This window comes from Deltaproteobacteria bacterium, from assembly GCA_016874775.1.
Classification (GTDB): Bacteria; Desulfobacterota; Binatia; order Bin18; family Bin18; genus VGTJ01.
In genome coordinates this window covers 1-49,205 of sequence record VGTJ01000015.1, presented here as the reverse complement: position 1 = coordinate 49,205, position 49,205 = coordinate 1, and the positions used below count along the sequence as shown (strand labels likewise).

The window sequence follows — 49,205 nt, the reverse complement described above, 5'->3', positions numbered from 1 at the left end:
GCGAGAGGCCGGGGGAAAGAAGCTCTTCAATTGTGTCCATTCGGTCATGGTCAGGTCCGTTGGATAAACTCGCGGCAGTGTATTCATCCCTCAAGCTTACCAATCCCTTTTTCAAAACACTCTCTAAGAGTTCTCCTGGTAGCGCGAGGTGCTGGAGAAGTGCCGCCGTAGCGGAGATACGCGCCCGTCCAGCCTGAGATCGTGCGACGATGATCTGCCCATTCATTTCTAACTGGCAGTTAATGCCTTCAGTAGCAATCAGTACGTTGACATCCTCAATTGCTTGCAAAGTCGCTCGATACAACGCTTGTGCTGGTGCAAGACCGAATCGGCGAACTACGGCCGCCAGGTTCTGCCCTACACCTGGGCTGAGCATGCCAGTGGTGCGTCCAGATGCTCCAGCTCCTAGCCGCTCAGCTTCAAGAACAACGACTCGTACCCCAGGTTGTCGTCGCAGCACGTGATATGCTGCTGAGAGCCCTGCAAAACCTCCACCAATTACAGCGACGTCAACTCGCTGTCTGCCGCCGGGAAAACGAGGATATGGTGATGGTTGCGCCTCAAACCAGATAGGGAGCGAAGGAGTCATGCGTGCACCTGCCTTGCTGCAAGTGCGGCCACCACCGCCGGTGAGCGGCGTACATGCCAGATCATGCCGTCGACCACATAGTGGTGAAAAGCGAAACCCCACCCCAAGCCAAGAAGAATGTTGCGAGTTAAGTCCGACTGTGCGACCGCAACGCCGCCAAAGCGTGGGCCATACCAGGCGACGCCAAAGAGGACTCCCACGAAAAGATACGTTGCGAGGTTTCCCATCGGGATACGTCCGAGGCCATGCTCGTACTGCCAGACGATACGATGATACTGCAGGTTGTGAAAAATCGTCAGTGTCGCAGTCAGAGTAAGGAGATTCTCTAATATAGAGAAGACTAGGAGATGAAATGCGATAACGATGGTAAGAAACAGATGTTTGGGTCCGAGTTGCAGGCGTTCCCAGCGTTCGGTCACGATCAATCCTAAGAGTACGGTCAGGGTCAACACAACGGCGACATCGAGTCCGAAGCGAGCAGAAGCATGCAACGCAGAAGGGACAGTTGGTAGCAAGCCGCTCTGACTGTAGGCATTACTCAGAGAGAAACGCAGATAGGGATACAAACACCCTGCCCACAAGACGAAGGCATCGAGACGCGCACCGGCTCGACTGGTTTCTCCGGCGCTCCGACGATACAGCATGAGAAAGCCATAGTGCTGCCGCACCAGATGCCAATATGCCCAGAGGTAAGCAACCACAAGAAATGCCCGAAACAACAATCCAGCTTGAGCAAGCTGTGAGGGGGAGGGAGCGCAGAGCCAATAATCAAGCAAAGCAAGGAGCGGACCGACAAACACAACTCCCCATGACCATACGCCTGGTAGTGCACTCCGTGAGGGTTGGTCCGGGGCTAGATAACTGCGTGTGTATGTCGCCCACACGTGGGTGCCATCGAAGACAATGCCCCACAACAATAAGAGTAACACTGCTGGGTGTGTGGCATTGTAGGTCGCATTCGTCAATGCGGGAGTCTGGCTGAAACAGACTAACAGCGCGAGTCCAACCAACGCCGATCCTTGAAACCACAACAGATCATCGCGACGAGAGATGACCCACTGACCCTCGGGGGACCTAGATTCCCGCTTTCGCGGGACTGACGAGAACCGGAGAAAAACGTCACGCCCACGCCGGCGAGCATCCTGTGATGAGGTTTGGGGATGGTTTGTTGTCATAAGGCCCATCCTTTCTCCATCGCGACACGGGTCCAGATAGTGTGATGCAGGTAACGCCCCAGCGGTGAGCCACCAAAGGCAAACACATAGCGATGAAGAGCATCACTGACTGGACCGCCCAACGCGTAGATACGGCTCAGCCAGTGCGACCAGCGTATTAATCCTACATTCACCGGGCGTCGTTCAGCCTCGTAGGCTGTGAGTGCCGCATCGATCGCGGTTGAGCGGCCTTCGGTTACTAGCGCTGGTCCGACGTGGCGAGCAAGAGCTGCCGCATCGCCAATTGCCATTGTCATCCCTTGTCCGGCTGTTGGATTCGTCAAGTGCACTGCATCGCCGAGGAGTACTGCACCGCGTGCGGTATACCGTGGTGCATGTGCACGGGCCAGTTGATACAGATGTGCACTTTTGGGAAACGCCTGCACTCCTGCTAACAAGCTCGATCGCTGGGCAATGGCCGCGATGCGTTGCTCCAGGGACCACGAACGAAATTGCGCTTCATCTTCGCGACGGATCAATGCCGCCAGAGCTACGCCACCCACACCAGGGACAATGAGAATGCCGCCGGCTGGATGCAGTTCGACCCGCAACGCATCTTCGTAGTGAGATGGACGTCCGACATCAACGACAAAGAAGCTATGGTTATAAGGGACGCGCACTAGCGGAATGCCAAGTGCGTTCCGCACCGCTGACGAAGAGCCGTCTGCCCCAACCACCAACCTGGCGTAAACCTGTTGAGTGTGTCCAGCTTCATCAACGAATGTGAGGCCAGTGATACGCCCTTGGTCTTCGTTGAGCTGTGTAACGTGACAGCGATAGCGGATGAAGACGTGCCCAGTGGCCAGTGCAGTATCTGCCAGGGTACGTTCGATTTCTGGATGGGGAAGGACCAGATAGGGATATTGACTCTCGGGTTGCGTGAGTGGTGCATCGAGCAACAGACCGGCGTGACGATGGAACACTTGCATACGTGTCAGTCGTTGTGCACCAGCGGTATAGCAGCGTTCCAACGCACCCCATGCTGAGAGATGGGCAGTAACGGTTGGTAACAGGCTGTCTCCGCGGTTGATATTCCCAGGACCTGGATGACGTTCGAGTACCAGGACACGCACGGAATAGGCGTGCGCAAGAGCTAAAGCAAACGCTGCGCCACCGACACCAGCACCGACCACAATCACATCGAATGTGCCGTCCTTATTACTCACCTACACTACACTCCTTGGTACCAAAACCTGCACGGCTCGCGGTTCACACCGTAATTCAATCGGCGTTGTTGTCTGTGGCAGTTCTCCATCGAGGGACACTGGTAGTGCACTGTTAAGGCTCTCTAGTCGGACCCATGGGCTTGAAGCGAGAGTAACCTCAGGCATCATTCCGTGCGTTCCCTTGAGGATGCGCGGAAACTGGTGAAGAAGGCGCAGTTTGGGAGTGTTTCGGACGATACAAAGATTCAATTGCCCGTCATCAACCTGAGCCTCTGGGCTGACCTTGAATCCGCCACCGTAACTGCGCGTATTAGTGACCGCAGCAAACATGACCGGCCCTGCAAATTGTCCACCGTCCCAGGCGATCCGCACAGGTTGTGGCTGGTACGTGAGGAGTGCACGCACGGCGGCATAAACGTTCAGCACTTTTGAGCGAGGAAGCCACGAGTGATGAATGAGCTGCAATGCACATTCATCAAGACCGACTGAGGCAACGCAGCAATAACGGTCCCCAGCTGGCGTAGCACGCGCGACATCAACCCAGCGTGGGGTGCCGTTGAGAAGCGTGCGGAATGCTTCAGAGACTGAGCGTGGTACGCCGATATCTTTGGCAAAATCGTTTCCTGAACCAATTGGCAAGATGGCGAGCGGGACGCGATTCGGTCCGGTGAGAGCACTGAGCGCCAACATGACAGTTCCGTCTCCACCGGCGAGGCCGATGGCGTCAAGTGTGTCACTTTGCGCTGCGTGCACTAAGTGTTGCAGATGTGCGGCGCAGCGGCTTTCGATCCACTCAACTCGGACTCCCGGAGTGCAAAAAGAATCCAGCTCTTGACGGTTTAGGGTGCGCTGGCCGCGACCGGAGCGAGCGCTCGGATTCACAATCAGTCGGATACGTTTTGTTTTGATCATAACGGCTGCCTACACTGAGCGCGTCAGAATGAGGAGGTCAATGATGGCGCGAAGAGAAAGTGGACGGCAAGCAAGAAATTCCCGTTCAACGAAGTCTGGCCCCCATTTCAGTTTGTATTGGACTTGGCGCTGCGCTGGATAGACCGCACTTCCATAGGTGCCGAGCAGGTGGACAAGCGTAGTGACAAGACGACTTCCGTGTGGCTCTTTCACTCCATCGGTGATGAACGGAGTAAACCCGAAGTGTAGATATCGTACGCCCTCGGCGACAAATCGCTCAATCGCATGAGCGTTGCACAGCTCCATCGTGCCAGTGGGAGCATCGGGAAGGCGGCGCGTAAGGTCGTGCAGGTATCCTGGGTGCTCACCCCAGACCGGAACATAGGTGATGAAACCCTGGAAGTGGTAGTGCGCGTCGGTGACGACAAAGATGCGCCGTTCGGTTTCTTGTGGGGTGCCAAGTTCACCGATCATGAAATCCAGTTCCTTTTTTCCTTTGGCGCGAAGCCATGCGTTGCTAATTTGATGCAACTGGGCAAAGGTCGTTGCATTAGCAGGGAACGACCGACCAACCTCTAAGACTTGTAAGTCCGCCGTTTGTGCTTGTTTGATCTTGTGACGAAGCTTGACACGCTTTGTTCCCGCTAACGAGAAGTGACGTAGATCAAGCCCGTAGGTTGTACCAAATTGATTCACCGTGAAACCGCGTGAATGAAAGAGCTCAAGCTGCGATTGACCTACTTGTACAACCACAACGCCACAGCCTTGTCTGTCAGCTTCGGCAAGAAAGCCATCGAGCAGTATCGCACGGCTGCTAAGCGGGGCATGGACACCACCTAGGGCAATAAAATGTTTGCCCTGGACTCGATAGGCGATAAAACCAGGAGTGCTATCGAGCATGAAGCGCTGATTCTGGGACGAGAGGGCGAGATAACCAGAAGGGTGATCGATAGCCTCTTCTCGCGCTAGAGGGCGCAGTGGTACGAACTTGAGTTGTTGCACTGCACTCATTTGGCATCCTTATGGACCAGCGCGGCTGGATTGGTGATCGTCTGCGTAATAGTGAATGGCTCGAATGGGAGTGACGTTGGTTTATAGGTGTTACCAAAGAGCCCACGGTCTCCAGACAAATGGATAGGAATCGCCAGCATCGCCCATTCTGGCGCACCAGCGAGCAGTGTCCACATGCCACAGACGATACCAGCAGTGAGGTAGCTATGCGTCACGTTGTACAGATGGTGATAGAGCGGGGCGATGACGCCTCCGTTAGCTCGACGATAAGCAATGGCACCGGGAATGTAGCCTACGAGATCGATCAGTACGAACGCAACGACAAATCGATCCCAAGCCACGTCTGCTCGATGTTGGAGGGTCAGGATGGAGAGAATAATGCTGAGCACAAGATGCTCAGCGCGGACCCACAACCAAGTTTCGTCAGTATGAAAACGATGTGAGTTGTCCATATTATGCCAATCCTGCACGCCCGAGTAGGCGCGTATGCTCTGTGTCAATATGTGAGTGAATGATGGAAACCTGTTCTTGATACGGAGTGTCGACGATCAATTGTCCAGGAGCGATCTCGATATCGGCAAAGTGTTCACCGTGACGGCGTGCCACGGCATCGAACAAGCCAACAAATTTCCGTATGTAGTAGCGGAATATTTCATTCATCACCATCCGTGCTTCCCGACACAAAGTGATGACGCGATTTCGATGTTCAGGCACATCGTGTAACAGTCTCTGCACTATAGCGGTGCCGAAGGCGACGTGGCGGGTTTCGTCGATGAAAGCGCTACGAATGAGCTGGGCGAGAAAAGGATCAAGCGGTTGCCAGTAGCGCTCTTCATACGAATAGAGTGGATAGGCCATGCCTTCGAGAATGAGATTCATTAAGGTCAGGGCTTCGACAAAGAGGCCACTGTCAGCCACTTCGTAACAACGGTCAATGAACTGCCTGAGTGGTGGAATGAGGATCGCGTCTGTCGCAGTGGCACCGTCCAAACCTAAAGCTTGGCTGGTCAATTCGAGGCGACGACGAAAAAGCTCGTGGTGTCGAGCTTCATCTAGGGTTTGCTGGGCGGAAAAGCTCATTGCCTCCACTGTTGGGGCCAGGCGAGTCAGTGCCCCTGACACACGCAACGCGGCTTCTTCAAACACGACGAACAAGGCGAGGTCGAGACGATGAACCTCAGCCAACGGTCGGGAGCTAAGAATCACCTCAGGGACCGCTTCACCGCACGCGAGAAAACTCGCTTGTTCCCGAGGCCACTGTCGGGTCGCGACGGCGTCGACCCAACGACTGATCGAATAATCAATCGTCATTGAGAACTCCTATCGTCATTGAGAACTCGTGGTGATGAACTCGACGTTCGTAGGGCGTCAACCATAGCTGACATGCTGACACCTTGCGGCTGAGGAACAAGCGGCTGACGCCGAGCGATTTTGTAAACCGTCCGGTAGGCGGCGATTGCCGCGGCCATGAATACGAAGGCTAAGAGCATGAGCGTCTGCAGTAACGTTGATCTAGCATCAACGAGCACACCAACGCCAAGAATGACAAAACCACTCGCAAGAGCTCGATAGAAGAACTGTCTTGTCGTTGAGCGTTGGGGGATGGCAAAAGGTGGGCGATCATAGACCCACACGGCACTCGCATAGACGAGCGCAGCAGAGACCGCTGCTGCAAGTATCGCTGGCCGCAAGGCCTGCCCGAAAAGGACCAGGGCGGTGGCAAACAGTACGATAACTAACAAGACCGTAAGCGCATGAACCGGGACCAGAGTCCGTGGTTCAATCTGGGCAAAGTGGCGGGGAAGCACTCCTTGAGAGGCCAGTGCGCAGGTGAAGCGTGAGAGCGCCAGGAGTGCCCCGTTCAGAGAAGTAAACGAGGCGAGAAAAGATAAAAGAATAATCGTCAGCGTCGCCACCGATCCGCCAACCTGTTGGGCAATAGCCAATTGGGGCAGGAACCACCGGTCGATTGTGAGTGTAGATGGCGCGAGGCAGGCGAACCCAAGCGCCAGCAACACATAGACCCCAGTGAGAACAGCAACGCTCCATCGTAATGCACAGCCGACTGCTTGCGCGGAGTTACCGCTTTCGACTTGTCCGGTGATCAACTCAAATCCCATGAAAAGGAACAACGCCTGCCCGACGGCTGCAATAAAGTGAGCAATTGAAGGAGTTGGTGAGGACAATCGCAATGTGAGTTGTCCGTGCGCGGCAGTATCGAACAGCGCTATGAGTGCAAAAGTTGCCAGTGCTCCGACCAGTGTCCAGGTTGCGATCGCCTGCACGCGATAGCTAATGCGTAACCCCGCCCGGCAGCAGACCCACGTAAGGAGCAAGAAAAGAAAGGCAATCAACCAGGGTGACAGTGGTACGAGAGAGGTGCCAAGAAAACCGACAATCGTGGCCTCGGCACCCGCGAGAAATAGGGTAAGAAGAAAGTATGGAGTCGTGAGGGTTATTGCCACTGGGCGGCTGTACCCACGAGAGAAATAAGCCAAGAGGCCAGCGCCACTCGGGACTACCTCGGCCAACCGTGCAAAGACACGAGCCAAAATGGAACAGCCCAATCCTGCGACAGAGATTGCGGCTACCGACCATACACCACCAAGCAATTGTTCAATTTGAAACAGACCGATGGTACACACAGAGGCAATGGCAGTGCCACAACTGGTCGCAACCATCGTACTGGTCGTCGGTCTGATCCGAGTGGGTGTTAAAGTGGACATAAGGTTGTAGCAATGTAGTCAAGCCGTAGAAAATCAGCTTCAGCGCCACGCACGGTCAGTTCACCAAACATGTACGGCTCATTTGGGCTCCGACGTAGTTCTAGAATGTCACACAACGTATTCTGCTCGGCGGTAATCGCCATGTCCGCAACAAGGTTCTCTTCGCACAGTTGGATGACGTGGCCATCCTTCACCTGCACCACGACTGTTGCGCCGCTATCGACGGCGACAAGACCAATCGCGAGTGTCCAGCCGCGCTGCTGGGCAACTAACCGCTGGTTTGCATGGTACACGTCAATAAAGTGGGTCGCAGCCGAAAGGAGATGATTCATAGGATCTCACTATAGAGTTGTACTTCTTCGCTTTGATGGAGAACGGGATTCCGAGTGATAGACAACGGCGCTAAGGAAAATCCATGTCGCTCGGCCAAGGCCATCAGGTAGTCAACTTCACTGAGTGAGACATCATTGCCGATGCTATGATTGCGAGTGTCTCTTTCTAAGGCGAGAAGAATCGTTTCCGACAAGCAGGCAAGTTGAACACCATCCGGAAGACCTTGCAGATTCCCGACACCAAACCGACAGTGAGGATCAGGAAGGGCGACTAACCCTCCATCAATAACAGCGATATCAGTCCGTGCACGTAGCCGTGGGGAGGTATCATACGGGCGTGCGACATCACAAATGATTGTTCCTGGTGTAATTGGAGCGTCGTCAAGGATGGGATGAAGCGAGCCACTGGCAGAGATGACAATATCGCAATTGGTGAGGCGTTTGAGGTTGGTCGTGACCTCAATCGTGCCCGGTCCCCAGGCCAGTTCTTCGCGTAAGCGGTGCAGATGAGTGCTGCCAGTCGTGGGATTCCCAACCAAGACCATGCGCCACGGACGTTCACGTGCGAGGAGCCGGGTAAGTAAGGTGCCCACAGAACCGCGGGCGCCGACCACTGCTACCTGTGTATCATCCAAGGAGAGTGCGTACTGGGCTGCGAGTCGCTGCGTTGCTGCGAACGCCATACCGGCGGTGAGGGCATTCCCTGTAGTAATTGCCGGGCCATGACCGATGACCGACAAACCGCGTTGACTATACGGTGTAGTGTACCCGCCAAGCCCCACAATTGTGGCTCCCAGGCTTGCGGCGAGATCGACCGCCTGACGAATGGCGTTACTGACGTGGCGCCGACCGTAGCGGGCCATATCTTCAGGGAGCAGAGGAAGAGCGATGATCACCCCTTCAGCAACTGCTCCCGTGTGTGAGTGAATGGTTGGTGCACGTAAGATGACCCCAGGCGGAAAATTCGCAGTGTATGCGCAGAAGCGGCGGACTTGGGTGAGATCGAATTGTTGCAAAGCCGGGTCAGTAGCGAGTACATCATCAAGCGACGTATAGTGAACAAGGAAGGCGTAGTTGATACCGGTGATCTGTGACCGTCGCGGTGGTAGAGCTACTGGCGCTGATACTACGGGGACCTGAGTCTCGGACGTGGGCATACAGGCATCGAGTGCGCCAAGGGCCCGGACGATCGTTCCAGTCGCATCGTGGTCGAGTTGCGCACATACAGTTTCGAGCCCGTCGAGAGCATACGCGAGTTCTGCGTTGCTAATGACAAGTGGCGGGGCAATGCGCAGCACACTCGTTTCGCCAAGCGTCGGTAATACCAACACCGACGTGTTTTCGGCAATCGTGGCGGCCACAGCATACGCATACAGGCCGTGATGTTCGATAAACGAAAGAAATGCGCCATGCGTGTTCCCTGGAGGACGAAGCTCCAGCGCGCACAACAGTCCCTGTCCACGTACAGCCGCGATCACACGCGGGTAACGAGCGGCAAGGTGGACCAACCGTGACAAAAGTCGATCGCCTTTACGGGCAACCTCCCGGCACAGGGGTCCAGTAGCAACTTTTTCAAGAATCGCCAGACCGACGCGACTGGCTACGTTGTTGTTGGCAAAGGTTGAAGAATGACGCAACGCAAACCGTTCATCCCACCATGCGGCAGTGGAGAGACAGGCACCAAGCGGAAACAGACCGCCACCGAGTGCTTTGGCTACAAGCAACACATCCGGCGTGATTCCTGAGTGTTCGTAAGCAAACAGCTTTCCTGTACGTCCCAGACCAGTTTGAATCTCATCAAGGACAAGCGCGACTTCATAGTGTGTACATAGTTCCCGTACCTGCGCGAGATAACCTGGCGGAGGGAAATAAACGCCACGTTCCCCTTGGATCGGTTCGAGAAACACTGCGGCGATGTGTTGCCCGTCCTGTTCCAGTCGTAGTGCCAGGACCTCAGCGTCACCAAACGGAATATGTTCAACCCCAGATGGCAACGGACCGAAGCCGTCAGCATATTGCGGTTGCCCGGTCACCGCGAGTGCACCGAGGGTTTTACCGTGGAAGGAGCCCTGCGCGGAGAGAATGAGCGGACGACCGCTACGGGAACGGACAAGTTTAATGGCTGCTTCTACGGCTTCTGCACCCGACGTTGTAAACACGCAGTGAGAAAGATTTCCTGGAGCCAGTTTGACTAATTCTGTTGCCAAAGCTTATGCATATAGCGCACGGTATGGCTGGACCATTGCAGGTTCAGCATTATCGAGTGCTGCACGGACTGCCGCAGTAACACACGGTGCATTATGGCCAAGCGCGACCGCACCATACTGCGCATAGCAATCAAGGAAGCGACGCCCTTGCGCATCGAAGAGCCATACCCCTTCACCGCGAACCCAGCGGCGATCGAAGCGGCACAAGGCAAGCAATCGCTGCAATGTTGGATTGAGCGCGTGATCCATAGCCTCTCCAGAAATGCTTTCCTCTGGCTGGATTACGCCGCCGACGAACTATGTCGACGAGGATCACGCTGGCTATGAGCCGTAGGCGTACTGCTAAGGCTCATAGAAATCAGCAGCTTGCGAGAAACTGCGAGCACGAGAGTATGCCCAGGAATCCCCATTACTGCCCCTCCTCTTCCGCTTGATAGGTACACTAACTGTACCTCCACCATTTGGGCAGGCTTTATTTATCACATATGGTCAGGAGAGACAACTCTTAGTGAGATATTTGGTAGGGAACGCGGCGAGAAATGGAAAATGTAAAACAAGAAATAGAACGTAAGAGATAGAAGACAGGAATCATAAAGATTTGCTTAAAGAGAAATGTTCCCCCATTCTGCCTTCTATCTCCTCTATGCTTACTTCGTTGTATTCTTCAGTCCGCCAGTTTTGCTGCTAATCCGCCTTTGTCAGACAATGCTTTGAGTTCGGTGAAGCCACCGATTGACTCATCGCCAATGAAAATCTGCGGTACCGTTCGCTGTCCAGAGCGTTTCATAATGTCTTGGCGTAACGCTGGATCGTTGGTGACATCAATTTCTTCAAATGGAATATTCTTACTTTTCAGCAAAGCCTTTGCTGATACACAGAACCCTCAATAGGTGGTCGTGTACATAGTGACAGTCTTCATTCTCTCGGTATCCTCCTCGGATCGTTCGGTCGCTCTTTTTGTACGTGATGCTGAACGTTGACTCAAGAGGTAATGGTAACGTCTAGACAGGGGGGAGTCCATTGTCAAAAGGTCCTTGCGGTGCCACAAGAAACCATAGAAGATTCGTCCACTTCGGCACTCACCGAGGGACACCTCCCTATTCCCTTGTCATGATCGATCAGTCACAGCACCACAGAAGCGTTGTGCTCACCGCAGGTCGCAGGGACAGTCTCTCCAATGCGACGTTCTCATCCCCGCACTCACAACACATGGAGTAGCAGTGACCCAACGCCCACGGCAGCGCACCAGGCAAGAAACGCGTAGCGGAGCCCAGGGGGTGCGTGGCGGAGTGCCATGAACTCTAACCCGATGAAGACGGCCTTGCTGATACCAATTGTGATTGCAATCGAAGCGGCAAGACTGGCGCTCATCTCAGCAAATGGATGACGACTGCCGAGCCAGAATGTGACTACGGTCGCGACGACGAGCCCGAGCCAGACGATCGTCGCGCGGCGAGGAATCATTCCTCCATGCGATTCGACCGGTGTGCTCATGGGACGTGCACCAAGTAGACAAGTGTAAAGATTACGACCCAGAGCAGGTCGACCATGTGCCAATAGACGGCGGTCCCCTCGACATAGCGGCGAGAGGGTTCCCAAGAGCGGCGGGCACGTGCCTTCGTGATCCAGCCGATAAGGAGTCCACTGCCGATGACGACGTGCGCGAGATGAATGCCAGTGAGCACGAAGTAGCAGGTGAAGAAAATGTCGGTTGAAGGCACGTATCCGCTGTGGACCTCGTGCGAGTACTCGAACGCTTTCACCGTGACGAACACGGCCGCACAGACGAGGGCACCGACGAGTTCGCGCACCACGAGCGCGTGTTTCTCGCGCCGGTGAGCATCGAGGGCGAGGACGACCAGCCAAGAACTCAAGAGAAGCACGAGCGTGTTCGCAAAGCCGTACGGCTGGACGAGCGCCTTCGTTCCGGCCGCGTAAAGCTCTGGCGCTTTCCTCCCTTCCCACATGAAGACGAGGAAGAAGAGTGCAAAGAGCGACATGTCTGCGAGAACGAACACCCAGAGTCCGACTTCGCCGGGAATCACGCCCGCCAGCGCCGGGCGTAGTGGCTCTCCGTTGTCTCTTGTTGTGACGGGCCTTCCTGGCTCGTCGGAGATCCAGAGAAAGTCGGGATGCGAGGGAACACGCTCCGGCGCGCGCCCGTGGGTCACGCTGCCGCCCTCTTCGTTGTCGACGAGCCTGCGAGCGGCACGGTAACGAGGTTCGGATCGGCAAGGATCGCGCGCCGCGAGAGGATGCCCATCGTGATGGCCCAGATCGTGTAGGTCGAGAGCGCGAGCCAGAAGACGAAAATTCCATCCCAGGCGAATGGACCCGAGAAGAAGAAGAAGGGAAGCACGTCGGGCAGGAAGGAGAAGCCGACAAGGAGGTTCAGGTAGCCGCACCAGCGAGGGAAGATCCCGTTGCGATCGTTGAGCACGGCCACTCCTATCGCGACGTTCTGGATGATGAAGGGCATGATCGGTGTAATGAAAAGGAGCCACGCTGCGTCGTTCAACGTAACAGTGAGTTCTGGTGTACGATCAGGACGGAAGCCAGCGAGCGTCATCAGCAGCATAGGGATGAGGAGCATCACGCCAGTTGCAGCGCCGGTCACAAGCTGGAGGAAGGTGAGGATCGGATAGCGGCCCTCCATCCGCATCATCTGTACGGCGATCACGGCCACAAGCGGAAAAATACCACCGAGGCCGAGGCCGGCGATGACGAGGCCAGCACGCACAGCCATAGAGTGATCGCGGTAAAAGGCGACGACCTCCTCCGGCATGTTGTGCGCACCGAGCGGCAGTGGAAGGACACCGGAGAGGAACCAGCCGATGAAAGCGACGACGATCATCGTTGGACCACAAAGCGCACAGAGAAGTTGAATTCGTCTGGTCAGTGCATCTTCTCGCTGCAGCATGATAAACCAAGCCTCCTGCTTTTTGGCTCGCTTCTAACTGTAATAAGCAGTGAAGTCAACTTCCGGGGAGGCGTTTCTATCGCTACATCTGTGCCTGATCGGCACCGGGTTCAAGGGGTGACAGATGATCCATGCTTACCTCTTTACTCTGAACGCTCTGCTCTTCACTTTCCATTCTCTTTGAGCACTTCTTCCGCTGCTCTCACTCCGTGATAGAAAGCCTCTTCAAACAGCGCAACTCCGCTGAGGTCGGTGTTGGCAAAATGAATGCCGCGAAATGGGACTGAAGCTCTGCGGCGCGCCTCACTCCAAACAAAATCTGGATGTGGGTGAATCATCGCGTGTCCCCAACGCATCACGTCCAAGCGTTGGGCAACTTTATGCAGTGAGGGGTGCGGGCGACGTAGATCGGTGAAGACGATATCCGCGCACGTCCTCCAATCCACAGCCAGGAACTTTGCCCGTGCCAGCTGCGGGTCAGTGTCACAGAATGGATAGTAATAGGTCAGCACCGTCGGCCCATGATCTAATCCACGTTGATGCGTAGCTACGACATACCCAAGTGAGGGGCTGTCGTAAAGCACATTGTCCCATGCGAGCGGGAATCCTCGGCTTTCCGGGCGTTGGGTCAGAAGTACATTTGCTACCATACATGAGCCGTACGAAAATTCTCGTAGGTGAGCTGGGGGATCATCGCGGTACGGCCGAATCAGATAACGTGAGAGCATCTGCGGCGTCGTGAGGATTACTCGATCTGCATGAAATCCGATCGGGGCCTGAGTGTGTGTATCAAAGGCTCTGACTTCAAGATGTTCCCTTCCGTTCGTCGCGACTGGATTGATATCTGCCACGGCAAGACCCAGTCGTACCTGGGAACGCAGGGCGCTGGACAAATATGTCACAAGACGTCCGTTTCCTTCCGGCCACGTCATGAGTGGTTGTGCGTCGTCACCCGGACTTTTGACACGAGCCGCGAAATAGAAGATTCCTGCCCACGCACTGGTTTGCTCGACCGTCAGGCCGAAGTCGTCACGGCACCCGTAATCGACCAACCACCGTAAGCGCGGGGATCGCCATCCATGCTGGTTCAACCATTCACTCATAGTGATTTGATCGAGTGCGGTGACTTCGGCGTCATCTGAACAGGTTGCTGCAGGGATGGTGAACGCGCGACGTCCACGGGAATCCCGCCAGGCGACCCAGCGATCGATTTCAGTGGTGAATGCCTCGAACTGGGCAAGATCCTCTGCGCTAGCGCCTGCGTGTAAGTAAAGCCCTTCGTACCAGCGACCTCGATAGAACAAACGTTCCTGGGGATCGCGGTACAAATACTGTTCGGCGACGACGGGGTCTCCATCTTGAGTGCGGCCTTCAAGCAACCCTATCTCATCAAGAAGTGCCACGAGTTGCGTGTTTTCTTTCAGTGGCACCGGCAGGTAGTGCGCTCCCCACGGGTACGGGACGAGGGGAGAGGTTTCGCTGCGTGAAGTCCCACCTGGTTGTGGTTCAAGTTCAAGCACGATGAAATCCGTAACCCCAGCACGCTGGAGTTGCCACGCCGCAGAGAGTCCTGCGACTCCTCCGCCGATAATAACTACGGCGACATTGTGCCAACGCTCAGGTGGGACTGCGAGGTTGAGGCCATCGCGAATACGATGGCCGATCACGTCTGACATCCCAATGATACGTCCTTCCAATGCAAGTGGTGGCGGCTGTGATCGACATGCAGCGAGCGCAGCCGGTAGTCCAACGAAGGCAGCGAGAACATCACGACGAGTGAAAGTGAACATAAGAAGCAAAACGTAAATGTGTCAAACGTCAACGAACAGAGGGAACGGTTACGTTTTACGGATTACGCGTTATTCCTCTCATTCATATTTTCGCCACTCCGCATCGTAATAGCGTACGAGCACTTGATTATCCAAGCGATTGATTTCTACTGGGACGGGACCCAGGTCGGCTGACAGGACAAAGAGTGCCGCCATCGTTTGGTTGTCCAGGAAGCGAAGGGCAGGGGGCGCAGTGGTTGGTGGCTCGAACGGAGCCGTTTGGGCGAGCGCAAATCCCCAGACCCCGAATGAAGGGACTGCGACATGGTAGGGACGGACAAAAAACCTCGTAGCTTCCATCGTGCGAATGATACACCAGAATGCCGTACGCGCGACGAGCGGTGAGGTCGATTGAATACCCACTGCGGCGTCAGGGGCGAGTCGTTGTTTCAAGAGTTTGTAGAACCGTGTGGTATAGAGCTTACCAAGCGCAAAAGTACCAGGGTCAGGAAAGTCGACAATGGCGACATCATACAAGCCTTGCGTGTCTTCCAGCCATAGCATCGCATCCTGATTCACAACTCGGACGCGGGGATCAGAAAAAGACTGATGATTAAGCTTGGCAAGAGGTGGGAAATGCTGAGAGAGGGTCGTCATACCTGGATCAAGATCGACCAGCGTTACCGACTCGACCGAGGGATAATGGAGAATCTCACGGAGTGCTAAACCGTCTCCGCCGCCAAGAATCAAGGCTCGGCGCGGGGAACGTACAAGCGCCATCGCTGGATGAACGAGTGCTTCATGATAGCGATACTCATCGAGGGAATTGAACTGTAAGTGACCATTGAGGAACAGTTGAAAACCGGTCTTGTCACCGGTGAGGACGATGCGTTGATACGAAGTGGTACGTGCATAAAGGACTTCATTGGCGAAGAGATCGCTTTCCGCCAATGTTGTCAATGTGTTTGCTTTGATCATCCCGACGGTGAGAATTGTTATTACGAGAACCGCTCGCAGACGCAGTCCGGTCAAGCTGCCCTTGAGAAGTGGTTCCATGTACCAGGTTGCCCACAATCCGACTGCCGCATTGAACAGCCCAAAGAGTAAGGAGGTACGCACCAGACCGAGCCGAGGAACACAAAACAGTGGAAAGAGCAGCGAGGCAACCAACGCGCCGATGTAATCAAAGGTCAAGACGCGGGAGACCAAATCTTTGAAGTCGAGCACGTCTTTCAAAATACGCATGAGCAGCGGAAGTTCTAGCCCGACAAGCACCCCGATGACGAACACCGATCCATATAACACAAGGTGAAAAGAGCTGAGCCGGGCGAAGCTCAAGAATAGTAAAGGTGCGGATAACCCTCCCAAGAGGGCAACCCCGAGTTCGATTTCAATAAAGCGGCGCGCAAGGCCAGTCTCGATAAACTGTGACAACCAGGCACCTACACCCAAAGCAAAGAGATAGATGCCGATGATCAGCGAAAACTGCGTGACACTGTCGCCGAGAACGTAACTGGCCAAGGTGCCAGCGAGCAGTTCATACACTAACCCGCAGGTGGCAATGATGAAGACGTTGATGAAAAGGATAGTTGGGCGCAGCGTGCGAAGGTGCCTTACCCATGAATCGCTGCTGAAACGATCAATGCCACGCCGATAATGACCGACGCGATGACGATACTGAGAGCCACATTCTGATCTTCTTCAATCTCTTTGCGGACTGAAAATGGCGAGATCCTCACGATCAGCCAAAACGCGACAGCAAAGACGATCACGCCGATAAGTGCAAAAATCAATGAACTCATGACCTGGGTCATGAAATGATCGAACTGCTCTTCCATCATCACTTGCCTCCTCGATAGCCAGAGTGCCAGGTATGGAACGACCGGTACCCTCCTGGCGAGTGTCGTGCGCTTGCTGGGATTAGCTGCTTTTCAGGGTTACCAAATTCTTGGCCGGTAAATCCAACCCAGCCATAATATAGGAGGACCATTCCCCCGGTGACAAGATAAAATTTTCTCAACACCCCACTTCCCTCTCTCTTCCTTAGCCTGCGGAATCATACGGATTATACATGCTGTCACTCCAGCGCTGTACTTCAAAATAATAGTGTCTCAAGGCGACAAAGAGTGGAACCAGGGAAAGTGCAAGGATGGTGAGGATGAGGTGCTTCGGACGTGGAACACCCTGCTTGATGGTTATGGTAAAAGTCACCGGCTGAGACTCGCTTTTGTTCCATTGCGCCTCAAACCCCAGGATATACGTTCCTGCCTCTGGTGCAGTGAGATACACGGTTGACGACCGGCTTCCTTCGGTCCACGCCTCCCCATCTTCGATTCCGCGATAATACTCAAGGGCAAGGGAGAAGCCTTGGGCTTCATCGGTTTGTTGATTGATGAGATCTCCGGCGAGATCAAGCCAGGAGTTCTCTAATGATGTGGTTACGGTAATCTCCACGTTTTGTCGCGGCTGGAGAGTGAACGGCTCACTGAATCGAATCGCCGTAGTTTCACTCACCTTGAGAGGATCAAGCTCATAGGTCTGTCGCACGACGAGCCGCTGGGCCCCAAGAAAAAGCAAGAGAAAACCCAAGATCAAGGCCATGAGGGCGAACTGCAACCAATGTTCATAGACTTTCCAATGCGGATACGGTTGGTTCGGTGCGATCTTCCACGGGCGCGGCAAGTCGCGAAGGTTGAAGGCTTTCTCTATCACTTGTGGTGAGAGATATTCTCCCAGCGACCAATTGATCTCCCCGGCGCTAGATTGAGTGGACACGGAGATCTCGCGAGACAACGTAAAAGGGGGAGCCACATAGTCTGCCGTCATGACGGTTTCACCAACCTCAACCCGCCAATAAAACTCGCCGAGTACGTGCTCAACCCGCGCTGGTGCGCCTTGAAAGAGTTTGAACTTTTTCTTTTCATAGCGAGCCTTTTGGGCTTCGTTCGTTACCTTGCCGGGGGGAAGCGGCCTGACAAAATTCCAATGATCGTCACTGCGCACCAGCCAGCGAAACCCGAGTCGCGGAGCATAGAGCAAGTATTCTTCCCAGAAATAGCGAACTCCATCGAACTCGACACTTCGTTGCAAGAAGCCAATCACCGTCAGCGGAGGGTGATGGTCGAAATGACCGACTGCACCCAACGGAATGACTGGGGTGACGGTATGACTGAGGGCGCGCAGGAATTTGAGGTTGCCGTGGTTGATATCGAGCAATGAACTACAGCTTGGGCAGGTGACTCGTTCAGTCTGATCAGGAACACGTAAAGAGAGTGCGCTGCCACAGTTCGGACACGAGAGCTGCTGAGCCGCGACAGGAGTCGCTGCACGTGAGGTTTCAGTCCGGGGAAACCCCAATTCACCAAAGTCTACCTCACGGCCGACGAATGCCAATGGCAAGTGTTCACTATAGTCGAGCGTCGCAAACTCACCGTGAGGGCCAGAAAGGTCGGCATACTGATGCTCAACGCCAGGAATGAACCGGTAGGGGATTTCTCCTTCGGCACTGACCGTGTGAGCAATGCCTTTCTCTGTAACAGTCAATGGTGTGGGTGGAGACAGGGCAAAGACGAGTGCTCCAAGTGCGAGGTTGGAAAATGATTCAATTGCGTCAGGATCTGCGAGGTGCTTCTGAAAAGTCAGATAGAATCGTCCCTGCGCTTCTGCCAACCAGCCCCAACGATCGTTAGGAAACGAAGCGTACCATTCGTTCCACAGTCCACCAGCTTCGTGGCTGAATTGGACTCGGCCAGTCAATTCAAAGGCTTCACCTTGATAGCGACCTCGTAACCCGATCGCCAGAGGAGAATCGGTGGCGACGAGATACGCAACTTTCCCTAGGTCTTCAGGATTGCGGTCTCCACGTGCCACTACCGAACGGCAGAATTCGCAGACGAGAACAACCGACGACCCAAGTTTGAATGTTATTGATGACCCGCACCCTGGACAGGAGGCCTGAACCATACTCCCTCACAACCGCTTCCTGCCTTACTCTATATGAAATGAACACAGGGCTGCAAATCAGGAGCCTTCCCGTAAGCCGGAATAAGTGAAGCGTCTCCGACAACGATCTAATCTGTAACGCCCCGCATGAAGGTTCGGGCCGTAACCTGACGCGCAGCAAATGTCGCAGTAAGCTCTTCAACCCACCGCCACTCCGGTCGCGGACGACAGCAATAGAGATTGAACGTCACGATGCCAGTTTCAGGGTAGGTATGGCAGGTGAGGTGCGACTCAGTGAGCAGATAGATACCTGTTATGCCACCAGGTGAAGGGAATTGGTGCCAAACACTTTCGCCAATGACATGGAGATCAAGCTCAGTGATGATGCGTTCACAAACCTGTTGAAGCGTGTTCAAGTCGCACAATCGCTCAGGAGCACATCCTATTGCGTCTACTAGCCATTCTTGTCCAACGGTCATTGCCCTGCTGTTCTACGGCAGATTGGTTTCGCCCATCAAAAAGCGATCACACTCGCGGGCTGCACCCCGTCCTTCATTAATTGCCCAGACAATCAGGCTCTGACCGCGGCGACAATCGCCTGCGGCAAACACCCCTTCGACACTGGTAGCGAATTTGCCATGCTCGGCGGCAGCGTTTGAGCGCGCATCGCGTTTGACGTTGAGTTGCTCCAACACGGTATCTTCTGGACCAAGGAAGCCCATGGCGAGAAGCACGAGATCCGCCTTCAAGGCGCGTTCTGATCCTGGAACTCTCTGTGGGCCAAACATCCCTTTGGCATCTTTGCCCCAAGTGACATCAACGATGTGTAATTCTTTTACATTGCCGTTAGCATCACCAACAAATTTCTCTCCGGTAGTGAGGTAAACCCGGGGGTCGTCACCAAAACGGGCTTTCGCTTCTTCCTGTCCGTAATCAAGTTTGTACACCTTGGGCCATTCAGGCCAGGGGTTATCTGCGGCACGATTGTCAGGTGGACGCGCGAGAATTTCTAACTGGGTGAGACTTTGACAGCCGTGACGCATTGAGGTGCCTACACAGTCAGTGCCGGTGTCTCCACCGCCAACGACGATCACATGCTTGTCTTTTGCCGAAATATATTTGCCATCGGCGAGGTCGGAGTCGAGTAAGCTCTTGGTGTTGGCGTGGAGAAACTCCATGGCGAAATGAATGCCTTTGAGGTTGCGACCTTCGATGGGTAGGTCGCGTGGCTTGGTGGCGCCAGTACACAACACAACGGCGTCGAACTGCTGTCGTAATTGCTCGGCTGGCATCGTGCGGCCAATATCTGCGTTGGTGACGAACTTTACTCCTTCCGCAGCCATGAGGTCGAGTCGCCGTTGAACAAGCTGCTTTTCGAGCTTCATGTTAGGAATGCCGTACATGAGCAAGCCGCCAATCCGATCGGCTCGTTCGTACACGGTCACCAAGTGGCCAGCATGATTGAGTTGATCGGCACACGCCAGCCCGGCAGGACCAGACCCTACTACCGCAACTTTCTTACTAGTGCGTTTCTCTGGCGGTTCAGGTTTCACCCACCCTTCAGCGAAGCCTTTATCGATGATCGAACATTCGATGTTTTTAATTGTCACCGGCAGTTCGTTCATGCCGAGGACACACGATCCCTCACACGGAGCGGGGCAAACGCGCCCGGTAAACTCTGGAAAGTTGTTGGTTTTATGGAGCCGTTCGAGCGCTTCTTTCCACAAACCACGATAGACGAGATCGTTCCACTCGGGGATCAAGTTGTTGATTGGACAACCAGACGCCATACCGCTGATGAGTTGGCCGGTGTGGCAAAACGGAATGCCGCAATCCATGCAGCGCGCGCCTTGTTGTTTAAGCTTGCTTTCTGGAAAATGCTCGTGGAACTCTTGCCAATCCTTGAGCCGCACGAGCGGTGAGCGATCGACTGGCAACTCGCGCCCAAATTCCATAAAGCCAGTTGGTTTACCCATTCCTCTTCTGTCTCCTTGTCGTTCTTTTGAGGCGGAGGCTCTTCACGAACGAGAATCAAGATGCTCGTCGGTATTCCTGACCGAAAACGACTGAATCGATGTACTGGTTCGCTTCATAATCAGTGATAATTTCGCCACAATCTGGACACACCTCACAGGTAACCTGAGGGATTCGGATTTTTTTGTTCTGCCGGACGAACTCCAAATCTTTTTTCGTTGGAAATATTTTCCGGCTCCCACAAATTGGACACTCACGCAAGTGCGAGTTCATAACACATCCCTCTTGGCGGAAATCAACAAGTAATATTCTTCATTGCCCTGTACTGTACGAATCGTGCCTTTGGTATACACAAGCATGCCATCATAGGTGGGACTGACGATACCATAGAGTTTCTCTCGCTACTGAACTCGCCCTGGACTCCGTGAGCGGAGCGTTTTGTTAATTGCTGGCGCGTTCACCAGAGATTCGACAATATCTTCAACTGTAAGCCCGTCTCCTATACGTTCAAGATCTGCCTTGAAAGTGAAGCGCAATCGCCTGGCAATAGCAAGCCGCTTGATCTTTGTGAGAATGTCCACACCAGCTAGTTCCCACTCACCCGCGCGGCATCATTCTTGTTCGCTTCAAATGCCGCCATAACAGCTTCGTCACCCAGGTGCCCTTGGTGCTCGGCTTCACGAACGGCGTCAAGCATGCGCTTGTAGTCTTTAGGCATGACTTTCACGAACTTCGGTGCGAAGTCGTTCCAGTATGTCAAAATGTGCCGCGCACGGTCACTATTGGTGTGGTCTACATGCTTCCAGATGAGCTTCTCTAGTTCTTGCAGATCCCATTCTTCCATGCGTTCGAGGAAGACGGTCTCCTGGTTACAGTGGCTGGCGAAAGTGCCACCTTCGTCAAGTACGTAGGCGACTCCACCTGACATGCCAGCGGCAAAGTTACGCCCAGTTTTACCCAGGACGACGACGCGACCTCCAGTCATATACTCGCAGCCGTGGTCACCTACACCCTCAACCACTGCCCATGCCCCGCTGTTGCGGACCGCAAAGCGCTCGCCGGCCATGCCGCGGATGTACGCTTCACCGCCGGTTGCCCCATAAAAAGCCACATTACCGATGATGATGTTATCCTCGGGGACAAAGGTCGATCCCGCTGGTGGATAGGCGACGATCTTGCCACCAGAGAGCCCTTTGCCGCAGTAGTCGTTGGCATCACCTTCGAGATCCAGCCGCATACCGCGTGGGATAAACGCACCAAAGCTCTGTCCTGCCGAGCCTTGGAAACGAAAATGAATCGTATCCTCGTGTAACCCATGCGGACCAAAGCGGCGCGTGACTTCACTACCAAGCAGCGTGCCGACGACCCGGTTGATATTCCGAATCGGTACTGTTGCCTCAACCTTTTCCTGACGTTCAAGTGCAGGTTGCGCCAGTTTGAGTAACACTTGGTTATCAAGCGCTTTATCGAGACCGTGATTCTGAAGAATCTGACAGTAACGGCCAACTTCTGGACCAACCTGAGGCTGATAAAGAATCGCTGAATAGTCCAACCCCTTGGCTTTCCAGTGGTCAACCGCGCGATGCATGGCGAGCTTGTCCGTACGTCCCACCACCTCGCTGACTGTGCGGAAGCCAAGCTGCGCCATGTACTCGCGCATCTCTTGCGCGATCATGTACATGAAGTTTACGACATGCGACGGATCACCAGTAAACTTCTTACGCAACTCAGGATTCTGGGTGGCGACGCCAACCGGGCAGGTGTCGAGATGACACACGCGCATCATGATGCAGCCGAGAACAACGAGGCCTGTGGTTGCGAAACCGAATTCTTCTGCGCCAAGCAACGCTGCGATAACCGCATCTCGTCCGGTTTTTAACTGTCCATCGGTCTCAACCACAATGCGACTGCGCAGATTATTCAGCACCAGGGTCTGATGGGTTTCGGCAACACCCAGTTCCCACGGTAAACCTGCGTGCTTGATGCTGGTTTGCGGTGAGGCACCAGTCCCGCCGTCGTGTCCACTAATGAGCACGACATCCGCATGACCCTTGGCGACACCAGCAGCAATGGTGCCGACTCCGACTTCAGACACCAGTTTTACACTGATACGAGCCTGATCATTGGCGTTCTTGAGGTCATGAATCAATTGCGCCAGATCCTCGATCGAATAGATGTCATGATGCGGTGGCGGTGAGATCAAGCCAACGCCAGGAGTTGAGTGTCGCACTTTAGCGATCCACGGATAGACTTTACGTCCAGGCAACTCGCCACCTTCACCAGGCTTGGCGCCTTGCGCCATTTTGATCTGAATCTCTTTGGCTTGTGTCAAATAGTGACTCGTGACACCAAAGCGCCCAGACGCGACTTGTTTGATCGCGCTGTTGCGTGAGTCACCATTGGTATCGAGGACGTAGCGAGCCGGATCTTCACCGCCTTCACCCGTGTTGCTCTTACCGCCGATGCGGTTCATGGCAATGGCGAGCGACTCATGCGCTTCTTTGCTGATCGATCCGTATGACATCGCGCCAGTCTTGAACCGTTTAACGATCTCCTCGACTGACTCAACTTCTTCGAGCGGGATCGGCGTCGGTGCGAACTTCAGATCCATTAACCCACGTAACGTCGCCATCCGTTCAGACTGGTCATCAATGAGTTTGCTGTACTCCTTAAACGTGGCGTAGTTATTGGTCCGACTGGCCTTCTGCAGCAAATGAATCGTCTTCGGGTTGAAAAGGTGCAACTCGCCATCAGCGCGATACTGATATTGGCCTTGGACTTCCAATGTATGACCGTCAAGCGAAATTTCTGGGAAGGCTTTGCCGTGTTGCTGGATCGCTTCGCGCGTAATGACATCAATCCCAATACCGCCGATACGCGATGGCGTCCACGTAAAATACTTGTCAATCAGTTCTTGCCCGAGCCCAACCGCTTCGAAGATCTGCGCGCCGCAATAGGACTTGATGGTTGAGATGCCCATCTTGGCCATCACTTTGACCACGCCTTTGACGACGGCTTTGTTGTAGCCTTTCACAGCATCGTAATAGCTGAGGTCGAGCATTCCCTCATGGATCATGTCGTTAAGCGACTCGTAGGCCATGTAGGGATTGAACGCCTGCACACCGTAGCCGAGCAATAGACAGAAATGGTGCACCTCGCGTGGCTCACCGGATTCTAACACCAAGCCTACACGAGTACGCATGCCATTACGGATGAGATGATGATGTAAGCCTGCCGAAGCGAGGAGGGCAGGGATGGCAGCGTGCGTCCGATCAACCCCTTTGTCTGACAGAATCAAAATGGTGGCACCGCCAGCGATTGCTTTGTCCGCAGCTTGATAGAGGGCGGCGATTGCTTGTTCAAGTCCGGCTTGCCCTGCTCTTGGGTTAAAGAGGATCGGTAGTGTAACTGCTTTGATCCCCGGCTGATCAAGCTTGCGCAGTTTCTCTATCTCCGAATTTTTCAAAATCGGAGTGGACAACCGCAGTTGGTGGCAACTGTTTGGTTGCGGATCTACCAGATTTCCTTCTGAACCGATTGTGAGCGTTGTTGAGGTAATCAGTTCCTCACGAATGGGATCGATTGGCGGATTGGTGACCTGGGCAAAGAGTTGCTTGAAATAATTGTAAAGCAATTGTGGACGATCAGAGAGCACCGCCAATGGTGTGTCGGTCCCCATCGAGCCAATTGGCTGAATACCATTTTGCGCCATCGGTCCGAGGTTGATCCTGAGGTCTTCAAAGTTATAGCCAAACGCCTGCTGCTTCTGCAGGGTTGCCTGATGGTTATGGACCGGCTCTGTATCCTTTGGTGTTGGCAGTTCGTCGAAATGTACCGTATTCTTGACCCATTCTTGATACGGAAGCGCGGTGGCAATTTCCTGCTTGATCTCTTCGTCACTGATGATGCGGCCTTTTTCCGTATCCACCAGTAACATTCGCCCCGGCTGCAAGCGACGTTTTTCCAGGACCATTTCAGGCGCAACCTCCAACACGCCAACTTCCGACGCGAGGACGACAAGATCGTCTTTGGTGACGTAGTACCGTGAAGGGCGCAGTCCGTTACGATCCAGCACGGCACCAACGCGAACACCATCAGTGAAGCCGATCGAAGCTGGACCATCCCACGGTTCTATCAAACTGCTGTGGTATTCGTAAAAAGCGCGATTCTCTGCGCTCATACTTTCGTGATTCTCCCACGGTTCGGGAATCATCATCATCACTGCGTGTGGGAGAGAACGTCCGCTGAGAACGAGAAACTCCAGGCAATTGTCGAACTTGGTGGAGTCGCTGCCGTCTTCTTGAATGATAGGGAACAGCTTCTGCAAGTCATCGCCAAACAGCGGTGATGACAGCATCGACTGCCGCGCATGCATCCAGTTTTCGTTGCCACGCAGGGTGTTAATCTCACCGTTGTGAATCAGATAGCGATACGGATGGGCACGTTCCCAACTGGGGAAGGTATTGGTACTGAAACGTGAGTGGACGATAGCGATTGCGGATTCGACCAAAGGATCAGAGAGATCGCGATAAAACGTGCTAACCTGCCCTGGGGTGAGCATCCCTTTATAGATGATGGTGCGGCTCGATAAACTCGGCGCATAGAAATACTGTCCTCCCGCCATAGAGCCGAAACGAATCTCGCGCGAAGCGCGTCGGCGGATCACATAGAGTTTGCGCTCGAAGTCGAGAGGGTCAGTACCTGTTGTCGTACGACCAATGAACAACTGGCGAATCATCGGCTCGCAGGCTTTTGCCGATGCTCCTAACTGGCTGTTATCGACAGGAACATCTCGCCAGCCAAGGACTGTTTGCCCCTCTTCGCGGACGATTGTTTCGACGCGTTGCTCAATACTGCGGCGCTGTTCAGCATCTGGCGGGAGGAAGAACATGCCGACACCATACTGTCCGGCTTCCGGCAGGCGAATATCCAGCGCTGCACATGTATGCTGAAAGAAGGTGTGGGGAACTTGGAACAAAATTCCTGCGCCGTCACCGGTTGCTTCTTCACAGCCACGCGCACCACGATGATCCAAATGGGCTAAAACAGTTAAGGCCTGGTCGACAATCGTGTGAGATTTCTTCCCTTTGATATTGACCACGAAACCCATGCCACAGGCATCGTGTTCGTGCTGTGGATCATACAGGCCTTGTTTGGGAGGAATACCGATCTGTGTCATAGTGCGCGCTCCCTTCTCTGGAACAATGCAGAATTAAAAATGAAGAATTAAGAATGTAGGAAGGGGAATCCGGGTGATATGGGTGCTCAGGTTTCCTTTTTGAATTCTTCACTCTTCACTCTTTGGAACATTCTTCCTTTTACTTTTCTCGCCAATCCGCAACCCCTCCTCCCTAATCCCTCATCCACAATCTGCAATTTTTTCGTTAACTGCCACGCCGCAACTTAAGTGGTACGACCGTCTCTCCATGTCCTTTATGGGACTTTTCTGATTCAGGTGGTTTGGGGCGTTCTTTCAGATCGAGCCACAATCCTTCGGTGTAGGTGGACAAGACAATCGAAGTTTCAGTTCGCATCACGCCGTCGATTGAGCGAATGCGGCGAATCAGTTCTTCCAATGCGGAAGTGTTGTCGATCTTTACTTTCAATAAGACCGTGTGCTCTCCGGTTACATGGTGACATTCCTGCACCGCTTCCATGCGGTCGATTTCTCGTTCAAAATTCTTGATCAACTTCGGATGATCGATAAACACGCCAATGAAAGCGGTAATATCTTTTCCCAGCTTGCGGGAATCCAAGATCGCCGTGTAGCCGCGAATGATGCCACTCTCTTCGAGTTTCTTGATTCGGTCGGCTACTGACGGGGCAGAGAGCCCTACACGCTCACCAATCTTGGCTAACTGTAGGGTGCAGTCTTCCTGCAAAATCGACAAGATGTGACGATCGACGTTGTCGAGTTCCATAGCTCTCCCTAATTTCTTGAGGCGTAACCCCGAACCGGGCTAATAAATAGTTTATTGATACGCCTTTTGTCAAGATAATTTTCTGATTGTAAAGAAAAAAAGAGGGTAGAAACAAGGATGAATCGAGTTTTTTTAGGGCAAAAGGCAAAAAAGCAGTTAAAAAGATCGTTGTGAAGGCTTTTATCCTTCAACGATCGTAATTTCTAACCGTTTATTGAGCTTGCCTTTGCTCTTGTAGTCGACAATTTTAATGCCGCCGACTTCGCGCGTATTGGCGACGTGAGTGCCACCATCGGCCTGCAGGTCTAAGCCGACAATATCGACAACTCGTACCTGCTCGATTCCTTCGGGCAGCAGATTGATCTTGGTGCGAATCAGATCAGGAATAGCGAAGGCCTGTGCGCGAGGCAGAATGCTGACTTGAATGGGACGTGCGGCGGCTATTTCTTGATTCACTTTCTGTTCAATCTCTTCGACCAGTTCGCGACGCATACTCTCGAACTCGAAGTCCATACGTGCGCGTAACGGTTCCATGTTGCCACCGGTAACCTGTGCACCGTAGTTCCGCCAGATAACACCAGCGAGCATGTGAAGCGCGGTGTGGGTGCGCATCAGCGCATAGCGGCGGTCCCAGGTAATCGAGCCGGTCACGGTCGTTCCTACCGCTGGTGGTGTCCCCTCAACCTCATGCCAGATTTCGTCGCCATCTCTGCGAACATTGGTGACAGCCCACTGTTGGCCATCAGCGGACAGGGAACCATGATCGCAGGGCTGCCCTCCGCCGGTGGGGTAGAAGGCTGTCTGGTCAAGCGCGAGGCGATTTTCTTGCATAGCAGTGACACGTGCTGTGAACTCACGCAGATACGAGTCAGTTTGAAAGAGCCATGTGCTCATGCTGGTCTCCTTGCTGTGAATGTCCTCGGTCCCAGGCTCCGCCTGGGACCGCATTGGTGGCAGAGGTTGAGCCTCGTTCCCACGTCGTGCCCAGGCTCTGCCTGGGCACGAGAAGCCACCGTTTTTCGGAGGAATGACGTTCCCTTGGCTCCCTAGCGAACTTTCTTGACGTAGGAGCAAGCGGTGTCTGAAGTCACTTAAAGTGCGGTATCACTTCCCTGGCGAAGAGTGTGATCGACTGTCGTATTTTTTCTGGAGCAAACCCTGGCAAATACATGCCTAAGGCCAAATCGGTGACACGTGTCCCTTGTCGATAACTCTCAATCGCGCGGCGACAATCGTCTGGCGTGCCAATCACCGGGAAACCGCCCGGCACCCCGGGATCAATCTTCTGGAGATTGGCTAATGACGGCACTTCACCCATCGCGCGATCTTTGCGCAGATCGCCAGCTTCTTTCAACAAAGGAAAGGCAGTGGAGAAAATATAGGACAGATGTGGGCCAGCCTCTTCCCACGCTTGCTCCCGTGTCTTAGCGACATACATCCAGCGCAATTGTGTGAGTGAGAAATCCTGCGGATGACGACCGTGCTGAGTCAACGCACGATCATAGAACTGTTGCACTTCAAGCTCACCCGTACCCATGAGGTGATAGCCCAACCGTGCGGCGCGTTCTACTGCCTTTTTTCCACGCGCGCCGATCCACAACGGAGGGTGTGGTTGCTGCACTGGACGAGGAGTAAGGGTGACATCGCGCAGATGATAAAATTGCCCGTCAAACGAAAATTTCTTCTCTGTCCATGCACGTCGAATCACTTCCAGTCCTTCTTCCAACATCGCTTCACGCTGCTCACGAGGGATGCCAAAGCCGGTAAACTCTTTCACGCGATACCCTTTGCCAACTCCCAAATCGATGCGCCCATTGGAAAGGATGTCAACCGTAGCGGTATCCTCTGCCACCCGCAGTGCGTGTTGGAACGGCAAAATGAGAATGAATGTGCCGATGCGAATGCGACTGGTGCGCGTTGCGATACCAGCGGCTAATGGCAGCAGCGACGGCGACCAGCCATCATCATCGAAATGATGCTCTGTGAGCCAGATGGTGTCATAGCCTAATTCCTCAGCCAGCACAGTTTGTTCGATGTATTCGCGATAGAGTTCGGGATACGGCCGCGCCCATTGCAGCGGATTCTGAAACGGCATCATTAGGCCAAAGCGCATAGCAAACCCTCCTTTTGCGCCTCCCTTAAATCACAGTCGGAGTTGCTGTCAATGATGAATGATGACGTTCCACTACATCGAGGTTATTGATTTTCTTCGCAAAAAGACTCACTCACTGACACAAAATATATGGTGAACAAATGGAGAATAGGCCTTGTTCACACTCAAAATTACCGTTCCCGACGATCAACGTGATTCCTTCCTTCACCGGTTTCACAATTTTGGCGAAGAGGTCTACCATGAGCTACACGATTTGTGCTCGATCAGTATTGACGAGATCGACCACGCTACTAATCACTTCATGATTCGTAAGATCAAGCGCAAGGACCTTGGAAGAATTACCCAGACCGTACAACACCTCTTGGAGAAGCATTACTTTATAGCCAGGGCAACGATTAAGAAAGTGTGAACGTGACAACTCCCTCGACTTCGCGGAGTTCATCCTGAACGGAGTCGAAGGGCTCCATCGAGGCTATGCTACTTCTGCGGTCTATAGGCCTGAATGAGACGATTGGAGAGCTCAGGTTGTTCTTCAATGGCTTTGTGGATGCGATCTGCCAGGCCCGAGAAATCAAGGTCTTCTGAGCAGGTGATGATACCTGCATGCTCAGCCTGCGCAGCGTGGAGGTATTTAAAGTGTTTCCGATTGTGAGTCAAAACTGCTCTTTGCCCAGCCCGTGCCTCGGCAAGAACTGTTTCATCAGGTGTCCTGTGTCCAGCTTTACCTGCTTCGTGGATAGTGAGAACGTCGTGTCCTAACTCGCGCAGCTTCTCGACTACAGGAAGGGGAAAATTCTCATCCGCGTACAGTCGCGCCATGTCTACGCGGCCTCATTGTCGTGAATCTGCTGTTCGATTTCATCGCGGTGCGAGCGCACATATGCCCACGCATTCACCAAATCTTCTGCGCGCAACGACGGATACATGCGGAGAATGTCCGCATCCGTTGCTCCCAATCGTCGGTAGTTTTCTATGACCCACACGGGAATGCGCGTACGAACGATGCACGGATCTCCTCCACACACACCAGGGGTGCTTTCAATCCCAGGGAAGGTATCTCCTAAGTCTCGTACTATCCACTGGAGCAACTGTGCTTTCTCTGCCCGAGTCATGGAAGCAAGTAGCTTCTCAATCGTTTGAAGTTCCAGCATTGGTGTCTCCTCATCGCCATTGTACCCATTCAAAGCTGAGACCCTATAGGCTTCTGATTATGTTCGGTAGCGGAGTCGCTCGAATCGCGATCTTTCCTATAGTCCCCACTTCCGTTTTCCGCCCGACGCTTTACACTCTGCCTAACGTTATACGTGCTGAGGAACGCTACGCATGAACATTCGTGTGCAGAAACAAACGCCTGATAAACTTGCCTGTGATTTGCTGGTTGTGCCTATCACTCAAGGTGAACAGAAAGGAAACCTCGTCAACGCCCTCGATGCTGTATTGCATGGAGCGCTGAGTGAACAAATTGAACGAACGAAATTTGTCGGAAAAGAAGGGGAGACGCTAACGGCCTCGACGCATGGGCATCTGCCGAGCCCTACGTTATTGCTGCTTGGCCTCGGGAAAGCAGCGAGCATAGATGCTGAGACATGGCGGCGTGTCGCCGGTAAGGCGCAACGTGAGGCACGCAGTCAGGGTGTGAAACACCTTGCCTGGTTTTGTGATAAGTCGTTGCTCACTGAAACAAGTGGTGCCGCGATTGTTGAAGGCGCATTGTCATCCAGTTATACTTTCGACAAATACAAATCTGACAAGAACGATAAGCCGAAGCTTACTGCATTGACACTCGCGAGTACGGATCTCCAATCTCCGAAGGCGGTGGAAAAAGCAGTTGAGGTTGCGCAGACAGTCACTCCGGGCCTGTTTCTCGCACGTGACCTCACCAACGAGCCTGCTTCGGTTTCGACCCCACGTTATCTCGGCGATCAGGCGACGAAGCTGCTTAAAGGCCACGGCATTAAAGGTGAAGTGTGGGGCACGGCGAAAATCAAATCCGCGAAGATGGCAGGCTTGTTAGCCGTTGCGCAAGGAAGCATCGAAGAACCGCGCTTTATCAAGCTTGTCTACACTCCTGGTGGTAAACCAAAGAAAAAGGTTGCGCTGGTTGGGAAAGGGATCACTTTTGATTCTGGCGGATTGTCGCTTAAACCACCAGGATCAATGGAGACCATGAAACGCGATATGGCCGGTGGAGCGACAGTCATGGGCGTAATGAGTGTGATCGCTCAGCTCAAACCGCAAGTGCAGGTCACTGGATATGTGCCAGCAACAGAAAACATGCCGAGCGGTACCGCACAAAGACCAGGTGACATCATTCGCTACAGTAATGGCAAAACCGTTGAGGTGCTCAACACTGACGCTGAAGGGCGTCTCATTCTCGCCGATGCGTTGATCAACGCGGTGCAAGACAAACCGGATGTGATTATTGATTTAGCGACGCTGACTGGCGCGTGTGTGACTGCGCTCGGCACTCAAATCGCTGGGCTGTTTAGTAATAACGATGAATTGGCTGCTGCGCTCTTACAGTGCAGTCATGATGCTGGCGAACCGCTGTGGCGGTTACCGCTGGTCAAAGAGTATAAAGAAGATATCAAGAGTTCAGTGGCGGATATTAAAAACACTGGCGGTGGCAGTGCCGGTGCGATTGCCGCCGCACTGTTCCTACAAGAGTTCGTCAGTGATGTTCCGTGGGCGCACCTTGATATCGCTGGCCCGTCGTTCACCAGCAAAGACAATGGTTACACTCCTAAGGGCGCTACCGGTTTCGGGGTGCGGACATTGGTGCGTTATGTGATGGGCTTCTAACCTTGGCAACCCTGGCCACATTACAACGTCGGATTGTGAACTGCACTCAATGCGAGCGACTGATTTCCCATTGCCGACGAGTGGCCCAAGAAAAAGTCAAACGCTACCGCGACCAGGAGTATTGGGGCAAGCCGATTCCGAGCTTTGGTGATCCGCAAGCACAGTTGCTTATCATCGGTCTTGCTCCAGCGGCTCACGGAGGGAACAGAACGGGCCGTATCTTTACTGGTGACCGCAGCGGCGATTGGCTTTATGGTGCTCTCTATGATGCAGGTTTTGCCAGTCAGCCAACCTCGGTGCATAAAGATGATGGCTTGGTATTGAACGACTGTTACATCACCGCCGCGGTCCATTGTGCTCCGCCGGACAATAAGCCGACACCGGAAGAATTTGCCGCATGTCGACCATACCTGTTACAAGAACTGACGATACTGCGTCGGGTCCGTGTGGTGGTTGCGCTTGGTCAGATTGCCTTTGCTGCTTATCTAACCGCGCGTCGTGAATTAGGTTTTTCTCTTCCTGCGCCACTTCCGCGCTTTGGTCATGACGCCCATTTCATGCTCGATAACGTTCTTTTGATCGGCTCTTACCACCCCAGTCAGCAGAACACCTTTACTGGTCGTTTGACGCATGACATGTTTGCCGCAGTTTTTCAGCGAGCAAAAACGACTATTTCTTCGACCCTTTGCTAAGGTCTTGGCATAAAGAGTCGAAAATATTGTAAGATAGAAGGCGCGTGGGGGAATGAGGGATATCTTCCCGCCCGCAGGGATGCCCAATGAGTACACGAGTAGACGATAAGACGAGTGTCGTCCGTTCCCCATCTGGGGCTGGACCACGCGAAATTTCCAACAAATATGAAGTGCTGGGTCAACTTGGCCAGGGCGGGATGGGGACCGTCTACAAAGTTCGACACACGCACCTGAATAACATCCTCGCACTGAAAGTCCTCCAACCGGGTGTGTTGGAAGGCAGTGACATGGTCGCGCGCTTCTACCGTGAAGCGCGGGTCATGGCGCGACTTAGGCATCCCAATATCGCCCAAGTGCTCGATATCGATCGTGATGAAGCGCTCAACTTCTATTATTTCGTCATGGAGTATATCGAGGGACAAACGCTGCGACAGTATCTGCGCGATCGTAAAAGGTTGCCACCGACTGAGCTGTTGACCATCGCTCAGCAGGTCGCTGCTGCTTTAGCCTATGCCCATGCCCAAAATCCGCCGGTTATTCATCGTGACATCAAGCCCTCGAATATCATGATTGAAGATCGGACTAGTCGCGTGGTCGTCATGGATTTTGGCATCGCGAAGGAACTCGTCGAGGACAGTGAAGTGACTCGCACTGGGGCGATCATGGGGACCATGCAGTATTGTGCCCCTGAACAAATGCGTCATGAGGCGCTTGATGGTGCGACCGACATCTATGCCTTGGGCATGGTCATGTATGAGATGTATACAGGGGATCGCTTCTTTTCGGGGATGACGGAAACGGCGATCGTCGGCAAAGTTCTTTATGATCCCTTGGAGAATGCTCCTCATTTTCCCAGAGAAGCGCCTCCGTCGTTGAGTGCATTGATTACGAAAGCGATGGCGAAATCGCGCGAAATGCGCTACCAGAACATTGCCGAGTTTCTTCGCGATCTTGAAGCGTGTCACGCTGAATTACGAGACTTTGCAACTGTTGTTGCCCCCATTAAGTTGACACCGGAACGACAGGATCCTCCTACTGTCGTACGGCCACCAGCCACAAACCTCCCAGACGACCGAACTGTAGCGCATACCCCGCCAGGACCGCGGACCGCAACTTCACAGGGAGTTCCTTCACCTACGCAACCAATTCCTGCGAAAGGAGAAACCGTAGAGAAAACTCTCCCCCCGCCTCCAACAAGAAAGACTCCGACAACGTCCAGTACTCCTGTTGAAGTGACGATGGGGGTGGCTTCACCAGACGTGATCGAAGAAGTCGATCAAGATCGCTGGGCAATCGGTGAAACGGGTTCGTCACGAAAAGCTCCACCAAGAAGACAGGGCGCGACACCTACTGCCGCACCTCGACGCTGGAATCCAGTCCTATTGACCTTGCTCGGCCTTGCCCTTGTTGGAGGCCTGGCGTTCTTTCTCCGACCTTTCTTCATGACACCAGCGCCGCCATCACAACCGACCGTTGCTTCACCTGCGATGACTCGGGTCGAGCCCCAAGAGCCGAAGATCCGCGTGCTGGAGGGAGAGTCCGTGGCATTTGCGGCCCAGGCCGATGGCGCGGGACCGCTGAAATATGAATGGACTATCGATGGGCAAATGGCCTCACAATCTGAGAGTTGGACGTATAGTCCGGCAGTCGGAGATCGAAGTGAGGCGCCAAAAGATGTACGCCTGCAAGTGACCGACCGGCAAGGCCAAGCGGTCGAACGCCATTGGCAAGTGACGGTTACCTACATTAGTAAGCCACCGCAACTGCAAGCCTTTGCTCCGAAGAAGGGAACTGTTGAGGTTACCAGTGGAACCACGCAGCCGTTTCGTGTTGACGTTACTGATCCTGATCGTGGTGAAGTCCTGACCTATGTCTGGACGGTCAACGGCGAAGAAGCAGGAAAGAAAGCGACGCTGAATTGGAATGTCCCAGAGCCGGGGAGCTATCAAGTTCGTGCAGTGGTGACCGACCCGGCGGGATTGACTGTGACGAAAGACTGGCAGGTCAAGGTTGTTGCGGCGCCACTCCCACCGGTACCGACAGGGACTGCCGCAGGAACAGTCAATACGCCTCCTCAGATTACGAGATATAGCCCTGATGAAGCGTTGATCACGACCCAAGAAGGCCAGAGTCTTTCGTTCGCTGCAACGGTGAGTGACTCAAGCGAAGATCAGCTTACTTATGAATGGTCAGTCGACGGTAAGCGGGTAGCGCGCGGGTCGTCCACCGCGCAACCGACGCTCACGTGGAAAGCGAAAGGGGCAGGTAATCATGGCGTGCGCATCGTGGTCAGCGATCGTGCCGGATTAACCGCGATGCGTGAATGGCAGGTGGCCGTTGCTCCACCTGCATCCGCGACTCCTGATACAACGACTGTCACTCCTCCAGTGGCGGGCAATGCTCCACCGCAAATTACCTCGCGAACACCTGATGCGTCAGCACTCAAGACTTCTGCTGGTCAGACTTTAGCGTTTGAGGCGGCGGCGACAGATCCTGATGGAGATGCCCTGACCTATGAGTGGTTCGTCAACGGCAAAAAGACTGCACAAGGACCGAAGTTCTCTTTTGCGGCCAGCGAAAAAGGATCTCGTCGCATAGAACTACGAGTGACAGACGTACGAGGGATGAAAGAAAGCGCCCAATGGGACGTGGAAGTAGGGGCAGCACCGGAGGTTCCTCGGGTGGTGATGTATACCCCACATCAAAAGCGCTATTCGACGTATCCCCATTTGTCGCGTTTCTTTGGGATTCAGGTCGATGTCCCAGGTGATGCCGAACCTACCCTGGATTATGAATGGAAACTGGATGGCCGTGCGGTACGAGGAAACTCCTTTTTTGAATTCAAGGACCAGCCCGTTGGCACCCATGAGCTTGAGGTGACTGCGATTACGTCGTCTGGTGCACGTGTCGCTCACCGATGGACGGTTGAGGTGCGCAAGGATGAAAGTGACCGCCCAACGATTTGGTCGCCGCAGTTGGAAATTTCTGACCTGACGAATACCGTCAGTGCAGATAAGAAGCGGGTAGAGGTCACGGGAAAACTCCGCAACACTGATACCGAACGGGCGGCTGAGAACGTCATCGTGTGGGTGACTGCCGTGAATGGTCAAGGTGAAGAAATCTCGCGACGAATGACGCTCCCTTCTCCGCAACCTATCGAGCCGGGACGGACTTCGACGTTTCACGTACAGTTGAATAACCGTGATGATGCTGTCGATTTTCGGGTTCAGGTTGTGAGTAAGTAACCCGGTACCGAAGTAGTGAGTAGTCAGCATTCAGTAGTCAGTAGAGCGAAGAAGAATCGGCGAGTCAAAAAGTCCGTCTCCGATTCTCCCCGTCTTCGGCGCTCTGTTTCTCTTTTGATGCTACCTCCCAGACTCCTAGACCTCTTCACGCCATCAGCAGGGTGGTTGACGTGCGCCTGAATTCTTGCCCATAAGGGCAGCGCTGGGGAGCTCTGCTATACCCAGCCCGAGAAAGGGCGCGCAATGAAACCCCTCCTGGCAATAGTTGCAGGATTGCTCGGGACAGGCCTCCTCGCCTACCTCTGTGCCGCTGGTCACCGTAACGCAATCCAGCAGGATCTGACCGACCGCACAAAAGCTGCACTTGCGCAAAGCTCTGTGAGGGAGCTGTCTGTTGCGGTGGATGGTCGAGAATTGACGCTTCGTGGCGTTGTGCCGAGTGAGGAAGCAAAGCGCGAGGCTCAGAAGAGAGCGCAGAAGGTCTATGGTGTACGTACCGTCACCAATCTCCTCGAAATCCGAGTTCCGTCACCGCTCCTGCCTTCCTCACCGCCTCCGGTAGAAACATCACCTGTTGTACCTCCAGCCGCGTCTCGCACTATGCCTGCTCCGCAAGCGCCGAAATCTGCGCCTGAGCAAAGATCTCCTGCGCAGAAGTCGCCAGTGGTAACGCCATCCACACCAAAGCCCCCGGTGCAAAAAGCCCTAACAACATCACAACGCGAGCCGTTGCCGTCCAAGGGGGCGCCCTGTCAGAAAATGCTTGAGGCCGCGCTGCGGGATGGGCAGATACAATTTGAGTCCGGTAAAGCTGTCCTTCGACCTCAAAGCTATTCTGCTCTCGACCGCTTGGCAGGAGCAGCGAAAAAGTGCGCAGGGATAGACGTCGAAGTGAGCGGGCACACCGATTCCCGCGGCACTCGGTCGCTGAACATGAAGCTGAGTAAGGAGCGGGCACAAGCGGTCATTGCCTACCTGAGAAGAAAAGGTGTTCCGGCTCAACGTCTCACGGCCATTGCTCACGGTCCTTCCAAGCCGCTTGCCAGCAATACGACGGACGCTGGCATGCGACGGAACCGCCGTGCCGAAGTAACCATAAAGAACGTGCCACAGAGCGCTCGCTAGCCAGAAAGAAAGGAAGTGCGCAGTGTTCTATTTGATTCAACACCTATGGCTGTGCCTTATTCTTGCTGCCATTCTCGGAGCAGTCATCATGTGGTTGTTACGACATGCATTGATGACAGACAGAGTCAGTGAAGTACAGGCTGCCTGGCAACTGCGGTGGAATGGGCTTGAGCGAGAGCATTTACAGATAGCCAAAGAACTACAAGAGGCTTTGCGGCGAGCCTCGCTGGTGCCAGGACTTGAAACAGAACTCGCGAAGTTGCAGACCAATTACCAAACGCTTTCTGACCGTCATGTGGCGCTTGATGCCGATTGGAAACGTAAATGCGACACGTTGGAGAACGACTGGCGCGGAAAAGTGACCACCATAGAAAAAGAACGGACCGACCTGCAGCGGCAGCTTCAAGCCCAGGTACAAGAGCGCGATACGCTCAAGGTCAATCTTAATGAGTGTGGGCGACAACGGACAGCTCTCGAAGAGGAGGGGGTAACCGCCCAAGCTCAACTTGCCGACTGGGCGCGCCGCTTTGCTGCGTTGGAGCATGATGTTAGTAACGCTAAAGCACACGTAGTTACACTTACGAGTGAGCGGGACCGCTTACAGCAAGAGACTCGCACCGTTACGGAGCAGAGCCAAGCAGCGGAGGGCACTTTCCGACAGCGTGTCACAACGTTTGAACAAGAGTGCGAGCAGTTGAAGACGCAGTTGGCGAAAGCAACAGCGAGTGAGTCTGAATGGCGCGGGAAATGGCAAGAGAGTGAGGGAAAACACTCCGGTGCACAACAACAGATTGCTGGGCTGATGACGCGAGTTGAAGCAATGACGACGCTTGAAGCCAAATACAAAGCCGCAGAAGAACGTTTAGGGGGCGACATTGAGCGAATTGAGGGGATCGGTCCAGCTTTTGGTCAACGGCTTCGTGCCGCGGGTATTGCCTGGGTGGTGGATTTACTCGACCAGTGTTGCACTCCGGAGGGAAGAACGCAGGTCGCAGAGAAGACGAACTTTACCCCTCAGCAATTGCTGACCTGGGCGAACATGGCCGATCTACTGCGCCTTCCAGGAATGACTCCGGATTGGGCTGAACTTCTTCATGCTGCTGGTGTCGAGACGGTTAAAGAATTGAAGCAGCGCGTACCAGAGAATCTGCAGAAAAAAATGGCTGAGGTGAATGCTGCTGCAGAGCGGAGAATCTCACCTGCAGTGCCGGACGAGACGACTGTGCAGGGGTGGGTCGAACAGGCGAGGACGATGGAATATCGGATCACGCATTGAGCTAAGGTGAACGGGATGTCCGCTGAGCTGCTACAGGAACGTAGCCTGGATGAAACGAAGTAAAGTCCGGGAAACTGAACTACAACTTGTATTCTTCGGGATGAGATAGCCCAGGAATTTTATTCAATGGTCGTTAGAGCGAAGAGGCAGCTAGTTTGAGCTACGAGGTCCGTTGCCACTTGTGCCATTCCTTCACTGAGTGCTAGCCAGACCTCCTCGTCTTCTGGAGGTCTGATACTGACACGATAGGCATGGTCATGTCCAAGCCAAGGGGCAATGTGATACTGCCCTTCGACTCCTGGGGAACGACGCTCGAGTTTTCCAACGTGCTGCCTGAGCGCTGTTCGTTCGTCATCACTCATTTCACGATTGCTATCTACGGAAAAATCGCGTTGATCACTTCGTCGATTGCTCGCTGTGAGTCGACATCATCGGTCAACGAGCGGGATACGGCGACAGAGCACGCACGGCGTGCCGGTACGCCGCGATGAATCAGTTGACCAGCATAAATCAGTAACCGGGTGCTGACCCCTTCTTCTAACCCGCTCGCTTTCAAGTAGCGGACTTTCTCACCGAGGCGTGCGAGGTCGAGAGCGATATCAAGCTCAAGGCCGCTTTCATGGGAAATGACCTGTGCCTCTTTGTCGCGTGGCGGATAGGTAAACTCAATCGTGACAAAACGCTGCCGTGTCGAATGTTTCAGATCTTTCAAAATGCTCTGATACCCTGGGTTGTACGAGATGACGAGCAAGAAATCTGAGTGCGCTTCGAGAATCTCGCCTTTCTTGTCGATTGGGAGAATGCGTCGATGATCGGTCAGCGGGTGAATCAAAACGATGGTGTCTTTCCGTGCTTCGACCACTTCATCCAGATAACACACGGTACCAAGACGTGCGGCTTGCGTGAGTGGTCCGTCGATCCACACGGTATCGTCGCCTTTGATCAAATAGCGACCAACCAAGTCACTTCCGGTGAGATCTTCATGGCAAGCCACAGTGATAATGTTGCCTGGCACCGCATCTTTTCCGGCGGCCCCGCGTTCCATGCTGATCGTGTGGGCCATAAATTCGACAAAACGAGTTTTGCCACAGCCGGTCGGGCCTTTGAGGAGCACCGGCAACCGACAGGCATAGGCGGCGCGGAAAATGTCGATCTCGTCACCGATTGAGAGGTAATATGGCGCTTCAGTTGTCTGCTGAACTTGGCTCATGAGTTCAAAGTCTCCATCACTTGTTGAGAATCGAGGTCGATCAGCTCAATCTTTCCAGCGGCGCTGACCCCGGCGGCTTCGCGTGCTTCAAGGATTTTTGTTTGCAATCGACCTACCAGTCCGGCGCGAACTTGCGGAGGCATACCTGACATGGGGAAATTCTGCAACAGTACTCGTGCTTCTGTGGCGGACGTCCATTCGATGCGGTTAATGCGTTCGCCCATAATGTTCGCCCCACGGAGAACTTTCTCGACGGCCTGTTGAAAGGGGGACAACGACGGGTCAACCTGTACCGTCGCAACTTGTGCTGGTGGCGGGGGTGTTGGTGGTGCTTGCGCGACGGACGGTGACACCGGAGCGCTGATCTGCGCTAAGAACTGATCGATGCGGTCACGCACAGCTTGATCGGTCGTTAGACTCTTTGCCTTATTGAGCGCCTCAAGTGACTTTCCTTTCTCGCCTTTCTCGTTGTAGGCGACGCCAAGGTTGAAATACGCCTGGAAAAAATCCGGGTTCTTGGCAATGACTGTCTGATACTCGCCGATCGCTTGATCGAAACTGTTGCTGTAGAGGTACATAGTGCCGAGATCGGTGCGGACACCTGAATCATCGGGCTTCTGGGTAAGGTAGCGTTTGTAGTAATCGATAGCTTTGGCGTGTTCTTCGAAGTCGTAATGAATGTTTCCAACCCCTTTGAGAGCATCGGGATCATCAGGGGCAAGTTCAAGTACGTGTTTGAACGATTCGAGTGCCGCACTACGATAGCTTGCTTCGATTTGTGAAGCTCGGAATTGCATCTCTGCCAGTGATTTCCACGTGCTCAGGTCTTTGGGCTTCTCTTTTGCCTGATCGGCAAATTCAGCGATGCGTTTGCGAACCTCCTCTGGGAGAGTTACTGGTGGATGGTTCTGTGGTAGATCTTGTTTGCCGCCAACCGCAGGTCCGCTCGCAGAAGCTCCGACAGTGGGGAACGGTTGGGTACGCAACACACCAAACCATAAGCCAGTACCAATCAGCAAATACGACGCGAGCACCGTGAGTCCTGGAAGCTGAGTGCGCCAGGATGCGGAGGTCGCCGTCTGAGTAGCCGATGCCATTTTGCCTGAACCGGAGAGCGCCGTACCACAGGATGCGCAGAAGCGGGCGTCAGGAACAGTTTTCGCTCCACATTGTGAACAAAAGCGTGCAGTCATGGCGAAATACCTAGCAGCAATCCGTCAGAGGGGCTAGGTCGGGGGGAGGAAATGTAACTGCGTCATACGTAAGACGTAAAAAAAGGGGGAATCAATATGACATTTTCCATATCTTTCCCGTTGACACTACCGAAGCGAGATGCTTAAGGTGCTCGCGGTCGCGTTTGTTTGGAGGATGTTATGGCAAAAAAAGATGCTGCACGTGAGTCTCAATTAGCGGAAGGGAAAAAGCTGCTTGACCAATGGGGTGTGAACCTTGCCGGGGTACAGTCTCAAAGTACAAGCCTGGTATCCCTGACTGAGCGTGTAGGGCAACATCCGGCGGCAGATCTGGCACTTGCAGCACTCCTTGGTGATTATCCGACACCAGAAGCCGCGCAAACTCTCGTGTCATGGGAAGAAAAAACGCAGGATAAACATGCCCGGCGCGAAATTCATCGATCTTTATATAAATTGTCACAAAAAGGGATCAAGCCCGAACGAGCTGTAGAGCAAGTGGCTGCGCGTCCTATTCTCGCGCCAGTGGAACCGGAAGGATATGCCTCGCCCATTGATGGCCGTGGAGATCGCTTAGTGTGGCTGGTGAAGCTGAAGGTTGGCGGTGGGCTGAACTATCTCGCCGCGGTGATTAACGAACCGGATGGCATGCAACATGTCGAAAGCGCAGAGCTCACGCGCAAAGGCTTTCGTGACATGCGTGAGGACATGAACACACGGTTTGGTTTTACGATGGTCGCATTGCCGTGGCGTTATTGTGATTTCCTCATGCACGAGGGCTACGAACGGGCAAAAGGCCGTGGCCTCCCTGTGGTTGAAGGATACCCAGCCCATCGTTCGCATGTATTGTCGACTCCTGCCCAACCAGCAGAACTGCCTCTTCCTTCCAGCATTGAACGGGAAGCGGTGACAAGCGATCCTGAGTTGCTCGCTACGTCGTTACAACTGTTCCAAGAACCCGAAATGCAACGGTGGTTTCTTGATCATGAACGTGCTCACCACTACACCGATCAGATTGCGCAGGCGCAAGAGAGTCCGCTAATTCTGAATCGCTATCAGCAGCAAGATCGGATGCAAACGGTGATCGATAAGGCGATCAGTGAGATCTTTTCTGGCGTCCAAGGCGGAGCGTATGCTCGCCGGCTCGAAGAGACCGCAGTCTATTTTGCGGCGACCGACCGACCTGAAGCAGCGAAACGTGCGTTGGCAGTGGCGTTAGCGATGAAAGCGAACGACTATAGTGGGAAAGGGATTCCCTTCTGTGAAGGCTTGGTGCGCCAGAGTCTTGCTATGCATATGCATGAAGAGAAACAACAGGAACAAGAGCAGGCGCAAGGTTCATTGATCATGAAACCTGCAGAGTTCGCTGCGCGCATGCGCTCGGTGCAACAGCATCGTCATGGAATGCGGTAAAATGCTTTCAGCTTTCAGGAATCAACTTTTAGGAAAGGTTGTGGAGCTGCTAAACGTAAGGGGGCTTCTGTTGTGCTCGTTATGTTTGTAAAGCTGATAGCTGACTGCGAATGGCTGTTTTGGAGGGATCTATGTCTCGCCCTTCCCCTGAACGTATCACCCCAATGTCGTCGCTCAATTCTGGAACTGTCATCTCCTGCCCTGATTGTGGAATGGGGCTGTACATGCTGACTAAAAAAGTGACACGCGAAGGCACGTTTGAGGGTTCCGTAAAAGCGTTGGTCGGCGTGCCGGACTATGCGCGTGGTTCGCTGCCCAAGCGTTGTCCGCACTGTAAAACTGGTGAGTGGTGGTATCCTCCAGGGACAGTCCATACGCTCCAGCATGGGTGGGTTGCGTAAATCTGTTGAAACCGTACTGCGTGAGAGAAAAGGAGGCCCTATGCCGATTTCAGGCTTCCATGTCCATGTCTACTTTGATCCGGCGACACGGAACACTGCCTTGGAGGTGCGTGACGGCTTAGCCGAACGCTTCGATGTGGAACTGGGACGTATTCACGAAAAACCGCTCGGCCCTCATCCGAAATCGATGTATCAAGTGAAGTTTGCACCGAGTGAGTTCGGCGCGTTAGTCCAGTGGTTGATGATTCATCACCAAGGGTTAGATGCGCTCATTCACCCGGAGACTGGCGATGATGTTGCTGATCACACTGTAAACGCGTTGTGGCTTGGCGAGAAGCTTGAATTGAACATTGAGTTTTTACGAAAATTTGCAGCAAAAGTGAAAGAAGGAGGAAAGGCAGCATGAGGCGAACATTCAATTGGCGGCGATTATCCGTGATGGGCATCGCCAGTGTAGTGTTGTTCTCTACAACAGTGGTCCAGGCTGACGATCATGAGAAAAAAGCTGGAGCCCTACTCGATGCCTCTCTCGCATCGGGATCAGCTTCGGCGCTTCTACAAGTTGCCATTGCTGGCAGTCATCGTGTAGCGGCGGATAAAGCGCGTGATAAATATCGTCACCCGCTCGAAACGCTCAGTTTCTTTGGTGTCAAAGACAACATGACGGTCGTTGAAGTCTGGCCGGGACGTGGTGGCTGGTACACCGATATTCTTGCGCCGTTCCTGAAAGAGCGTGGCACCTATTACGCTGCAGGTTTTGATCCAGACTCGAGTGTGGAATTCATGCGTAATGGCGCGAAGAGTTATAAAGAAAAGCTGGCTGGCAATGCCGCCGTTTTTGGCAGTGTCAAAGAGACTGTTCTATCGTCTCCCACTCTCGTCGACATTGCTCCAGCAGGCTCGGCGGACATGGTGTTGACGTTTCGCAACGTACATAACTGGATGGCTAACGACCAAGCCGCCAACGTCTTCACCGTGATGTTCAAAGCGTTAAAGCCAGGTGGCATTCTTGGCGTAGTTGAGCATCGTGGCAATCCAGCGACGCCGCAAGACCCTAAGGCTGCCTCTGGCTATGTGAATGAAGACGTCGTGATCAAAATGGCCGAGGCGGCTGGATTCAAGCTCGAAGGGAAATCCGAGATCAACGCCAACCCCAAAGACACCAAAGATTATCCGCAGGGTGTATGGACATTGTCCCCTGTGCTGCGCTTAAAAGAGGTTGACAAGGAGAAGTATCTCGCGATCGGCGAGAGCGACCGCATGACGTTGAAGTTTGTGAAGCCGACGAAATAATTCGTGATCCGTAATTCGTAAAGAAAAGGAGAAGGGGGGTGGTTACGTTTTACGCATTACGTTTTACGGTTTTCAAAAAATAGCCCAACACTAAGAAGGAGGATATCCTATGGCAAGTCCACAATTACAAATGGCCCTGGATGCGTTCAAGATGATGGGTGAGCAAATGGCGAAGGCCGGGAATGATCTCAAAGCGTTACGTGGAGTCATGGAGGGGGCATCTGTTTTCCCCTCGGCTGGAGAAACAAAGTGCACTCCCGTCAGTGCTGGTGGCGTGCCGGCTGAATGGATTGCCGGTCCTGGCGCGGCTGATGACCGCGTGATTCTGTATGTGCACGGTGGTGGGTATGTCATGGGGTCGATCAACACTCACCGTGAGGTGGTAGCACGTTTGTCGAAAGCCTCGGGCGCACGTGGCTTGGCGTTAGAGTACCGTCTCGCTCCAGAACATCCGTTTCCAGCCCCGGTCGAAGATGCCACCGCCGCGTATCGGTGGTTGCTGTCGCAAAACATCAAACCCTCCAACATTGTCGTGGCTGGTGACTCGGCTGGTGGAGGACTAACCGTCGCAACGCTTCTCGCCATCCGCGATGCGAAGTTGCCGCTTCCTGCGGCGGGTGTGTGCATTTCGCCGTGGGTAGATATGGAAGGCACTGGCGAGTCGATGAAAACGCGTGCGAAGGCTGATCCGGTCGTACAAAAGGAAGGCCTGCTTGGCATGGCACAACTCTACCTGGGTGGCAAAGACCCGAAATCACCACTCGCAGCGCCGTTGCACGCGGACCTCAAAGGACTGCCACCACTATTGATTCAAGTGGGTGACGCAGAAACGTTGCTTGATGATTCCACGCGTCTGGCTGACAAAGCCAAGAAAGCTGGCGTGAAAGTCGAGTTAGAAGTGTGGCCCGAAATGCCGCATGTGTGGCATCTGTTCGCGCCGTTCCTACCTGAAGGGCAACAAGCGATCGAGAAGATCGGTAAGTACGTGCGGCAGATTACCGCGTAACATGCAGAGTGAGAGAACGGGTGAATGGGTGAATGGGCGAATGGGCGACCCAGGATGGTAGGGTGGTCTCCGGTTCGCCCTATCGCTGATTCGCCGTTTCGTTTTCCCTATCGGCTGAGCGGCCGATGTCCCCACATACTCCCTGACGTGTGATGTTGCACCTGCCAGGTGCTGTCATCGACCACACGTCCGCCCCACCCATATTCGACTTCAAAGCCGGACGGTGAGCGCATATAGAACGACATCATGTGATCGTTCGTATGTCGACCGAGCCCGCGACTGATCGCGATCCCCTGGTCTTGGCAGAGGTAAAACGTCGAGCCGACATCATCCAGCGATTGGGCTTGTAACATGAGGTGATTCAGTCGGCGTTGTGGGTTCGGCGCGCCGTAGAACGCAATCGTGTGGTGCCGTGGGTTACAGTGGAAGAAGGCGAGATGTAGCTTTTCGCCACTGGGACGGACGACATGCACATAGTCACTAATGCGCATGCCGAGGACATCCCGATAGAAATGGACGCTCTGTTCGAGGTTATCCATCGTGACCACCATGTGGCCTAAGCCTTGATTGCCAGTAACAAAGCCAGAGATTTGGCGCGGTGAGTGAAATGGAGAGTTATAGGCCATTAAAGGGCCGTAGAAGACTTCTGATGGGTTTCCACTCGGGTCTTTGAAGCAACTCAGATCCACCACGCGCCGCGCCGCTGCTTCTTCAGGGGTGCCTTTGCGTACTTCGACACCTGCGGCTTTGAGTTGTTCAGCCATCCCTTTCAGCGCGTGTTCGTCGGTCACCTCCCAACCGAAATACGCAGCGTCATCTTTTCCGGTCGGATGAATGAGAAACCGATGGTGATATTCATCCATGCGGAGGAGCAGGGTGCCGTCGTTTTCTCGTTGGGCGACTTGCAGCCCTAATGTTTGTGTGGCGAATTGCTCCCACGCGTTAATATCGCTGACGCTAATGCCGAGATAGCCAAACTGTGTAACCCGTTCCATACGATCCTCCTTCGCGAGTATTGGGGTATGTCGCGCACTCTAGCATGGTGGAACGGGAGGCTAAAGGCTACAGGCTTAAGGGCAGTGGTTCAGTTTGATACGTGGATGTGTCTTGGTAGGGGCGGTAATGTGGCCGCCCAGGAAAAAGGCACCCACACGGGGGTGCCCCTACAAACCAAACTCAAACTGAACCACTACTGGCTTGAGGCTTAAGGGAAGAGGGTAAAGACAAAGTTTGGAAGGTAAAAAGAAACAAAGCTACAGGCTGCAAGCGTGAGGACGTTTTCTACTCTTCTCTGTAGCCTATAGTCTGAAGCCTATAGCCTTTCTAGAAAATCTGATCTTGCGAAAACTGATACAACGGCGGTGGAGTTTGCAGTGGAGCAGCTACTTCGACCGGCTTGAGCCAGCCGCTTTGTTCTGCTTTTTCGTAGAAGGTTGTTACCGAATGGCCTGCCAACGCGACAAACGGAATCACGATCAGCCGTTCGTTGCCAATCGGTTTCACGAACCACTCGTGTCCTTGATCAATCAGGTAGTTATGGGCAGTGAGCATATCTTGAATCGATTCATACTGAGCCGCTTTGATGTTCATTGTCGTCAGTCCCCCAGGTAAATGCTGAGGCCTATCAGCATCCGTCATGCCAGAGGCTCGCCATAACAATTTCCTCTCTAACTCTCCGGAAAAAAACACCTTTCTCCCGCTCTTTCTTGGAGACTGCGGAAGAGGGTTTTCCGCGATGAATATAGAAATAACGGGGTGGCATTTTTTGCCACAGTATTATGCCGCTCGCCGCGCAACGATGTTCAACCGTACGTAATCGATCAAAGGTTGCCCTGCGCGACGGATGATTGCGTCGGAGACTGCCTCAGCCAACGGACGATGTTGGTCTGGCGGAAGACGCAGTAGATGCTGACCAAGGACGATGGTTTGCAGATAATCAGCGAGGTGCTCACGTGAAGTGAGTACAGTTGGCTCTGGGTTCAGCCAGGTATGAATGCCGGTGCATCCGACACGCTCCAGCCGTGTTTTCGTTTCCTCAGGCGTTGCATACAGCCACGGACCAGCCCAGCCGGAGAATGCTGCTGCATAGCTTGGTGCATGTGTTATCTCAGCAATCGCTGCCATCACTCCAGCAATGTTGGTGGCTCCGCCGCATTGCGCGACGAGTTGGCCACCAGGCTTTAAGATCTTGGCGAGCTGTGCGAATAACTTGTCGTGATCTTTGATCCAGTGGAAGGTTGCGGTTGAGAGAATCGCGTCGATCGGTTCTGGTGGAGTGAACGTCGTCAAATCGCCAACGTACAATGTCACCCGTGGTTCTTTGGCAAAGCGTTCTTTAGCTTGTTCGATCATCTGCGAAGAAAAGTCGACCCCAATCACTTTGCCACGTGGCAGTTTGGCCAGTAGTTGCTCAGTCACACGGCCAGTCCCGCAGCCACCGTCCATGACGGTTTCATCACCATTGAGTTGTAATCGTTCCAATACCTGCCCACCCCAACGGGTCATCGGGTCGGCTAAGCGTTCATATTCACCAGCGTTCCATTCGTGTGACATTGAGTGCCTCGCAGTCCGGCCAATTCTGTAGCTTTCCTATCTGGAAGTGTATACTTGCACCAGCCCATGTCTTTTGGGGGTTAGGGGTTGGTTACGAACCTTGGTAGGGTAGGCATTGCCCACCATAAAATTGGGGTCTTGAAATAAAGGGGCAGTATGAAGGGGAGAGATATCAAGGAGTACTACGTTTTTCTTGCCTCGCCTGGGGACGTGAGTACTGAGCGTCAAATCGTCAAGCAATTCTTTACTGAGTACGAGACAGGTCTTGTAAACCGCGGTCGTCCGGAGCGTTTTCGGGTTATCGATTGGGAAAACTACCACGGGGAGATCAATTTGATGCAACGAGGTGTAATAGTGAAGAGTCCGGACTAAAGGATACTTCACCTGTGGGTATCTTTTTAACCGGCGCATCTCCATACGGCTGTCTGGATATGAGCGGGAATGTGTGGGAGTGGTGTGAGGACTGGTTTGATGAACACTGTTACCAATACCAACAAGGGCCAGAGCGAAACTTGCGAGGGCCAGAGTCTGGTGAATATAGAGTTGTGCGCGGCGGCTCGTGGGCTAACGAAGCCAGGAACGTACGCGTAGCCAACCGCAACAGGAACGAGCCAGGCAACAGGAACGACAACATTGGATTTCGCTGTGCCCAATAGTTTCCTCTTACAGAGGCAAAAACCTCTGGCTGCGATGCCGCACGCTCTACGGACGGGCGGACCAGTACCGGAAACTACACCCCTGTGTTCTGGCTTGGTAGCTCTCCACGAGGGCGAAGAGCCGAAAAGTCGGTCAACATCCCGGCCTGTGGTAGCGCAAGCGACGCCGGTCGGGGCGTATAAATTGTAGATCAGTTGACCCACTTCCGGTTTTCTCGGTTGTGACGTTGTGAATGTGGGTCCCTTCTCCCTCAGGGAGAAGGTCAGGATGAGGGGAAGAAAGTGTTGTATTCCTTAAGTTTCTCCCTACGCTCGATCATGAAATCCTCAAGCACCAGTTGCGGCGAACTGTGAAAGATCCGCAGGTTCTCAGGTTCTATGGTTGGGCGATTGCATCATTAATTAGTGGTCACTAAGTTATTCACTCTCTGTTTTTCAATAGGTTAAAGGACTTGAGATGGAGCAAACGGCGGAATTTCTGGGCGCGCGGCGTCAGGCGCCCGTGCCGGATCCGGCGGACGGTGGCCGCGTTGTGGGCCATCACCGCCATCAGGAGTTGCACCCGCGCGCCGTGCGCGCCTTTGTAGCGCAGGTGTCCGGCCCCCCGACTCAGCAGGCTGGCGATCATACTCTCGACCACCGGCCGACTGTAGCCGGCTGCGTAGGCGAGCTGCACTTGGCGGGGCGTGCGGGTGCGGTGCAAGTCAGCCGTGGTCAGCGCGGCGTCGATGATCTCAGGCGAGGGCGTCGGCGTGAGCGGCTCCACCGTGTGGGGAATCCCAACCGTGAGGATGTCGCGGCGGTGCAGCTGCTCCCGCAGCGCGGTGTCGTTGACGGCCAGGTCTCCTGCCAGCGAATGGATGGCCGGGGCCGGGCGCGTGGTGACCTTGGCACACGCGGTCTGGGCCTGGTCGACCAAAGGCTCGACATAGCTGACATCACTGGGATTACCCACGGGCAGCCGCGCGGCAAAGATAAACCCCGTCGCGGGCTCACCGAGAATCCCGGGCTTGCGCCCAAACTGGGTGGGACAGTTACTCTTGCCTTTGCAAATCGGGGCAAGGGTGGGATCGTAGGCATTGACAATTTTACCCTGTGTCAACGGCTTGCCGTGCGTCAGCCGCCGCGATTGGCGGACAATCTGTTGATGGGCCTCCAGCGCGAGCGTCAAGGTGACGTCCCAGCGGGCCTGCTGGTCCTCGGTCAGCTCGGGCGCGGTTTGCACCTGCGCCTGGGCGGCCTGGGCCAACGTTGCTACGGACGCGCCGGTCCTCAGCAAGTGCGTTTCGGTCTGCCGCACCAAATGCACAAACACTTTGCCCTGCCCGCGACACTGCCGTCCAAAGCGGCGCATCAGCTTGGCCAACGCCTGGAGCTGCTCCTGGGCCTGCGTCTTCAGCGCGGTGCCCTGGGGGGTACACCACGGGGAACGCGCTTAGAGTCTTGTAAAAAGAAGGGGTTAGGATAGAGAGGGCAGCACGGGTGTCCGGGAAAAAGGAGGAGGAGGTATGCCTGCGCTCACGTGTGCCCTGGTGGAAAAGCTGGAG

General features: G+C 54.0%; 47 protein-coding genes. 11 read left to right on the top strand and 36 right to left on the bottom strand.

Translation table 11 applies throughout. The features are described from left to right. The 27 genes from FJ147_04355 to FJ147_04225 form a co-directional block, all read right to left on the bottom strand. The coding region (locus tag FJ147_04355) for an FAD-dependent oxidoreductase (protein MBM4255112.1) at nucleotides 1–589 on the bottom strand (589 nt) is incomplete at its 3' end. Further along, entirely contained in the window at nucleotides 586–1,764 is a 1,179-nt protein-coding gene (locus tag FJ147_04350) for a hypothetical protein (protein MBM4255111.1), read from the bottom strand. The genes FJ147_04355 and FJ147_04350, both read right to left, overlap by 4 nt. Beyond that, nucleotides 1,761–2,969: an FAD-dependent monooxygenase gene (locus FJ147_04345; protein ID MBM4255110.1), complete on the bottom strand. Its 1,209-nt coding sequence runs from the start codon at nucleotides 2,967–2,969 to the stop codon at nucleotides 1,761–1,763. The genes FJ147_04350 and FJ147_04345 overlap by 4 nt, the downstream gene beginning before the upstream one ends. After that, nucleotides 2,970–3,881 (bottom strand): diacylglycerol kinase family lipid kinase, encoded by a 912-nt coding sequence (locus tag FJ147_04340; protein ID MBM4255109.1) that lies wholly within the window; start codon nucleotides 3,879–3,881, stop codon nucleotides 2,970–2,972. It lies immediately after the preceding gene. Between the two features lie 9 nt (nucleotides 3,882–3,890). Continuing rightward, nucleotides 3,891–4,892 (bottom strand): DUF2156 domain-containing protein, encoded by a 1,002-nt coding sequence (locus FJ147_04335; GenBank protein ID MBM4255108.1) that lies wholly within the window; start codon nucleotides 4,890–4,892, stop codon nucleotides 3,891–3,893. Beyond that, entirely contained in the window at nucleotides 4,889–5,344 is a 456-nt protein-coding gene (locus FJ147_04330; protein ID MBM4255107.1) for a hypothetical protein, read from the bottom strand. The genes FJ147_04335 and FJ147_04330 overlap by 4 nt, the downstream gene beginning before the upstream one ends. Before the next feature lies 1 nt (nucleotide 5,345). Beyond that, complete coding sequence (locus FJ147_04325) at nucleotides 5,346–6,203, bottom strand: hypothetical protein (GenBank protein ID MBM4255106.1); 858 nt, start codon at nucleotides 6,201–6,203, stop codon at nucleotides 5,346–5,348. Further along, a complete protein-coding gene (locus tag FJ147_04320) occupies nucleotides 6,200–7,618 on the bottom strand; it encodes an APC family permease (GenBank protein ID MBM4255105.1) in 1,419 nt (472 codons plus the stop codon). The genes FJ147_04325 and FJ147_04320 overlap by 4 nt, the downstream gene beginning before the upstream one ends. Continuing rightward, nucleotides 7,606–7,950, bottom strand: coding sequence for a hypothetical protein (locus FJ147_04315; GenBank protein MBM4255104.1), 345 nt, complete (start codon nucleotides 7,948–7,950; stop codon nucleotides 7,606–7,608). Before FJ147_04315 ends, FJ147_04320 begins: the two co-directional genes overlap by 13 nt. Then, nucleotides 7,947–10,157: an aminotransferase class III-fold pyridoxal phosphate-dependent enzyme gene (locus FJ147_04310; GenBank protein MBM4255103.1), complete on the bottom strand. Its 2,211-nt coding sequence runs from the start codon at nucleotides 10,155–10,157 to the stop codon at nucleotides 7,947–7,949. Before FJ147_04310 ends, FJ147_04315 begins: the two co-directional genes overlap by 4 nt. A 3-nt stretch (nucleotides 10,158–10,160) precedes the next feature. Further along, complete coding sequence (locus tag FJ147_04305) at nucleotides 10,161–10,406, bottom strand: aminotransferase class III-fold pyridoxal phosphate-dependent enzyme (GenBank protein MBM4255102.1); 246 nt, start codon at nucleotides 10,404–10,406, stop codon at nucleotides 10,161–10,163. A gap of 415 nt (nucleotides 10,407–10,821) precedes the next feature. Then, entirely contained in the window at nucleotides 10,822–11,076 is a 255-nt protein-coding gene (gene grxC, locus FJ147_04300) for a glutaredoxin 3 (protein ID MBM4255101.1), read from the bottom strand. Nucleotides 11,077–11,357: 281 nt separating this feature from the next. Beyond that, nucleotides 11,358–11,651 carry a hypothetical protein gene (locus FJ147_04295; protein MBM4255100.1) on the bottom strand — a complete coding sequence of 98 codons (294 nt, stop codon included), beginning with the start codon at nucleotides 11,649–11,651 and terminating at the stop codon, nucleotides 11,358–11,360. Beyond that, nucleotides 11,648–12,328, bottom strand: a complete 681-nt coding sequence (locus FJ147_04290; protein ID MBM4255099.1) for a cytochrome c oxidase subunit 3 family protein — start codon at nucleotides 12,326–12,328, stop codon at nucleotides 11,648–11,650. The genes FJ147_04295 and FJ147_04290 overlap by 4 nt, the downstream gene beginning before the upstream one ends. Then, nucleotides 12,325–13,077 carry a hypothetical protein gene (locus FJ147_04285; GenBank protein ID MBM4255098.1) on the bottom strand — a complete coding sequence of 251 codons (753 nt, stop codon included), beginning with the start codon at nucleotides 13,075–13,077 and terminating at the stop codon, nucleotides 12,325–12,327. The genes FJ147_04290 and FJ147_04285 overlap by 4 nt, the downstream gene beginning before the upstream one ends. Before the next feature lie 164 nt (nucleotides 13,078–13,241). Next, the gene (locus FJ147_04280) at nucleotides 13,242–14,753 is read right to left on the bottom strand and encodes an FAD-dependent oxidoreductase (GenBank protein MBM4255097.1); all 1,512 of its coding nucleotides are present in this window, start codon (nucleotides 14,751–14,753) and stop codon (nucleotides 13,242–13,244) included. Nucleotides 14,754–14,945: 192 nt separating this feature from the next. Beyond that, the gene (locus FJ147_04275; protein MBM4255096.1) at nucleotides 14,946–16,445 is read right to left on the bottom strand and encodes a polyamine aminopropyltransferase; all 1,500 of its coding nucleotides are present in this window, start codon (nucleotides 16,443–16,445) and stop codon (nucleotides 14,946–14,948) included. Between the two features lie 14 nt (nucleotides 16,446–16,459). Continuing rightward, on the bottom strand, nucleotides 16,460–16,660 hold the full coding sequence (locus FJ147_04270) for a DUF350 domain-containing protein (protein MBM4255095.1): 201 nt from the start codon (nucleotides 16,658–16,660) through the stop codon (nucleotides 16,460–16,462). A gap of 229 nt (nucleotides 16,661–16,889) precedes the next feature. Next, the gene (locus FJ147_04265; protein MBM4255094.1) at nucleotides 16,890–18,809 is read right to left on the bottom strand and encodes a DUF4178 domain-containing protein; all 1,920 of its coding nucleotides are present in this window, start codon (nucleotides 18,807–18,809) and stop codon (nucleotides 16,890–16,892) included. 107 nt (nucleotides 18,810–18,916) lie between these two features. Then, on the bottom strand, nucleotides 18,917–19,267 hold the full coding sequence (locus FJ147_04260) for an S-adenosylmethionine decarboxylase (GenBank protein ID MBM4255093.1): 351 nt from the start codon (nucleotides 19,265–19,267) through the stop codon (nucleotides 18,917–18,919). Between the two features lie 12 nt (nucleotides 19,268–19,279). Beyond that, complete coding sequence (locus FJ147_04255) at nucleotides 19,280–20,764, bottom strand: glutamate synthase subunit beta (protein MBM4255092.1); 1,485 nt, start codon at nucleotides 20,762–20,764, stop codon at nucleotides 19,280–19,282. A 55-nt stretch (nucleotides 20,765–20,819) separates the two neighbouring features. Next, on the bottom strand, nucleotides 20,820–21,035 hold the full coding sequence (locus FJ147_04250; protein ID MBM4255091.1) for a YgiT-type zinc finger protein: 216 nt from the start codon (nucleotides 21,033–21,035) through the stop codon (nucleotides 20,820–20,822). 128 nt (nucleotides 21,036–21,163) lie between these two features. Further along, the gene (locus FJ147_04245) at nucleotides 21,164–21,343 is read right to left on the bottom strand and encodes a hypothetical protein (GenBank protein ID MBM4255090.1); all 180 of its coding nucleotides are present in this window, start codon (nucleotides 21,341–21,343) and stop codon (nucleotides 21,164–21,166) included. A gap of 5 nt (nucleotides 21,344–21,348) precedes the next feature. Continuing rightward, complete coding sequence (gltB, locus tag FJ147_04240; GenBank protein MBM4255089.1) at nucleotides 21,349–25,941, bottom strand: glutamate synthase large subunit; 4,593 nt, start codon at nucleotides 25,939–25,941, stop codon at nucleotides 21,349–21,351. 205 nt (nucleotides 25,942–26,146) lie between these two features. Next, nucleotides 26,147–26,683 carry an Lrp/AsnC family transcriptional regulator gene (locus FJ147_04235; GenBank protein ID MBM4255088.1) on the bottom strand — a complete coding sequence of 179 codons (537 nt, stop codon included), beginning with the start codon at nucleotides 26,681–26,683 and terminating at the stop codon, nucleotides 26,147–26,149. A 180-nt stretch (nucleotides 26,684–26,863) separates the two neighbouring features. After that, a complete protein-coding gene (locus FJ147_04230; GenBank protein ID MBM4255087.1) occupies nucleotides 26,864–27,577 on the bottom strand; it encodes an alanyl-tRNA editing protein in 714 nt (237 codons plus the stop codon). A gap of 193 nt (nucleotides 27,578–27,770) precedes the next feature. Continuing rightward, nucleotides 27,771–28,796: an LLM class flavin-dependent oxidoreductase gene (locus tag FJ147_04225; GenBank protein ID MBM4255086.1), complete on the bottom strand. Its 1,026-nt coding sequence runs from the start codon at nucleotides 28,794–28,796 to the stop codon at nucleotides 27,771–27,773. A 154-nt stretch (nucleotides 28,797–28,950) separates the two neighbouring features. Between FJ147_04225 and FJ147_04220 the strand changes: the two genes are divergently transcribed. Further along, entirely contained in the window at nucleotides 28,951–29,205 is a 255-nt protein-coding gene (locus FJ147_04220; protein MBM4255085.1) for a hypothetical protein, read from the top strand. A 68-nt stretch (nucleotides 29,206–29,273) separates the two neighbouring features. Here FJ147_04220 and FJ147_04215 read toward each other — a convergent pair whose 3' ends face one another. Together FJ147_04215 and FJ147_04210 are read right to left on the bottom strand one after the other, a co-directional pair. Then, nucleotides 29,274–29,615 (bottom strand): hypothetical protein, encoded by a 342-nt coding sequence (locus tag FJ147_04215; protein ID MBM4255084.1) that lies wholly within the window; start codon nucleotides 29,613–29,615, stop codon nucleotides 29,274–29,276. 2 nt (nucleotides 29,616–29,617) lie between these two features. Next, the gene (locus tag FJ147_04210; GenBank protein MBM4255083.1) at nucleotides 29,618–29,947 is read right to left on the bottom strand and encodes a DUF433 domain-containing protein; all 330 of its coding nucleotides are present in this window, start codon (nucleotides 29,945–29,947) and stop codon (nucleotides 29,618–29,620) included. A gap of 172 nt (nucleotides 29,948–30,119) precedes the next feature. Here FJ147_04210 and FJ147_04205 point away from each other — a divergent pair, with 172 nt between their 5' ends. The 5 genes from FJ147_04205 to FJ147_04185 all read left to right on the top strand — a co-directional run bounded on the left by FJ147_04205 (nucleotide 30,120) and on the right by FJ147_04185 (nucleotide 37,936). Further along, the gene (locus tag FJ147_04205; GenBank protein ID MBM4255082.1) at nucleotides 30,120–31,598 is read left to right on the top strand and encodes a leucyl aminopeptidase; all 1,479 of its coding nucleotides are present in this window, start codon (nucleotides 30,120–30,122) and stop codon (nucleotides 31,596–31,598) included. Between the two features lie 2 nt (nucleotides 31,599–31,600). Continuing rightward, complete coding sequence (locus FJ147_04200) at nucleotides 31,601–32,290, top strand: uracil-DNA glycosylase (GenBank protein ID MBM4255081.1); 690 nt, start codon at nucleotides 31,601–31,603, stop codon at nucleotides 32,288–32,290. Nucleotides 32,291–32,376: 86 nt separating this feature from the next. Beyond that, nucleotides 32,377–35,535 (top strand): hypothetical protein, encoded by a 3,159-nt coding sequence (locus tag FJ147_04195; protein MBM4255080.1) that lies wholly within the window; start codon nucleotides 32,377–32,379, stop codon nucleotides 35,533–35,535. Nucleotides 35,536–35,778: 243 nt separating this feature from the next. Next, on the top strand, nucleotides 35,779–36,660 hold the full coding sequence (locus FJ147_04190; GenBank protein ID MBM4255079.1) for a BON domain-containing protein: 882 nt from the start codon (nucleotides 35,779–35,781) through the stop codon (nucleotides 36,658–36,660). 22 nt (nucleotides 36,661–36,682) lie between these two features. After that, entirely contained in the window at nucleotides 36,683–37,936 is a 1,254-nt protein-coding gene (locus tag FJ147_04185) for a DUF4332 domain-containing protein (GenBank protein MBM4255078.1), read from the top strand. 119 nt (nucleotides 37,937–38,055) lie between these two features. On the opposite strand, the gene FJ147_04180 is transcribed toward FJ147_04185, so the two are convergent. The 3 genes from FJ147_04180 to FJ147_04170 are packed head-to-tail and all read right to left on the bottom strand — an operon-like array spanning nucleotide 38,056 to nucleotide 40,339. Then, complete coding sequence (locus FJ147_04180) at nucleotides 38,056–38,298, bottom strand: hypothetical protein (GenBank protein ID MBM4255077.1); 243 nt, start codon at nucleotides 38,296–38,298, stop codon at nucleotides 38,056–38,058. A 14-nt stretch (nucleotides 38,299–38,312) separates the two neighbouring features. After that, complete coding sequence (locus tag FJ147_04175; protein ID MBM4255076.1) at nucleotides 38,313–39,146, bottom strand: CbbQ/NirQ/NorQ/GpvN family protein; 834 nt, start codon at nucleotides 39,144–39,146, stop codon at nucleotides 38,313–38,315. Next, entirely contained in the window at nucleotides 39,143–40,339 is a 1,197-nt protein-coding gene (locus FJ147_04170; protein MBM4255075.1) for a tetratricopeptide repeat protein, read from the bottom strand. The genes FJ147_04175 and FJ147_04170 overlap by 4 nt, the downstream gene beginning before the upstream one ends. A 180-nt stretch (nucleotides 40,340–40,519) precedes the next feature. Between FJ147_04170 and FJ147_04165 the strand changes: the two genes are divergently transcribed. The 4 genes from FJ147_04165 to FJ147_04150 all read left to right on the top strand — a co-directional run bounded on the left by FJ147_04165 (nucleotide 40,520) and on the right by FJ147_04150 (nucleotide 44,449). Next, nucleotides 40,520–41,749: a hypothetical protein gene (locus tag FJ147_04165; GenBank protein ID MBM4255074.1), complete on the top strand. Its 1,230-nt coding sequence runs from the start codon at nucleotides 40,520–40,522 to the stop codon at nucleotides 41,747–41,749. A gap of 441 nt (nucleotides 41,750–42,190) precedes the next feature. Next, entirely contained in the window at nucleotides 42,191–42,556 is a 366-nt protein-coding gene (locus FJ147_04160) for a 4,5-dioxygenase (GenBank protein ID MBM4255073.1), read from the top strand. 68 nt (nucleotides 42,557–42,624) lie between these two features. Further along, the gene (locus FJ147_04155; GenBank protein MBM4255072.1) at nucleotides 42,625–43,443 is read left to right on the top strand and encodes a class I SAM-dependent methyltransferase; all 819 of its coding nucleotides are present in this window, start codon (nucleotides 42,625–42,627) and stop codon (nucleotides 43,441–43,443) included. Nucleotides 43,444–43,573: 130 nt separating this feature from the next. Beyond that, on the top strand, nucleotides 43,574–44,449 hold the full coding sequence (locus FJ147_04150) for an alpha/beta hydrolase (GenBank protein ID MBM4255071.1): 876 nt from the start codon (nucleotides 43,574–43,576) through the stop codon (nucleotides 44,447–44,449). Between the two features lie 107 nt (nucleotides 44,450–44,556). Here the strand turns inward: FJ147_04150 and bphC are convergent, their stop codons facing one another. From bphC to FJ147_04135, 3 genes are all read right to left on the bottom strand, one after another. Beyond that, the gene (gene bphC, locus FJ147_04145; protein MBM4255070.1) at nucleotides 44,557–45,444 is read right to left on the bottom strand and encodes a biphenyl-2,3-diol 1,2-dioxygenase; all 888 of its coding nucleotides are present in this window, start codon (nucleotides 45,442–45,444) and stop codon (nucleotides 44,557–44,559) included. Nucleotides 45,445–45,772: 328 nt separating this feature from the next. Beyond that, complete coding sequence (locus tag FJ147_04140; GenBank protein MBM4255069.1) at nucleotides 45,773–46,039, bottom strand: hypothetical protein; 267 nt, start codon at nucleotides 46,037–46,039, stop codon at nucleotides 45,773–45,775. A gap of 186 nt (nucleotides 46,040–46,225) precedes the next feature. Next, entirely contained in the window at nucleotides 46,226–47,002 is a 777-nt protein-coding gene (locus FJ147_04135) for a methyltransferase domain-containing protein (protein MBM4255068.1), read from the bottom strand. 305 nt (nucleotides 47,003–47,307) lie between these two features. On the opposite strand from FJ147_04135, the gene FJ147_04130 reads away from it, so the two are divergent. Continuing rightward, nucleotides 47,308–47,658 (top strand): formylglycine-generating enzyme family protein, encoded by a 351-nt coding sequence (locus FJ147_04130; protein ID MBM4255067.1) that lies wholly within the window; start codon nucleotides 47,308–47,310, stop codon nucleotides 47,656–47,658. A 421-nt stretch (nucleotides 47,659–48,079) separates the two neighbouring features. Here the strand turns inward: FJ147_04130 and FJ147_04125 are convergent, their stop codons facing one another. Next, nucleotides 48,080–49,024 carry a transposase gene (locus FJ147_04125; GenBank protein ID MBM4255066.1) on the bottom strand — a complete coding sequence of 315 codons (945 nt, stop codon included), beginning with the start codon at nucleotides 49,022–49,024 and terminating at the stop codon, nucleotides 48,080–48,082. Between the last annotated feature and the right edge of the window lie 181 nt (nucleotides 49,025–49,205).

Bases quoted from the DNA above. Each gene is read 5' to 3' on its own strand.
- FJ147_04350 (MBM4255111.1), bottom strand. From the start codon at position 1,764: ATGACAACAAACCATCCCCAAACCTCATCACAGGATGCTCGCCGGCGT.
- FJ147_04340 (MBM4255109.1), bottom strand. From the start codon at position 3,881: ATGATCAAAACAAAACGTATCCGACTGATTGTGAATCCGAGCGCTCGC.
- FJ147_04335 (MBM4255108.1), bottom strand. From the start codon at position 4,892: ATGAGTGCAGTGCAACAACTCAAGTTCGTACCACTGCGCCCTCTAGCG.
- FJ147_04330 (MBM4255107.1), bottom strand. From the start codon at position 5,344: ATGGACAACTCACATCGTTTTCATACTGACGAAACTTGGTTGTGGGTC.
- FJ147_04325 (MBM4255106.1), bottom strand. From the start codon at position 6,203: ATGACGATTGATTATTCGATCAGTCGTTGGGTCGACGCCGTCGCGACC.
- FJ147_04320 (MBM4255105.1), bottom strand. From the start codon at position 7,618: ATGTCCACTTTAACACCCACTCGGATCAGACCGACGACCAGTACGATG.
- FJ147_04315 (MBM4255104.1), bottom strand. From the start codon at position 7,950: ATGAATCATCTCCTTTCGGCTGCGACCCACTTTATTGACGTGTACCAT.
- FJ147_04305 (MBM4255102.1), bottom strand. From the start codon at position 10,406: ATGGATCACGCGCTCAATCCAACATTGCAGCGATTGCTTGCCTTGTGC.
- FJ147_04295 (MBM4255100.1), bottom strand. From the start codon at position 11,651: ATGAGCACACCGGTCGAATCGCATGGAGGAATGATTCCTCGCCGCGCG.
- FJ147_04285 (MBM4255098.1), bottom strand. From the start codon at position 13,077: ATGCTGCAGCGAGAAGATGCACTGACCAGACGAATTCAACTTCTCTGT.
- FJ147_04280 (MBM4255097.1), bottom strand. From the start codon at position 14,753: ATGTCAGACGTGATCGGCCATCGTATTCGCGATGGCCTCAACCTCGCA.
- FJ147_04270 (MBM4255095.1), bottom strand. From the start codon at position 16,660: ATGACCCAGGTCATGAGTTCATTGATTTTTGCACTTATCGGCGTGATC.
- FJ147_04265 (MBM4255094.1), bottom strand. From the start codon at position 18,809: ATGGTTCAGGCCTCCTGTCCAGGGTGCGGGTCATCAATAACATTCAAA.
- FJ147_04260 (MBM4255093.1), bottom strand. From the start codon at position 19,267: ATGACCGTTGGACAAGAATGGCTAGTAGACGCAATAGGATGTGCTCCT.
- FJ147_04255 (MBM4255092.1), bottom strand. From the start codon at position 20,764: ATGGGTAAACCAACTGGCTTTATGGAATTTGGGCGCGAGTTGCCAGTC.
- FJ147_04250 (MBM4255091.1), bottom strand. From the start codon at position 21,035: ATGAACTCGCACTTGCGTGAGTGTCCAATTTGTGGGAGCCGGAAAATA.
- gltB (MBM4255089.1), bottom strand. From the start codon at position 25,941: ATGACACAGATCGGTATTCCTCCCAAACAAGGCCTGTATGATCCACAG.
- FJ147_04235 (MBM4255088.1), bottom strand. From the start codon at position 26,683: ATGGAACTCGACAACGTCGATCGTCACATCTTGTCGATTTTGCAGGAA.
- FJ147_04230 (MBM4255087.1), bottom strand. From the start codon at position 27,577: ATGAGCACATGGCTCTTTCAAACTGACTCGTATCTGCGTGAGTTCACA.
- FJ147_04225 (MBM4255086.1), bottom strand. From the start codon at position 28,796: ATGCGCTTTGGCCTAATGATGCCGTTTCAGAATCCGCTGCAATGGGCG.
- FJ147_04215 (MBM4255084.1), bottom strand. From the start codon at position 29,615: ATGGCGCGACTGTACGCGGATGAGAATTTTCCCCTTCCTGTAGTCGAG.
- FJ147_04210 (MBM4255083.1), bottom strand. From the start codon at position 29,947: ATGCTGGAACTTCAAACGATTGAGAAGCTACTTGCTTCCATGACTCGG.
- FJ147_04205 (MBM4255082.1), top strand. From the start codon at position 30,120: ATGAACATTCGTGTGCAGAAACAAACGCCTGATAAACTTGCCTGTGAT.
- FJ147_04195 (MBM4255080.1), top strand. From the start codon at position 32,377: ATGAGTACACGAGTAGACGATAAGACGAGTGTCGTCCGTTCCCCATCT.
- FJ147_04190 (MBM4255079.1), top strand. From the start codon at position 35,779: ATGAAACCCCTCCTGGCAATAGTTGCAGGATTGCTCGGGACAGGCCTC.
- FJ147_04180 (MBM4255077.1), bottom strand. From the start codon at position 38,298: ATGAGTGATGACGAACGAACAGCGCTCAGGCAGCACGTTGGAAAACTC.
- FJ147_04175 (MBM4255076.1), bottom strand. From the start codon at position 39,146: ATGAGCCAAGTTCAGCAGACAACTGAAGCGCCATATTACCTCTCAATC.
- FJ147_04170 (MBM4255075.1), bottom strand. From the start codon at position 40,339: ATGACTGCACGCTTTTGTTCACAATGTGGAGCGAAAACTGTTCCTGAC.
- FJ147_04165 (MBM4255074.1), top strand. From the start codon at position 40,520: ATGGCAAAAAAAGATGCTGCACGTGAGTCTCAATTAGCGGAAGGGAAA.
- FJ147_04160 (MBM4255073.1), top strand. From the start codon at position 42,191: ATGCCGATTTCAGGCTTCCATGTCCATGTCTACTTTGATCCGGCGACA.
- FJ147_04150 (MBM4255071.1), top strand. From the start codon at position 43,574: ATGGCCCTGGATGCGTTCAAGATGATGGGTGAGCAAATGGCGAAGGCC.
- bphC (MBM4255070.1), bottom strand. From the start codon at position 45,444: ATGGAACGGGTTACACAGTTTGGCTATCTCGGCATTAGCGTCAGCGAT.
- FJ147_04140 (MBM4255069.1), bottom strand. From the start codon at position 46,039: ATGAACATCAAAGCGGCTCAGTATGAATCGATTCAAGATATGCTCACT.
- FJ147_04135 (MBM4255068.1), bottom strand. From the start codon at position 47,002: ATGTCACACGAATGGAACGCTGGTGAATATGAACGCTTAGCCGACCCG.